The organism is Streptomyces sp. NPDC059166, assembly GCF_042755185.1.
Taxonomy (GTDB): Bacteria; Actinomycetota; Actinomycetes; order Streptomycetales; family Streptomycetaceae; genus Streptomyces.
Genome location: NZ_JBHZCI010000002.1, coordinates 1 through 54,340 on the forward strand (window position 1 = coordinate 1; position 54,340 = coordinate 54,340).

At 70.6% G+C, this 54,340-nt stretch carries 62 protein-coding genes, 1 tRNA gene and 1 pseudogene (1 of these 64 cut by a window edge); 38 read left to right on the top strand and 26 right to left on the bottom strand.

The genetic code is table 11. From position 1 onward, the window contains the following. The 5 genes from ACFXOA_RS01425 to ACFXOA_RS01445 form a co-directional block, all read right to left on the bottom strand. Positions 1 to 485: IS3 family transposase (locus ACFXOA_RS01425; protein ID WP_385020726.1), on the bottom strand; the 485-nt coding region annotated here is incomplete at its 3' end. Next, positions 482 to 799: a transposase gene (locus ACFXOA_RS01430; RefSeq protein WP_385020729.1), complete on the bottom strand. Its 318-nt coding sequence runs from the start codon at positions 797 to 799 to the stop codon at positions 482 to 484. The genes ACFXOA_RS01425 and ACFXOA_RS01430, both read right to left, overlap by 4 nt. Positions 800 to 954: 155 nt before the next feature. Beyond that, the gene (locus tag ACFXOA_RS01435; RefSeq protein WP_385020732.1) at positions 955 to 1,161 is read right to left on the bottom strand and encodes a hypothetical protein; all 207 of its coding nucleotides are present in this window, start codon (positions 1,159 to 1,161) and stop codon (positions 955 to 957) included. Positions 1,162 to 1,644: 483 nt separating this feature from the next. Further along, positions 1,645 to 2,310 carry a YdcF family protein gene (locus ACFXOA_RS01440; RefSeq protein ID WP_385020735.1) on the bottom strand — a complete coding sequence of 222 codons (666 nt, stop codon included), beginning with the start codon at positions 2,308 to 2,310 and terminating at the stop codon, positions 1,645 to 1,647. Between the two features lie 2 nt (positions 2,311 to 2,312). Next, entirely contained in the window at positions 2,313 to 3,101 is a 789-nt protein-coding gene (locus tag ACFXOA_RS01445) for a GntR family transcriptional regulator (RefSeq protein WP_385020738.1), read from the bottom strand. 160 nt (positions 3,102 to 3,261) lie between these two features. Between ACFXOA_RS01445 and ACFXOA_RS01450 the strand changes: the two genes are divergently transcribed. The 12 genes from ACFXOA_RS01450 (at position 3,262) to ACFXOA_RS01505 (ending at position 10,231) form a co-directional block, all read left to right on the top strand. Further along, positions 3,262 to 3,591: a hypothetical protein gene (locus ACFXOA_RS01450; protein ID WP_385020741.1), complete on the top strand. Its 330-nt coding sequence runs from the start codon at positions 3,262 to 3,264 to the stop codon at positions 3,589 to 3,591. Positions 3,592 to 3,593: 2 nt separating this feature from the next. Further along, positions 3,594 to 4,946, top strand: a complete 1,353-nt coding sequence (locus tag ACFXOA_RS01455; protein ID WP_385020743.1) for an FtsK/SpoIIIE domain-containing protein — start codon at positions 3,594 to 3,596, stop codon at positions 4,944 to 4,946. A gap of 84 nt (positions 4,947 to 5,030) precedes the next feature. Further along, complete coding sequence (locus ACFXOA_RS01460; RefSeq protein ID WP_385020746.1) at positions 5,031 to 5,219, top strand: hypothetical protein; 189 nt, start codon at positions 5,031 to 5,033, stop codon at positions 5,217 to 5,219. 78 nt (positions 5,220 to 5,297) lie between these two features. Further along, positions 5,298 to 5,918, top strand: a complete 621-nt coding sequence (locus ACFXOA_RS01465) for a DUF2637 domain-containing protein (protein ID WP_385020749.1) — start codon at positions 5,298 to 5,300, stop codon at positions 5,916 to 5,918. Between the two features lie 18 nt (positions 5,919 to 5,936). Next, positions 5,937 to 6,125 (top strand): mobile element transfer protein, encoded by a 189-nt coding sequence (locus ACFXOA_RS01470; RefSeq protein WP_385020752.1) that lies wholly within the window; start codon positions 5,937 to 5,939, stop codon positions 6,123 to 6,125. A 14-nt stretch (positions 6,126 to 6,139) separates the two neighbouring features. Next, entirely contained in the window at positions 6,140 to 6,472 is a 333-nt protein-coding gene (locus tag ACFXOA_RS01475; RefSeq protein ID WP_385020755.1) for a SpdD protein, read from the top strand. 5 nt (positions 6,473 to 6,477) lie between these two features. Next, the gene (locus ACFXOA_RS01480; protein WP_385020758.1) at positions 6,478 to 7,032 is read left to right on the top strand and encodes a GGDEF domain-containing protein; all 555 of its coding nucleotides are present in this window, start codon (positions 6,478 to 6,480) and stop codon (positions 7,030 to 7,032) included. Positions 7,033 to 7,124: 92 nt separating this feature from the next. After that, positions 7,125 to 7,307, top strand: coding sequence for a hypothetical protein (locus ACFXOA_RS01485; protein WP_385020761.1), 183 nt, complete (start codon positions 7,125 to 7,127; stop codon positions 7,305 to 7,307). 5 nt (positions 7,308 to 7,312) lie between these two features. After that, a complete protein-coding gene (locus ACFXOA_RS01490) occupies positions 7,313 to 7,483 on the top strand; it encodes a hypothetical protein (RefSeq protein ID WP_385020763.1) in 171 nt (56 codons plus the stop codon). Beyond that, entirely contained in the window at positions 7,480 to 8,889 is a 1,410-nt protein-coding gene (gene repSA, locus ACFXOA_RS01495; RefSeq protein ID WP_385020766.1) for a replication initiator protein RepSA, read from the top strand. The genes ACFXOA_RS01490 and repSA overlap by 4 nt, the downstream gene beginning before the upstream one ends. Beyond that, the gene (locus ACFXOA_RS01500; RefSeq protein WP_030075792.1) at positions 8,886 to 9,074 is read left to right on the top strand and encodes a helix-turn-helix domain-containing protein; all 189 of its coding nucleotides are present in this window, start codon (positions 8,886 to 8,888) and stop codon (positions 9,072 to 9,074) included. The genes repSA and ACFXOA_RS01500 overlap by 4 nt, the downstream gene beginning before the upstream one ends. Continuing rightward, on the top strand, positions 9,074 to 10,231 hold the full coding sequence (locus ACFXOA_RS01505; protein WP_385020769.1) for a tyrosine-type recombinase/integrase: 1,158 nt from the start codon (positions 9,074 to 9,076) through the stop codon (positions 10,229 to 10,231). Before ACFXOA_RS01500 ends, ACFXOA_RS01505 begins: the two co-directional genes overlap by 1 nt. A gap of 68 nt (positions 10,232 to 10,299) precedes the next feature. On the opposite strand, the gene ACFXOA_RS01510 is transcribed toward ACFXOA_RS01505, so the two are convergent. After that, positions 10,300 to 10,374: transfer RNA gene (locus ACFXOA_RS01510), tRNA-Val, on the bottom strand. A 234-nt stretch (positions 10,375 to 10,608) separates the two neighbouring features. Here ACFXOA_RS01510 and ACFXOA_RS01515 point away from each other — a divergent pair. The 4 genes from ACFXOA_RS01515 (at position 10,609) to ACFXOA_RS01530 (ending at position 14,042) form a co-directional block, all read left to right on the top strand. Beyond that, entirely contained in the window at positions 10,609 to 11,391 is a 783-nt protein-coding gene (locus tag ACFXOA_RS01515; RefSeq protein ID WP_385020772.1) for a DUF4097 family beta strand repeat-containing protein, read from the top strand. 69 nt (positions 11,392 to 11,460) lie between these two features. Then, positions 11,461 to 12,828, top strand: a complete 1,368-nt coding sequence (locus ACFXOA_RS01520) for a hypothetical protein (protein WP_385020775.1) — start codon at positions 11,461 to 11,463, stop codon at positions 12,826 to 12,828. A 359-nt stretch (positions 12,829 to 13,187) separates the two neighbouring features. After that, complete coding sequence (locus ACFXOA_RS01525; protein WP_385020778.1) at positions 13,188 to 13,805, top strand: DUF4383 domain-containing protein; 618 nt, start codon at positions 13,188 to 13,190, stop codon at positions 13,803 to 13,805. Positions 13,806 to 13,814: 9 nt separating this feature from the next. Continuing rightward, positions 13,815 to 14,042: a zinc ribbon domain-containing protein gene (locus tag ACFXOA_RS01530; RefSeq protein ID WP_385020781.1), complete on the top strand. Its 228-nt coding sequence runs from the start codon at positions 13,815 to 13,817 to the stop codon at positions 14,040 to 14,042. Positions 14,043 to 14,110: 68 nt separating this feature from the next. On the opposite strand, the gene ACFXOA_RS01535 is transcribed toward ACFXOA_RS01530, so the two are convergent. The 4 genes from ACFXOA_RS01535 to ACFXOA_RS01550 form a co-directional block, all read right to left on the bottom strand. Continuing rightward, positions 14,111 to 14,773: an O-methyltransferase gene (locus tag ACFXOA_RS01535; protein WP_385020784.1), complete on the bottom strand. Its 663-nt coding sequence runs from the start codon at positions 14,771 to 14,773 to the stop codon at positions 14,111 to 14,113. 58 nt (positions 14,774 to 14,831) lie between these two features. Beyond that, on the bottom strand, positions 14,832 to 15,698 hold the full coding sequence (locus ACFXOA_RS01540; RefSeq protein WP_385020787.1) for an HAD family hydrolase: 867 nt from the start codon (positions 15,696 to 15,698) through the stop codon (positions 14,832 to 14,834). After that, the gene (locus ACFXOA_RS01545) at positions 15,695 to 18,274 is read right to left on the bottom strand and encodes a phosphoribosyltransferase (protein WP_385020790.1); all 2,580 of its coding nucleotides are present in this window, start codon (positions 18,272 to 18,274) and stop codon (positions 15,695 to 15,697) included. The genes ACFXOA_RS01540 and ACFXOA_RS01545 overlap by 4 nt, the downstream gene beginning before the upstream one ends. A 110-nt stretch (positions 18,275 to 18,384) precedes the next feature. Beyond that, a complete protein-coding gene (locus ACFXOA_RS01550) occupies positions 18,385 to 19,545 on the bottom strand; it encodes an HpcH/HpaI aldolase/citrate lyase family protein (protein ID WP_385020793.1) in 1,161 nt (386 codons plus the stop codon). 212 nt (positions 19,546 to 19,757) lie between these two features. Here ACFXOA_RS01550 and ACFXOA_RS01555 point away from each other — a divergent pair, with 212 nt between their 5' ends. Further along, positions 19,758 to 20,681 carry a TerD family protein gene (locus tag ACFXOA_RS01555; protein ID WP_385020796.1) on the top strand — a complete coding sequence of 308 codons (924 nt, stop codon included), beginning with the start codon at positions 19,758 to 19,760 and terminating at the stop codon, positions 20,679 to 20,681. A 33-nt stretch (positions 20,682 to 20,714) separates the two neighbouring features. Here the strand turns inward: ACFXOA_RS01555 and ACFXOA_RS01560 are convergent, their stop codons facing one another. From ACFXOA_RS01560 to ACFXOA_RS01585, 6 genes are all read right to left on the bottom strand, one after another. Beyond that, a complete protein-coding gene (locus ACFXOA_RS01560; protein ID WP_385020799.1) occupies positions 20,715 to 21,449 on the bottom strand; it encodes a Tellurium resistance in 735 nt (244 codons plus the stop codon). A 160-nt stretch (positions 21,450 to 21,609) separates the two neighbouring features. Further along, the gene (locus ACFXOA_RS01565; RefSeq protein WP_385020802.1) at positions 21,610 to 22,758 is read right to left on the bottom strand and encodes a DUF475 domain-containing protein; all 1,149 of its coding nucleotides are present in this window, start codon (positions 22,756 to 22,758) and stop codon (positions 21,610 to 21,612) included. Positions 22,759 to 22,808: 50 nt separating this feature from the next. Beyond that, positions 22,809 to 23,384, bottom strand: a complete 576-nt coding sequence (locus ACFXOA_RS01570) for a TerD family protein (protein ID WP_145763295.1) — start codon at positions 23,382 to 23,384, stop codon at positions 22,809 to 22,811. 162 nt (positions 23,385 to 23,546) lie between these two features. Then, positions 23,547 to 24,122, bottom strand: coding sequence for a TerD family protein (locus ACFXOA_RS01575; RefSeq protein WP_385020805.1), 576 nt, complete (start codon positions 24,120 to 24,122; stop codon positions 23,547 to 23,549). Between the two features lie 162 nt (positions 24,123 to 24,284). Beyond that, positions 24,285 to 24,743 (bottom strand): peroxiredoxin, encoded by a 459-nt coding sequence (locus ACFXOA_RS01580; RefSeq protein ID WP_385020808.1) that lies wholly within the window; start codon positions 24,741 to 24,743, stop codon positions 24,285 to 24,287. A gap of 167 nt (positions 24,744 to 24,910) precedes the next feature. After that, on the bottom strand, positions 24,911 to 25,348 hold the full coding sequence (locus tag ACFXOA_RS01585; protein ID WP_362544157.1) for a DUF3052 domain-containing protein: 438 nt from the start codon (positions 25,346 to 25,348) through the stop codon (positions 24,911 to 24,913). 481 nt (positions 25,349 to 25,829) lie between these two features. Here ACFXOA_RS01585 and aceE point away from each other — a divergent pair, with 481 nt between their 5' ends. After that, entirely contained in the window at positions 25,830 to 28,562 is a 2,733-nt protein-coding gene (gene aceE, locus ACFXOA_RS01590) for a pyruvate dehydrogenase (acetyl-transferring), homodimeric type (protein ID WP_385020812.1), read from the top strand. Between the two features lie 117 nt (positions 28,563 to 28,679). On the opposite strand, the gene ACFXOA_RS01595 is transcribed toward aceE, so the two are convergent. Together ACFXOA_RS01595 and ACFXOA_RS01600 are read right to left on the bottom strand one after the other, a co-directional pair. Beyond that, positions 28,680 to 29,108, bottom strand: coding sequence for a peptidase inhibitor family I36 protein (locus ACFXOA_RS01595; RefSeq protein ID WP_385020815.1), 429 nt, complete (start codon positions 29,106 to 29,108; stop codon positions 28,680 to 28,682). A 207-nt stretch (positions 29,109 to 29,315) separates the two neighbouring features. Then, on the bottom strand, positions 29,316 to 30,803 hold the full coding sequence (locus ACFXOA_RS01600; RefSeq protein WP_385021401.1) for an MFS transporter: 1,488 nt from the start codon (positions 30,801 to 30,803) through the stop codon (positions 29,316 to 29,318). Positions 30,804 to 31,631: 828 nt separating this feature from the next. Between ACFXOA_RS01600 and ACFXOA_RS01605 the strand changes: the two genes are divergently transcribed. The 6 genes from ACFXOA_RS01605 to ACFXOA_RS01630 all read left to right on the top strand — a co-directional run bounded on the left by ACFXOA_RS01605 (position 31,632) and on the right by ACFXOA_RS01630 (position 38,450). Continuing rightward, on the top strand, positions 31,632 to 32,843 hold the full coding sequence (locus ACFXOA_RS01605) for an alpha/beta hydrolase (protein ID WP_385020818.1): 1,212 nt from the start codon (positions 31,632 to 31,634) through the stop codon (positions 32,841 to 32,843). Positions 32,844 to 32,958: 115 nt separating this feature from the next. Then, entirely contained in the window at positions 32,959 to 33,855 is an 897-nt protein-coding gene (locus ACFXOA_RS01610) for a DUF4429 domain-containing protein (protein ID WP_385020821.1), read from the top strand. A gap of 93 nt (positions 33,856 to 33,948) precedes the next feature. Next, a complete protein-coding gene (locus ACFXOA_RS01615) occupies positions 33,949 to 35,298 on the top strand; it encodes a histidine kinase (protein ID WP_385020824.1) in 1,350 nt (449 codons plus the stop codon). After that, entirely contained in the window at positions 35,295 to 35,975 is a 681-nt protein-coding gene (locus ACFXOA_RS01620; RefSeq protein ID WP_385020826.1) for a response regulator, read from the top strand. Before ACFXOA_RS01615 ends, ACFXOA_RS01620 begins: the two co-directional genes overlap by 4 nt. A gap of 226 nt (positions 35,976 to 36,201) precedes the next feature. After that, positions 36,202 to 37,245 carry an alpha/beta hydrolase gene (locus tag ACFXOA_RS01625; RefSeq protein WP_385020829.1) on the top strand — a complete coding sequence of 348 codons (1,044 nt, stop codon included), beginning with the start codon at positions 36,202 to 36,204 and terminating at the stop codon, positions 37,243 to 37,245. Beyond that, entirely contained in the window at positions 37,242 to 38,450 is a 1,209-nt protein-coding gene (locus ACFXOA_RS01630) for an acyltransferase (protein ID WP_385020832.1), read from the top strand. Before ACFXOA_RS01625 ends, ACFXOA_RS01630 begins: the two co-directional genes overlap by 4 nt. 10 nt (positions 38,451 to 38,460) lie before the next feature. Here the strand turns inward: ACFXOA_RS01630 and ACFXOA_RS01635 are convergent, their stop codons facing one another. Together ACFXOA_RS01635 and ACFXOA_RS01640 are read right to left on the bottom strand one after the other, a co-directional pair. Then, a complete protein-coding gene (locus ACFXOA_RS01635) occupies positions 38,461 to 39,477 on the bottom strand; it encodes an aldo/keto reductase (protein WP_385020835.1) in 1,017 nt (338 codons plus the stop codon). Between the two features lie 5 nt (positions 39,478 to 39,482). Then, complete coding sequence (locus tag ACFXOA_RS01640) at positions 39,483 to 39,947, bottom strand: MerR family transcriptional regulator (RefSeq protein WP_385020838.1); 465 nt, start codon at positions 39,945 to 39,947, stop codon at positions 39,483 to 39,485. Between the two features lie 132 nt (positions 39,948 to 40,079). Here ACFXOA_RS01640 and ACFXOA_RS01645 point away from each other — a divergent pair, with 132 nt between their 5' ends. Then, on the top strand, positions 40,080 to 40,898 hold the full coding sequence (locus ACFXOA_RS01645) for a serine hydrolase domain-containing protein (protein WP_385020841.1): 819 nt from the start codon (positions 40,080 to 40,082) through the stop codon (positions 40,896 to 40,898). Positions 40,899 to 40,900: 2 nt separating this feature from the next. Here ACFXOA_RS01645 and ACFXOA_RS01650 read toward each other — a convergent pair. Continuing rightward, positions 40,901 to 41,308 (bottom strand): annotated as a pseudogene (locus ACFXOA_RS01650) (ATP-binding protein); the annotation flags it as partial. Between the two features lie 82 nt (positions 41,309 to 41,390). On the opposite strand from ACFXOA_RS01650, the gene ACFXOA_RS01655 reads away from it, so the two are divergent. From ACFXOA_RS01655 to ACFXOA_RS01665, 3 genes are all read left to right on the top strand, one after another. Next, a complete protein-coding gene (locus ACFXOA_RS01655) occupies positions 41,391 to 42,239 on the top strand; it encodes a helix-turn-helix transcriptional regulator (protein WP_385020844.1) in 849 nt (282 codons plus the stop codon). After that, a complete protein-coding gene (locus ACFXOA_RS01660) occupies positions 42,199 to 42,465 on the top strand; it encodes a DUF397 domain-containing protein (RefSeq protein WP_385020846.1) in 267 nt (88 codons plus the stop codon). The genes ACFXOA_RS01655 and ACFXOA_RS01660 overlap by 41 nt, the downstream gene beginning before the upstream one ends. 91 nt (positions 42,466 to 42,556) lie before the next feature. Continuing rightward, entirely contained in the window at positions 42,557 to 43,081 is a 525-nt protein-coding gene (locus tag ACFXOA_RS01665; protein ID WP_385020848.1) for a hypothetical protein, read from the top strand. A 32-nt stretch (positions 43,082 to 43,113) separates the two neighbouring features. On the opposite strand, the gene ACFXOA_RS01670 is transcribed toward ACFXOA_RS01665, so the two are convergent. Continuing rightward, positions 43,114 to 43,632, bottom strand: coding sequence for a GNAT family N-acetyltransferase (locus tag ACFXOA_RS01670; protein ID WP_385020851.1), 519 nt, complete (start codon positions 43,630 to 43,632; stop codon positions 43,114 to 43,116). Between the two features lie 76 nt (positions 43,633 to 43,708). Here ACFXOA_RS01670 and ACFXOA_RS01675 point away from each other — a divergent pair, with 76 nt between their 5' ends. Next, positions 43,709 to 44,179 (top strand): hypothetical protein, encoded by a 471-nt coding sequence (locus ACFXOA_RS01675; RefSeq protein ID WP_385020854.1) that lies wholly within the window; start codon positions 43,709 to 43,711, stop codon positions 44,177 to 44,179. Positions 44,180 to 44,297: 118 nt separating this feature from the next. Here ACFXOA_RS01675 and ACFXOA_RS01680 read toward each other — a convergent pair whose 3' ends face one another. After that, positions 44,298 to 44,735, bottom strand: coding sequence for a hypothetical protein (locus tag ACFXOA_RS01680; RefSeq protein ID WP_385020857.1), 438 nt, complete (start codon positions 44,733 to 44,735; stop codon positions 44,298 to 44,300). A gap of 60 nt (positions 44,736 to 44,795) precedes the next feature. On the opposite strand from ACFXOA_RS01680, the gene ACFXOA_RS01685 reads away from it, so the two are divergent. After that, a complete protein-coding gene (locus ACFXOA_RS01685; protein ID WP_385020860.1) occupies positions 44,796 to 45,215 on the top strand; it encodes a hypothetical protein in 420 nt (139 codons plus the stop codon). Between the two features lie 9 nt (positions 45,216 to 45,224). Beyond that, on the top strand, positions 45,225 to 45,635 hold the full coding sequence (locus tag ACFXOA_RS01690) for a hypothetical protein (protein ID WP_385020863.1): 411 nt from the start codon (positions 45,225 to 45,227) through the stop codon (positions 45,633 to 45,635). Positions 45,636 to 45,692: 57 nt separating this feature from the next. On the opposite strand, the gene ACFXOA_RS01695 is transcribed toward ACFXOA_RS01690, so the two are convergent. Both ACFXOA_RS01695 and ACFXOA_RS01700 read right to left on the bottom strand, forming a co-directional pair. Continuing rightward, the gene (locus tag ACFXOA_RS01695; protein ID WP_385020866.1) at positions 45,693 to 46,526 is read right to left on the bottom strand and encodes an endonuclease/exonuclease/phosphatase family protein; all 834 of its coding nucleotides are present in this window, start codon (positions 46,524 to 46,526) and stop codon (positions 45,693 to 45,695) included. 134 nt (positions 46,527 to 46,660) lie between these two features. Continuing rightward, positions 46,661 to 47,335: a pirin family protein gene (locus tag ACFXOA_RS01700; RefSeq protein WP_385020869.1), complete on the bottom strand. Its 675-nt coding sequence runs from the start codon at positions 47,333 to 47,335 to the stop codon at positions 46,661 to 46,663. Positions 47,336 to 47,413: 78 nt separating this feature from the next. Between ACFXOA_RS01700 and ACFXOA_RS01705 the strand changes: the two genes are divergently transcribed. The 5 genes from ACFXOA_RS01705 (at position 47,414) to ACFXOA_RS01725 (ending at position 52,315) form a co-directional block, all read left to right on the top strand. Next, a complete protein-coding gene (locus ACFXOA_RS01705; RefSeq protein ID WP_385020872.1) occupies positions 47,414 to 48,613 on the top strand; it encodes a PucR family transcriptional regulator in 1,200 nt (399 codons plus the stop codon). Positions 48,614 to 48,702: 89 nt separating this feature from the next. Continuing rightward, positions 48,703 to 49,617: an ACP S-malonyltransferase gene (locus ACFXOA_RS01710; RefSeq protein WP_385021404.1), complete on the top strand. Its 915-nt coding sequence runs from the start codon at positions 48,703 to 48,705 to the stop codon at positions 49,615 to 49,617. An 11-nt stretch (positions 49,618 to 49,628) separates the two neighbouring features. Beyond that, positions 49,629 to 50,660 (top strand): ketoacyl-ACP synthase III, encoded by a 1,032-nt coding sequence (locus ACFXOA_RS01715; protein ID WP_385020875.1) that lies wholly within the window; start codon positions 49,629 to 49,631, stop codon positions 50,658 to 50,660. Between the two features lie 64 nt (positions 50,661 to 50,724). Next, entirely contained in the window at positions 50,725 to 50,973 is a 249-nt protein-coding gene (locus ACFXOA_RS01720) for an acyl carrier protein (protein WP_385020878.1), read from the top strand. A gap of 79 nt (positions 50,974 to 51,052) precedes the next feature. After that, on the top strand, positions 51,053 to 52,315 hold the full coding sequence (locus ACFXOA_RS01725) for a beta-ketoacyl-[acyl-carrier-protein] synthase family protein (RefSeq protein ID WP_385020881.1): 1,263 nt from the start codon (positions 51,053 to 51,055) through the stop codon (positions 52,313 to 52,315). A gap of 128 nt (positions 52,316 to 52,443) precedes the next feature. On the opposite strand, the gene ACFXOA_RS01730 is transcribed toward ACFXOA_RS01725, so the two are convergent. After that, positions 52,444 to 52,938 carry a DUF3145 domain-containing protein gene (locus ACFXOA_RS01730; RefSeq protein WP_385020884.1) on the bottom strand — a complete coding sequence of 165 codons (495 nt, stop codon included), beginning with the start codon at positions 52,936 to 52,938 and terminating at the stop codon, positions 52,444 to 52,446. Between the two features lie 361 nt (positions 52,939 to 53,299). Between ACFXOA_RS01730 and ACFXOA_RS01735 the strand changes: the two genes are divergently transcribed. Continuing rightward, a complete protein-coding gene (locus ACFXOA_RS01735; protein WP_385020887.1) occupies positions 53,300 to 54,214 on the top strand; it encodes an SGNH/GDSL hydrolase family protein in 915 nt (304 codons plus the stop codon). Between the two features lie 11 nt (positions 54,215 to 54,225). Next, a protein-coding gene (locus ACFXOA_RS01740; RefSeq protein ID WP_385020890.1) for an aldose epimerase family protein crosses the window boundary here: on the top strand, positions 54,226 to 54,340 show its beginning. The gene runs 878 nt beyond the window's last position; 115 of the gene's 993 nt are visible here — the first part of the coding sequence; the start codon lies at positions 54,226 to 54,228; the stop codon falls past the right edge of the window.

A 54,340-nucleotide genomic window follows, 5' to 3' on the forward strand; every position in this document is an offset into this window, starting at 1 on the left:
ACCATGCGGGAGAAGACGTCGATGACGAAGGCCGCGTAGACCCAGCCGGAGAACGTTCTGATGTAGGTGATGTCAGCAACCCACAGCTGGTTGGGAGTAGTTGCGGTGAACTGGCGCTCGACCAGGTCGGCCGGACGGTCGGTCTCAGGGGCGGGACGGGTGGTGCGCGGGCTCTTGGCCCGGATCACGCCGCGAAGTCCGGCCGCTCTCATCAGGCGTTCGACGGTGCAGCGGGCCACCTCGACGCCTTCGCGGACCAGTGCGGCATGGACCTTGCGAGCCCCGTAGACGCCGTAGTTGTCGGCGTGGATGCGTCGTATCTCCTCGGTGAGCTGCTCGTCGCGCAGACTGCGGGCCGACGGCGGGCGGGAGTGGGCGGCGTAGTAGGTGCTCGACGCGATCGGCGCGTCCGTCTCGGCGAGGACGTCGCAGATCGGCTGGACGCCGAACGTCTCCTTGTACTGGTCGATGTAGGCGACCTTCATCGCAGTGGACGGTCCAGCTCCGCGGCGAAGAAAGCCGAGGCGGACTTCAATATCGCGTTCGCCCGCCGCAGTTCCTTCACCTCCCGCTCCAGCTCCGCGATCCGCGCGGCCTCCGGGTTGGTCGTGCTGGGCACGACACCCGAGTCAATCTCGGCCCGCTTGACCCAGCCGCGCAGGGCCTCGGGGTGCACGTTGAGCTGGTCGGCGATCCGCTTGATCGCTCCGGCCCTGCCGGCGGGGTCCTTACGAGCCTCGATCGCCAGCCGCGTCGCACGCTCACGCAACTCGTCGGGGTACTTACGGGGAGCAGCCATAATCGGCATCCTTCCGGGTCTTCGATGTCTCCATCAAACCCGGTGCGATTCACGCTCTCGTCTGGCTCCGCCGTGGATATCCGGTCCTGCCCGTGGTTCCCCGCTCGATCGGGCACGGGAGGGGCACGCAACATGACGCTGGGCCGGAGTGAGGCCTACAGCTTGTCGTCGCGTTCCAGGATCAGGCTGATCGAGCCGTCTTCGAGATTGATGCCGCTCTCAAGGTGCTCGTGGTAGCCGTCCCTGAGTTCGGGATCAGCGAGAGCCATGAGCCGCTCAGCCAGGTCCCGCAACCCTGCGGCATTGGCCGCAACGGTGATTTCGGTCGCTGAGCCGTACACCTTGATCCGGGGTTCATCCATGCGGCCACGCTATAGCGGGTCTTCACCACCACCCCCAACCCACCACTCACCCCAGCTCCCATCCCGTCCGCCTTCGACCCACACACCGTGGAGCGGGCGTGGTTCAGGGCGTCAAGGTGGAGCGCGCCACTGTACGAACGACCTTGACGCCCTGGGCCGCGACTGCTCGGCTTTGCCTGGGTCGAAGGTGGTCGGGATGGGAGCCCACGACGCCCGCCACGAATCTGCCGGCACTCGCGAACGGCGCCCCATCCATCCCGGAGTCTGAGCGCCCCCGCCGGAGGCATGTCTTGAAGCCGCGGGCTTGGTTCCCGACTCATGCCCTCGGGCCTACACAGCGGGCGCGCGGCGGCGGCGGCAGCGCCGAGCGGGCCGAAGGCAGGAGCGCGGGCGCAGCCAGAGCCGGAAAGCGCGCCCGGCGGAGCGGAGCGCAGCCGGGTGCCTTGATGAGGTAGAGAAACCTGTAACAGCTCTCGGCGGCGATCAAACAGAGGGCGAATCGGTGGCCAGGAGGCGGCTGGTGAAACCGGCTTGGCGGAGTCGCTGATACGCCTCGGCTACGTCGGCAGGTACGGGCTGACGGATCATGAATCCCTGATCCGGATAGATCATCAGACGCTGTAGTGCGCCCGTAAGCATGTCGATCACCAGGCGTGCGTCACCGATGGAGTCGACGTACTCGTCCAGAGTCATCGGTGTCGAAGCGCTGACGATCTCGACCTCGGGCCACAGCTTGCGGGCAGTGGCGTATGCCCGCCGTTCCTCGTAAGGCTTGCTGATCAGCAGGACAGAAGCCACTTCGACGCCCCCCTCCTCCAGCAGTTCTCGCGAGAAGCGGATGTTCTCACCCGTGTTGCGCGCCCTCGGCTCCACGAGGATGGCTGAGCTGGGCACGCCCAGTTCGAGTGCCCGCTCTCGGTAATGGACTGCTTCGCCGCGGGGCATCCGCTCTTGGGTCGTGGGGCTCGTGGCTCCGGTGAAGAGCAGTAGCGGCACCAATCCCCGCTGATACAGGTCGGCCGACGTCTCCGCTACTCCCAGGTCATGGCTGCCGAGCCCGATGGCAGCGGAGCAGGGTTGCAGAGCGTGGCCCATTTGGTGGTAGTCCCAGATGCGCCGAGCGTCGGCCCAGTCCTGTGCAGAGATCACTGTCAGCCTTCCTTGTCACTCGCGGAATCAGGTACCTGGAAGTCGTATTCCCAGGCGAAACGTGATGCCGCGTGCACCCCGATGGCGAACTCCACCACCGTGCCGTCAGCTGTGAACGTCGTCCGGTGTAGTTCAACAACTGGCTCTCCGGGAGGCAGCTGGAGAAGCCTCGACTCGTCCGGGGTGGCGGCCCGAGCGAAGATCCGCTCTCTCATGTGGTCGATCTCGTAACCGGCGTCGTACAGCACGCGGAATCCTCCGCCCCGGCCGGCAGGCCCGGGAGTTGGGTCAACGATGCGGGTTCCCTCGACGTGTTCGGGCCGGTAGTAGCTCGTCAAAGTGTGGGTGGGCTGCTCGCCTTCCTTCACAAGCCGCGCTCGCGCGTACACCTCAGCTCCCTCGGGGAGGCCGTGAGCTGCCGATACGGCGGGGGGAGCCTCCACACGGCTGACAGTCTGAGTCTGTTCGTTCCGGCGGTAGGCGCGTCCACTTGCCACCCGATCCGCGATGAACGCCACTTCGTCGCCATCGCGCCACTTGGCCTTGTCGTATCGAGCGATGCCGAGTCGCTTGAGGGGAACTTGCTGGCGCACGACTGTGCCGTGACCGCGGGATGAAGTGACCAGACCCTCTGCCTCGAGAGCCTTGTAAGCGGCATGGACGGTGGATTTTGAACCCTCGCCCGCCTCCACAAGCTCCCGGATGTGCGGAAGCTGCGCGCCCGGAGCGTAGTCACCGCCCCTGATCTGCTCGGCCAGCTTGTCTGCCAGCTCTCGCCACTTGGGCGCCATCCCGAACCCCTCTCGTCAGAACCAAGTCAAGCACAGTCCCAGGACTGTTGACAGTCTCGAGACTACGGTCCATCATCTTACTCAGCGGCCCGCAGTCCTAGGACAGCGGGCTTCCGGGGCCCTTCTTTGGGTTGCTCCACATCCATCCAGGGAGTATCAGATGCCGTCGTTCAAGATCGATGTTTCGTCCGCTGTCGTGTTCGTTGCGACGCCTCCGACTCCGAAGCTCGTGAGCAAGCAGACTGGTGAGATCGCGGTGGACCGTGAGACTGGCGCCCCGCTCGCGACGGTGGGTCTGCTGATCTCGGATGAGGGGGAGGGCAACCTCTACCAGGTGACGGTGCCGAGCACGGGGGTGCCGGAAAACCTGGTCCCGGGGACGCCGGTGACGGTGGTCGGGCTCAAGGCGCGGGACTGGGAGAACACGTTCAACGGTCAGACCCGGCACGGGATCAGCTTCCGCGCGGTGGCCATCACGGCGGGTGCCTGATCATGTCGGACCTGTCCACGGTGATCGAGGTGGCGGGGGCCTTATCGGCTGTCGGCGGTCTCGGCTATGCGAAGGTTCGCGCTCCTCGCGTGTTCTGGTCGCTGGTCGGTCTGCCGGTCGCCCGGGTCCGCTTCGCCGCCACGTACCGCTCGACGATGGATGTGTGTGGGCTGACGGTTCAGCCGTCCCGCCTGCGGGCGTTCATGGTCCGCAACGTGGCCCGCCGCCCCGATGTTCAGCCGGTCCCGCCGCGCGTTCGCCGGGTCCGCGGCTCGGCCACCGGCATGCGGGTCACCCTGCGTCTGCCTGCCGGCCTGGAACCCGCCGACGTCGCCGCGGCCTCCGAGCGTCTGCGGCACGCGTGGGGCGTCCACTCCGTGCACGTCGTCGAGATCAAGCCCGGCTTCGTCGAGCTCCGCATGACCGGCTATGACGTCCTGCGCCGGGTGAACATGCCGCGCCGCCTGCCCCGAAAGCTCACCGCCGGCCCGTTGGTCGTCCCGGTCGCGTTGCGGGAGGACGGAACCGCGTTCGTCCGCGACTACCAGAAGATCCCGCACAGCCTGACTCTGGGCGCGAACCAGTCGGGCAAGTCGATGTATCAGCGCAACCTGATCACCGGGCTCGCAAAGCTCCCGGTGGGCTTGGTCGGGATCGACTGCAAGCGCGGCGTCGAGCAACGCGGGTTCGCACCGCGCCTCTCCGCTCTCGCGGTCACCCCTGATGAGGCATCGGACCTCCTCGCGGTTCTGGTTCAGGAGATGGAAGACCGCTTCAACACCCTGAGCGCACACGGCGTCTCGGACCTGTGGGACCTGCCGGCCAAGGTACGGCCGGTTCCGCTCGTGGTGCTGGTGGACGAGGTGGCGGAACTCTTCCTCGTCGCCGCGAAGAAGGACGAGGAACGCCGCGACCGCATGGTCATGCACCTGGTGCGCCTCGCGCAGATGGCCCGTGCGGTCGGGATCTACCTGGAAATCTGCGGACAACGCTTCGGCTCCGAACTCGGCAAGGGCGCCACCATGCTCCGCGCTCAACTCACCGGCCGTGTCGTCCACCGCGTCAACGACAAGCAGACCGCCGACATGGGCCTCGGTGACATCGCCCCCGAAGCGGTCTTCGCCGCAACCACCATCCCGCCGGATCGTCCCGGTGTGGCCGTGGCCGGCGACTCCTCCGGCGGCTGGACCCGCATCCGCACCCCCGAACTGAGTGCGTCTGCCGCCGTGGCCCTGTGCCACGAATACGCACACCTCACCCCCGACGTCCCGGCCCTGGCCCCGTTCCGCCCGGTCGTCCGCACCAAGCCAGCCCCGGCCCCGCCACTGGCCACCCCGGTACCGGCCACCGAGTAACACCCGCACTTCCCCCGGTTGGCGTGACCATCTCGCGCCAGGTCCCTACCCCGCCCATGCCTGGAACCGAAGGGAACCCCTCCCATGGCCACACGGACCAGCAAGCCCAAGAAGCCCCCCGCGCCCTCGGCCGAGCCGGCCGCCTGCAAGCCGTGTGGTGGGACCGGCAATGTCCCCACCACGGTGCGGGTCGGTCGTAAGCGCCGCACGGTCGGCCAGCAGGACGGTCTCTGCCTCAACTGCTTCGGTTCCGGCACCGACCCGGGCGCCTGACCCCCTGCCCCGGGTGCTGGGCGGTGACCACCACATCCCGCCCCGCCTCCGGCCCAACCCCCGAAAGGAGGTGACCCCGTGTCCCGCAAACTCCGCCTCGACGCCGTGCTGATCCAAGCCGTCATTGCTGGTGCGCTGTCCTTCTCGCACCTGCACGACCTTGCCGAAGCGGCCGGACAGGACGGCTGGAAGGCCTGGGCCTACCCGATCAGCGTGGACCTGCTCCTGGTCGCCGCCTGGCGCCGCATGCGCACCCACGCCGACAACCGCGCCGCCTGGGTCTGGTTCGTCATCGCTCTGGCCGCCTCGCTCGGCGCGAACATCGCGACCGCCGGACTCCTCGACCTCGACGACGTCCCGGCCTGGCTCCGCATCCTCGTCGCCGGCTGGCCCGCCCTCGCCTTCCTCGGCGGCACCCTCCTCGCCCACGCACCCGAATCGACCCCGGACATCGCGGTCGAGCGGGCTCCCGAACCCGCCCCTGAACTCCCGCCATCACCCGACCCCGACCCTGCTCCGGTCGCTGTACCAGCGCCTGCGCCGCCCGTGGCTGTTCCGCCGGCCCTGCTCGATCACGCCCGGAAGGTCGCGGACACGCATCACGCCACGACCGGCGCCCGGATCGATTCGGCCACCCTTCGCGCCCGCCTCGGCGTCCCCGCCCCGCTCGCGGACGCCATCAACGCCCAACTCGCCTGATCAGAAGGAGGTTTCGTCATGCCGCGTCCGAACTGCTTCACCGACGTCATCCGGATCGGCCCCGTTCAGGTCGGCACGCACTACGACGGCCGGGGCCGCACCAAGCACACCGCCGCCTGCACCGCCCCCGGCTGCAACTTCTCCGCCGACTACCACGGCCGGCCCGCCGCCGAACTCGCCGCCCGCACCCACCGCTGCAACCCCTGACAGGAGGTCCGCCCGTGTTCACCCCCAAGTACCCGACCCCGGACACCGCACCCACCCCGGACGCGTCCCTCGTTCAGCCGCTCACCGGCCTCGTCCACCCGCCGGCCTGCACCTGCCACCACACCACGGCGCCGGCCCCCGTGCCCGCCCCGGCCTCGACCGGCCGGCCCTCGATCCAGCTCACCCCTGGAGCCTTGATCGTCGCTGCCGCGGGCGGGACCGGCATGGTCCTCGTCGTCGGCACGGTCCTGGTCTCCATGCTCCTCGCGACGGCCATCACCGCCGCGTCCGTCGCGATCTGCGCGGTGGTCCTGCGCTCGCTCCTTAACCACCACCAGGGGCGGTGAGCGTCGTGGAACTGCCTGTCATCGCCGCCGCGTTACCCGCCTTCGGCTGGGCCCTGCACGGCAGCCTGCTCGTCCGCCGCCTGGCCACCGCCCGACGCGATCCGCTCACCGGGCTCCACACCCGCGCCGGCTGGACGACCCGCGCCGAACGCATCGCCACCCGCTCACCGCGGGCCGTGGCCCTCCTCGTGGACCTCGACGACTTCAAGGCCATCAACGACACCCACGGCCACGCAGCCGGCGACGCAGTCATCACCGCCACCGCCGCCCGCCTCGCCACCTGGACTACCCGGCACGGCATCACCGCCCGCCTCGGGGGCGACGAATTCGCCGCCATCGTCACCGACCCGGCCCACACCCCCGGAATCGCGGCTCTGCACAAAGCACTGCACCGCCCGGTCATCTACCGCGGGCTGACCATCCCGGTCTCCGCTTCGGTCGGCTTCTGCCACCTGGCAGACCTGCCCGTACGCACCCTCACCGACGCACTGTCCGCCGCTGACGCCGCGATGTACGCGGTCAAAGGCCGCGGGCGACGCAACAACACCCCGCGCCCTTAACAGCCCCCGGGGCGGCCTCGGTCGCCAAACTTCCGCCGCCCCGGGCGCATCAACCCATTCCAGATCCAACGGACCCGAAAGGGAGCTCCATCATGCCCGAGAACACCCGCCCCCGGCCGATCTGCGCCCACTGCGACGGCTTCCCCCAGGTGACCATCACCACCGGCCAGACCACCCCCACCGGCCAACGCCAGACCATCACCGCCGCCTGCCCCGCCTGCCGCGGCACCGGCCGCACCCTGCCCACCTGCTCCCACACCCGAGTCGGGGTGTGATCCCCATGGCCCTCCTGGACTGGAGCGACAAGAAGCACTTCGACCCCTCGGGCGACAAGCCCTGCGTCCTGTGCGACAAGCCCACCCCTCTGCGCTCCGACCGCGGAAAGCCGGTCCACAAGGTGTGCGCCGAGAACTGGATCGACAACCACCCGCCCAAGGAGAACAACCGGTGACCACCGCTGCCGCGGCGGGCCTGGACCCGGCCACCCTCGCCGACGTGCTGAGGGTGGCCGGGTCCCCCGGCTTCGACCGCTGGAACGAACAGATCCGCCGCACCGGAGGATGCGCCCAACCCATCCACCTCACCGGCGCCACCAAAACCACCGACCGGACGACCGGCACCCTCCTGCACCACTACACAACCGACAACGAGCCCGGCGGACGGTTACGCATCGCCTGCGGCAACCGCCGCGCCTCCCGCTGCCCTGCCTGCGCCTGGACCTACGCCGGCGACACCTACCACCTCATCCGAGCCGGCCTCACCGGCGACCCCGACAAAGGCACCCCGACGACGATCCGCGACCATCCGCGGGTCTTCGCGACCCTGACGGCTCCCTCATTCGGCGCGGTCCACAACCGTCCCGGAAACCGGCCCTGCCGATGCGGCACCCACCACCCCGACAACGCCTCAGAACTCGGGACTCCGCTCGACCCCGACCGGTACGACTACGCCGGCGCGGTGCTGTGGAACAACCACGCCTCCGACCTCTGGCGCTACTTCACGATCTATCTCCGCCGCGAAATCGCCCGCCGGGCTGGCCTCACTCAGAAAGCCGCCCGGGAACAGTCCAAGGTGTCCTTCGGGAAGGTCGCCGAGTACCAAAAGCGCGGTGCCGTGCACTTCCACGCCGTGATCCGCTTCGACGGACCCGACGGCCCCGACTCACCCCCGCCGGCCTGGGCCACCCTCGACCTGCTCGAAGACGCCATCCGCGCGGCTGCGGCCCGGGTTGAGGTCGTCGTGCCCGCGAACGAGGAAGCCGGCTTCCCCACGCCCTGGGTGCTCCGCTGGGGCACGCAGCTCGACGTCCAGCCCATCGGCGCCTTCGGCAACGGTGAAGACCTCACCGAACAGGCCGTGGCCTCCTACGTCGCGAAGTACGCCACCAAAGCGGCCGAGACCACCGGCACCGTCGATCACCGCATCGGCAACAAGGAAGCCCTGAACCTCCTCAACGTGTCCGATCACCCGCGGCGGTTGATCGAAGCGTGCCTGGACCTTCACCACGCCTATCCGGACCGCAAGCTTCGCGACTGGGCTCACATGCTCGGCTTCCGCGGCCACTTCTCCACGAAGTCGCGCAGGTACTCCACCACCCTCGGAGCCCTCCGGCAGGTGCGCGCCGACTACCGCGCCGCGCAGCAATGCGAAGCCCTCGGCCTGCCCGACCCGAATGACCACCCCGAAGCGACCACGCTCACCCTCGCGCACTGGGCATACGCCGGCCACGGCCACACACCCGGCGAATCCTGGCTCGCCGCCAACATCCACCGCGACATCCAACACAACCGCGACACCGCCCGCGAACACCGCGCCGAACTGCAAGACCAACTCGCTCTGGAAGGGGCCGACGCATGACCACCGCCACCGCCGAACTCCTCACCGTGCCTGAGGTCATGGCTCGGCTCAAGCTCGGACGCTCCACGGTCTACGACCTGATCCGCTCGCGCCGACTGACCTCCATCACCATCGGCCGGTCCCGGCGTATCCCGGCCGACGCCGTACGGGACTTCATCGTCAACGAGATCGAGGAGGCCGCCTGATGCCTGCTCAGCGCAAGCGCAACCCCAACGGCGCCGGCACCATCACCAAGCGAAAGGACGGTCGCTACCAAGCCGCGGTCTACGTCCTCCAGCCGGACGGCACCCGCGCCCGCAAGTTCGCCTACGGCAAGACCTGGGCCGAATGCGATACCAAGCGCCGCGAACTGCTCGCCAAGGTGGACCAGGGGGTCCCCGTTCCCACGCGGTCGGCCAAGCTCGCCGAGTGGCTGCCGTACTGGCTGGAGAACATCATCAAGCCGCGCCGTAAGCGCACGACATATGCGAAGTACGAGACGCACATCCGCCTCTACCTCGTCCCCATGCTCGGCTCGAAGCGCCTCGAATCGCTGAGCGTCGCTGACGTCCGGCGCTTCCTCGTCCGCCTGGAGCAGCGGACCACCGCGGCGACCGCCAAGGAGTCCCACCGTGTCCTGCGCACAGCGCTCACGGCGGCCTGCCGGGAGGAACTCGTCATGCGGAACGTGGCGACCCTTGTGGAACCGCCCTCGGCGGAAGCGCGGGACCTCGCCCCCTGGTCACTCGACGAGACCTTGACCTTCCTCACCGCGGCCCGTAAGGACCCGCTCTACGCGGCCTTCGTGCTCGCTATCGCGCTCGGCTTCCGCCGCGGCGAAATCGTCGGCCTCCGGTGGGAAAACGTGGACCTCGACAAGCGAGAGATCCGGGTCCGCACTCAGCGACAGCGTGTCCGCGGCGAGGCGTACGAGGACGACCCCAAGGGGCGGCGCCGGAAACAGACACTCCCCCTGCCTGCCCTGTGCGTGGCCCCGCTCCGCTGGGAACGGCTGCGGCAAGCCGCTCTGCGTAAAGCTGCCGGTGATCAGTGGGAGGAGACCGGCTACGTCTTCACTACCCGCACCGGCCGGCCGATCGAGCCCCGCAACCTGTATCGCTCCTTCACCCGCGTCGCGGCAACGGCCGGGCTCCGAGTGATCCGGCTGCACGATGCCCGTCACGGCTGCGCGACCCTGCTGACCGCCGCCGGCGTCCCGCCCCGCGTCGTGATGGAGATCCTCGGACACAGTCAGATCGCGGTCACGATGAACATCTACGCCCACGTCGTCCAGGACACGCAGCGCGAGGCCGTGAGTCACCTGGACCGCATGCTGAAGCGGCCGCGTCCCGACCGTGGGTGACCGCGCCCGTTGATGTCAGAAGTAGATGTCGAAGGCCCCCAACCATGATCGGTTGGGGGCCTTTGCACTGGTGGGCGCGGACGGTTTCGAACCGCCGACATCTGCTTTGTAAGAGCAGCGCTCTACCCCTGAGCTACGCACCCGTGGATGAGGGAACAGGTTACATGGCCCACAGCCCTGGTCGGCAATCCGGTTCTCGGGCCGGCCGACGGTTCCGTCCGCGGTTCCGAGGCGGCCGGCTGCCCTCGGCCGTCGGCCGAGACGGTGCTGCGGGGGATATCCCCACCCCGGAAACGGTAGCCGTCCGGATCCTCCCGGGGGGCGCGGGTGAATACGGTGGTGCCACACCGGCAGCGCACTCAGGGGGACCCGACGCCATGACGACGACCACGATCCGTACACGACGCACCACCGCCCTGGCGGCGACGGCCGGGGCGGTCCTGCTGGGCGCCGCGCTCACCGGGTGCGGGAGCGCGAACGCCGAGGGCGCCCCCGCCGAGCACAAGTCGTTCGCCTTCGGCGGGAAGTCGCTGACGATCGACGCGGCGAACTCGGCCCTGGATCTGGTGTCCGCCGACGTGGAGCGGATCGAGGTGACGCGCCGCGTCGACGGGTGGGCGGTGCTCGGCAGTGGGCCCGACCCCGTGTGGAGGCTGGAGGGGAACACCCTGCTGCTCGAGGTGGAGTGCCGCGCGATGATCAGCAACTGCGAGGCCCGCCACGAGGTGAAGGTCCCCCGTGGGATCGCCCTCACCGTGAAGGGGGACAACGGGACCGTCTCCGCGGAAGGTTTCGCCACGCCGCTGAAGATCGGCGCCGACAACGGGGGCGTCCACGTACGGGACGTCTCCGGAGCCCTGGACCTGCACGCCGACAACGGCACGATCGACGCCGAGCGGATCTCGGCCACGTCCGTGGTCGCCCGTGCCGACAACGGGTCGATCGATCTCGGCTTCTCCGTGGTGCCCGATCTCGTGGACACCGTCAGTGACAACGGGAGAGTCCTCGTGGACCTGCCGGCCGGGAAGAACGTGTACGCGGTCTCCGCGCAGGCCGACAACGGTGACGTCTCGGTGGACGTGCCCCGTAGCGAGAGCAGCGGGCACGTGGTGAAGGCGCGTAGCGACAACGGGGAAGTCAGGGTCCGAGAAGCGAACTAACGGGCCCGTGCGTTCGTCCTTACTGGTGGGAGAATGACCGGGCAGGACGAATCGGCACGGGAGAGGGATGTGACGGCGACACACACGCGGCCGCAGGCGAAAGCGAGTGTTGGTTCCGCTGTCAGGGACGTCCTGGCGCTGATGCTGCTGCCTGTCCCCCTGGCGGTGTCGGCCCTGCCCGGCGCCTTCGCCGGTGGGGGGACGCGCCGGTGGTTCGGGGGCCGTGGTGAGGGTCAGCGGGCCGATGCCCAGGCCGCCAAGGATGCCGCGGCCGCCGCGTTCTACGAGCTGGACACCGCGCAGCGCGATCTGCGGATCTCGATCGAGACGATCACCGCCGTGGACAGTTCGCCGCGCGCCCGTAAGGCTGTCGAGGACTTCGAGGCTCTCGGGCGGCGGATCGACGAGGTCAGTCATCTCTACATCACCGCGGTGGACGCCCATGATCTGGACCGGGACGATCTGCAGCCCTCGGCGGCGGCCGAGGCGAGGACCCAGCTGACCCGTGCCAAGGACGACCTCGTACGGGTCAAGGGCGAGCTCGACCGGTTCGCCCGGGGCCTGGGGACGCTGCTCAGCAGCGCCGAGACGCAGCTCGCCCGGCTCGCTCCCGCCGTCGAGCGGGCGCGTCAGGCGTTGCTCGGCGCGAGCAACGCCCTGGACGCGGTGCGCGCCTCCGGGTTGCGGGCGGATGATCTGGCGGCACGGCTGGCCGCTCTCGCCCCTGAGCTGACGAAGCTCAATCAGGGTGCGGGACAGCATGGTGTGCCGGAGACGCTCCAGCGTGCCGATCAGGTGCTGCGTGACGCGGAGGCGGTGCGTTCGGAGGCCGAGCGGCTTCCGGAGCGGGCCGCGGAGATCGACCGCAGGCTGGTGTCGCTGCGCACCAGGGCGCAGGCGCTGACGACGCGCGCCGGACAGGTCGAGCCGGTGCTCAGCGAGCTGCGGCGGCGCTTCTCGGCTGCCTGCTGGCAGGATCTCCAGGTGGTGCCCGAGCAGGCCGCCGTCAACGTCCGGCAGGCGGAGGAGAAGCTGGCGGAGGCCGCTGAGGCGCGCTCCGAGCAGCGCTGGCCCGATGCGACGTCCCGGCTGAGCACGGTCCGGGCCCTGCTCAACGCGACCGATGAGGCGGTGTCCGCGGCCGGTGACCGGCTGCGGCAGCTCGACGCGGTGGCGAAGAACCCGCAGGCGGAGATCGACCGCACACGGTTCGCGGTCCGTGACGCGCAGCGTCTCGCCATGGCGGGGCGCAACACCCCGGATCCGCGCCACGCACGCCCCTTGGACGACGCGGTGACGCGGCTGGAACGCGCGATCGCCGGACTGGAAGGGCGCCACCCCGACTACTGGCACTTCCTCACGGAGACGGATGCCGTGCGGCAGACGGCCACGCGGGTGGTCTCCACCATCCGTGAGGAGCGGGGAGCCGGCACCTGAGCCCCCGCCCGGCTGTCATCCCGGGCCCCGCCCAGGTGTCATCCGGGTCCCGTCCCAGGTGTGATCCGAGACCTCGCCTGGTCGGCACCTGAGCCCGTCCGCCCGCGCGTCGCGCGGGGCGCCCCGTTCCGGCCTCACCCGCGAGCCCCCACACCCCACACGCCCCCACACCCCACTCGCCCCCCACCCACGGCCCCGAGCGCCCCAGACTCCGCACCCCGGAGCCCGGGGGTGCGGAGCCCCCGCCCCGGGGTCCGCCCCGGGTTGAGTTGTCCCCGGCCGCGACCGGGCCGATGCTGGTAGTACCCAGCGGCTGCCGCTGAGGCGTCCCTGGCCGTACGCGGCCGAAGGAGGCCGTCATGGCCACACATGTCCTGCATTCCCCGGGCCGGCACCGGAGGCCGGCCCCGGACGAGACCCCCCGACGCGGGCCCGGGCGTCGTGGGACCACCAAACTGGACGAGCACCTTCCCGTCGACCACCGGCTCAGCAAGGTCTACCGGGTAGGGGCGGGCCTGATGGGCCTGCTGCTCGTCGCCTTCGGGATCCTGGGGCTCATCGACCGTATCGGGATCTTCGACACCGGCGGTGACACGGTGGCGGGGCTGAACACCAACGGCGCCCTGAGCATCCTGTCCATCTGTGTCGGAGGGCTGCTCTTCGTGGGCATGGTCATCGGCGGCAACTTCGCCTCGACGCTGAACATGGTCCTCGGTATCGCCTTCATCCTCAGCGGGTTCGTGAACCTGGCCCTGCTGGACACCGGTCTGAACTTCCTCGCCTTCCACATGCAGAACGTGCTGTTCAGCTTCATCACCGGCCTGTTGCTGATGATGTTCGGGATGTACGGGCGGGTCAGCGGCGGACTCCCCCACGACAATCCGTACTGGCGTGCCCGTCATCCCGACGAGGTCGCGCTGGAGGAGCGCCGCGAACGTCCGCCGATGCCCGGGGTCACGCGGGGCGGGAGGCTCTAATCTGGGGCCATGCCCCGTTACGAGTACCGCTGCCGCCCCTGCGGCGAGACGTTCGAGCTCAGTCGCCCCATGGCCGAGTCCTCCGATCCCGCCTCCTGCCCCGCCGGGCACGAGGACACCGTGAAGCTGCTCTCCACCGTGGCGGTGGGCGGCTCGGCCTCGGCCGGGTCCTCCCCCGCCCCGGCACCCGCCGGCGGCGGGGGCGGCGGATGCTGTGGTGGCGGCTGCTGCGGCTGACCGGAGGGCCGGGGCCGCGTACGGCGACTCCGGGCCGGCCGGGGTGACGCGGCGGGCGGTGCGCGGAGTCAGCTCCTGCGGCGGGACAGTGTCAGCCCGTCCGCCACGGTGAGCAGCACACTCTCCATCCGGGGGTCGGCGGCCACATGGTCGTTGAACCCCCTGATGGCCGCCGTGGCGCCGGTGCCCAGTGGGTCGGTGACCGTCCCGTGGAAGAGGACGTTGTCGGTGACGACGAGTCCGCCCGGGCGCATCCGGGGGACCAGTTCCTCCCAGTACGGGATGTAGTTCTCCTTGTCCGCGTCCAGGTAGGCCAGGTCGATGTGGGGTTCGGCCGGCATCGCGCGCAGGGTGTCCAGCGCCGGTGCGATCCGCAGGTCGACGCGGTCGGCCACGCCGGCCTTCTCCCAAGCCGCGCGGCCGTACGCGGTCCACTCCTCGGAGATGTCGCAGGCGATCAGCACTCCGTCCGCCGGCAGTGCCTGGGCCATCGACAGCGCGGAGAAGCCGGTGAAGGTACCGACCTCGACGATGTGGCGCGCGCCGGTCAGCCGGACGAGGAAGGCGAGCAGCGGGCCCTGCTCCTCCGCGGACTGCATGCCCGCGTGACCGGGGAGTTCGGCGTAGGTGGTCTCCACGAGCCCTCGCTGCACCTCGTCCAGCGGCGGGTTGTGGGCCAGCGTGTAGGCGTACAGCTCATCGGTGATCCTGGTGGTGTTGCCCTTGGTCATGCGGGTCCTCCCGGGTGGCGACGGGGCGTCCAGCTTGCCGAAGATCGCGGGCGAGCGCTCAGCGACCCGCCCGACGGGGCTCGGCGGCGCGCAGGAAGCGGCGCAGGATCTCCTCCCCGGCGGCGGCGCCCCGTTCCCTGAGGGGCTCCGTCCCGGGTGCGCCCCATCCGCAGTCGGCCAGCTCCCCGTGGCCGGGCCGCCAGCCCTTGTCGGCGGCGAGCAGGAGGTCGGCGTCGAGCAGGGAGTCCCCGGCGGCGAGCGTCAGTGTGGCTCCCGAGCGGCGGGCCACCTCGCGCATCGCGGCGCTCTTGGTGAGCGGCTTGGGTACGGCGTAGATCTTCCGGCCCTGGAGGGAGACGGTCCAGCCGCGGGGGTCGGCCCACGCGGCCAGTTCCTTCACCCAGCCCTCCGGGAGGGCGCCCCGGTCGACGACGAGGTAGGCGAAGAGGTCCTCGGCGACCCGCTCCTTGAGCAGCCAGGCGGGGTGGCTCACGGCTGCGAGGTGCGCGCGCACCTCGGCGAGCGAGGCGCACTGGTCGGCGATCCTGCCGGTCACTTCCGCGTGCCATCCCGGGTCGGAGACGCCGTCGACGAGGAGGTGCCCGCCGTTCGCGCAGATGGCGTACCTGGGCGCCGGTCCCGGCAGGTGGATGCGGCCGTACTGCTCCCGGGTCCGTGTCGTGGTCGGGACGAAGACCGTGGTGCGGGCGAGTTCGTCGAGCAGCGCGGCTGCGGTCTCCGTCATGTAGCTCAGCGGTGCGCCGCCGTAGACCTCCACGCAGAGCAGGCGTGGAGCCTGTTCGTCCGGCATCGCCAACTGGAGTGACGCGGCCGAGTAGATGAGGGTCCGGTCGAGGTCGCTGGCCACCAGTGTGACGGGCTCTTCCGCGGCAGGGCCGGCATGGGTGTCCGGGGTGTCGCTCACTTCGCCGTCACCGCCGTGCCGTCCGCGCCGGTGGCACCGCGCGTGTACTTGGGGTGGATCAACCCGACGCAGGTGTAAGGGAGTTCGTCGACCTCCTCGACGGGTACGCCGCGCTGCTCGGCGAGCAGCCGTACGTGGTCGAGGTCGGTGCCGGCGCCTCGCTTGGCGAGGATCTTCCAGGGGACGCGGCGCAGCAGCACCCGGGTCGTCTCGCCGACACCGGGCTTGACCAGGTTCACGTCGTGGATGCCGTACTCCTCGCTGATGCGCTCCACGGCCGCCCAGCCCTCCCAGGTGGGCGCGCGGTCCGCGGCGAGCAGCTCCTTCACCTCGGCGTCCACGGCGCCCGCGACCTCGTCGAAGCGGGCGGCGACGGTGTCGAGGAAGAGACCTGAGACGTCGGCGCCGGCCAGCTCGCGGTAGAACTTCGCGCCGTGGAAGTCGTGCGGGCCGACCAGGTCGGCCCGCAGCACGGTACGGGAGATCAGGCCGGACACCGTGGAGTTGAGGCAGGCGGAGGGAATGAGGAAGTCCTCCCGTGTGCCGTAGGTGCGTACGCAGCCGCCGGGATCGGCCAGTACGGCGATCTCGGGGTTGAAGCCGTCGAACTCGCTCAGGGCGGCGGCGAGTTCGCGGGTGATGGCGCCCTTCCCGGTCCAGCCGTCGACGAACACGACGTCCGCCGGGTCGTGGTGGGCGGCGAGCCAGCGCAGGGCGTGGGCGTCGATGCCGCGGCCGCGGACGATGGAGACGGCGTAGTGGGGCAGGTCGATGCCGTGCTGGTGCTGCGCCCATCGGCGCATGAGTACGCCGACGGGGGTGCCGGCCCTGGCGAGGGAGACCAGGACCGGGCGGTGGAGGGTGTTCTCCCCGTCGGGGCCGGGGCGTGACCGCTCGGCGAGGACGGTCTCGGTGACGGTGCCCACGGCGCGGGCGATGCGGGCCGCGGAGTCCTCCAGGGCCGCCCTGAACAGTTCCTGGTACTGCGGGGTGGGCTGGTATTCGACGGGCAGCGACTCGGCGTAGTGCGCGCCGCCGCTCTGGATGGCTTCCTCACGCTCCTCGGTGGGCGCCTCCAGAGGCGTGTCCGAGAGGTCCTGGAGCAGCCAGCCGACGTCGTCGGCGGCGTAGGAGGAGAAGGCGGGGCCGCGGAGGGGTTCGGGCAGCATGGCTTCCTCTTCCTTGCTGTCGGAGCACGGCGCAGGGGCCGTGAGACCGGCCGGCTCGGGCACCGGCGCGGGGGCCGGCCGGCCTGTCCTCGGGGCGGCAGGCGGCGGGACGTAGGACGGGACGACCACGAGCAGGACCTGGCCGGTGTGCCGGGCGAGCTGGGCGAGCAACCCGTCGGGGGCGTGGAGTGCGGGGGTGTCGCCGGTGGAGTCGACGACGGCTACGACCGCGTCGAATCCGGCGCCGGCGACGTTGTAGGCGAAGCGGTCGCCCGGCCCGTCCGCGGGTGCGTCGTGCGCGGGGAAGACCAGGCGGCTGCGTATCGCGTAGCCGGGGTCGTCGACGGCGAGCACGGGCGAGCGGGTGGTGGTCGAGTAGCGGACCTCGGCGGTGGTGGCGTCCTCCAGCGCGGTGGCCAGCCGCAGCGGCGCGTACATCAGCTCCTCGAAGCCGAGTACGAGGACCTGGCGGACGTCGTCGGCCAGCACGCCGGCGACACGGGCGGCCATGGCCGGGAGGGCCGCTTCCAGCGCGGCGCGGTGGGCGGGGGTGAAGCCGTGGCGCCCGCCGTCGGGCACACCGGCGGGCCAGTCGAGAGGGACGCGGACAGGGGCAGGTGGGGTGCCGTCATCCGCGCCGCCGGGCGCGCCGTACCCGCCACCGCCCGCGACACCGGTGCCGGCGGCGTCGCGCGCGTCGTACTCGGCCACCAGGCTCAGGCCCTTCTCCAGCACGCCGTCCGGCAGCCGGACGGTGCCTCGGGCCCTCGCCACCAGGTCGACGCGGGCGCCGATCTCCCGCGCGAGGTCGGCCAGCCGCCCCTGGTCGGCCTCGGAGCGCATGTCGACGAGGGCGACGACCACGTAGTGGTTGCGGGGGTGTCGCGCGTGGAGCGCCCGGATGGTGTTGAGGACGGTGTTGCCGGTGGAGAACTCGTCGTCGACCAGGACCAGCGGTGCGTCGCCGTCACCGGCGTCCAGCAGGCCGGGGTCCTCGGGCAGCAGAAGGTGGGTGGTGGCGTGCGAGTGCGCCTCCTCGAAGCCGCCCGCCTGGGCGACCCCGGGGACGGGGCGGCGCGTCGAGTGGAGGTACGGGGCCACCCCGAGCCCGTCGGCGACGGCGTGACCGAGGCCCGTGGCCGTCTCCGCGTAGCCGAGGACCACCGCGCGGCGGGCGTCCGCCTCGCCCAGCAGGTTCCGTACCCGCTCGCCCAGCTCGAAGCCCACTCCGTGGACGACCGAGGGCCGCTGCGGCACGTGTTTGCCCAGGACGTTCGACACGAGCAGGTGGGCCCGCCTGGGATTCCGGCGCAGGGCGAGGCCCAGCAGCTCCCGGAGCTCGCCGTCCCCGGCCAGCTCGACCCCGAGCCGCTCGGCGACCCAGTTACCCGACCACTCCACGTCCACTGCCTCTTCTTCCCGTACGCGCCCGCGCTCCCGCGGGTGCTCGCGAGCCCGTATTCGCTCGTGTTCCGTTGTGCGCCCTGGTTCTCGTCCGTGCTCACCCATGCGCCGGCTCAGTCCGTCACGCCGGCGGCCAGGAGCTCCACGAAGCCGATGTCCTCGCGGGCGACCCCGAAGACCTCGGCCCGCCGCAGGGTGCGTTCGGCCCAGGCCCTGTGCGGTTTCACTTCGTTCATCTTGTTCGTGTAGGCGGAGCGCAGCACCCCGCCACCGCCCCGCTCCGGCCGCAGGATGTCCTGGGCGTCGCTGTACTCCTCATGGCTGACGACCGACAGGGCGTGCACCGGCAGGACGTGGGACGGGTGGATGCAGGTCTTGCCGAGCAGCCCGTTGGCCCGGTCGAGTTCGATCTCGCGCAGCAGGCCGTCGAGGTCGTGCTCGATGAGCGTGGTGCGCAGGTCCTCGGCCTGGCCGGCGAAGGGGCTGCGGCGCAGCTGGGGCTTGAACATCCTCTCCTGGAGGCGGAAGTACTCCCACACCGGTCCGGTGATGGTGAACCCGGTGCCGTCGGACCGTCCGAGCATGTTCACCACGTCGCCGATGACCGCGCCGACGATCTGGACGTCGTACGCGGTCATGTCCGGCGCCCGCCGCAGGCCGTAGGCGGAGCAGAAGTCGGTGACGCCGAGCCGCAGGGCGAGGATCCGGTCGCGGTACTTGTCGACGGTGCGGGCGATCCCCCGGAGGGTGTCGCTCCTGGTCTCCAGGTGCAGGAGCTCGGGGGATTCGAGGACGGGCATGGCGAACAGCCGGCGGCCCGCGACCGCCTCGGCGGCGGTCAGCGCCTCCAGGAAGAGCTCACCGCGCTCCTCCGTGAATTTCGGAAGTACGAAACCGGACAACAACCGGACGGAGCTTCCCAGCCGTCGCGTGAGGTCGGAGATCTGTTCCGGTTCACGGACCCTGACGAAGAGCAGCGGGATGTCGTCGGCCCGCTCCGCGAGGTCGGCGAACTGCCTGACCAGATTGGCCTCGGCTCCGACGACTTCGGCGTCGTCGATGGAATCCTCCAGGCAGAGCACCATGGAGACGACTCCCAGACCGGCCTGCTTGACGACGTCGTCCGCGAGCCTCGGCCGTGTCGCGGGGCTGTAGAGCGTGGCCCCCAGCGCCGCCGACAGCACGTCCGCCGGGGAGTCCGCGTCGAATTCGCAGGGCTCCCTGAAGAAGAGGCTCTCCCGGACAGCGGGCGGGATGTGCCCGAAATGACGCATGTGATTCCCCCGTACTGCCATAGAGACCGGACAAACGTATGGCCGGTAATAGTACGTTCGGACAGGTGTCGCCAGTTCCCTCGCCGTATGAACTTCGGGTGTCCCCGGTGTATCCGCCACCGCGCGCGGCGCGCCTGCGTGCTCCGCACTCGTGACACCTGGCCTACTGGTCCGCACCCCCGCGTTGTCCGGGCACCCCACCAGCAGGCAGGATGACCGCCATGACGCACGCGATGCTGAAGGGCTCGAACGTCCCTCTCGACGCCACGGCGGTACGGGCCGTGCTGCGCTGGACACCGGGCGCCGGTGTCCCGGACGTGGACGCCTCCGCCCTGCTGATCGGGCCCGACGGACGAGTGCGTTCCGACGAGGACTTCGTCTTCTACAACCAGCCCCGGCACCCGTCGGGCCTGGTGCGGCGGCTGCCGAAGCGGAGCGGGCCCGAGGGCCTCACGGACACCATCGAGGCGGACCTCTCCGCGCTCGACCGCTCCGTGGACCAGGTCGTGATCGCTGCGTCCTGCGACGAGTCCCCCTTCGAGCGGGTGACCGACCTGCGGATATCGCTGTACGACGCGGCTTCCGCGGAAGGCGAGCCGATCGCCGTGTTCGACGTCCGGGCGGAGACCGGCGAGGAGACCGCCATCATCTGCGGTGAGCTCTACCGTCGCGGCGACGGCTGGAAGTTCAGGGCGGTGGCGCAGGGGTACCCGACGGGGCTCGTCGGGCTGGCCACCGCGTTCGGGATCTCGGTGGACGAGGCCGAGGCGGCCTCCGAGCCGGGCCCCGCAGCGGTGACCGGACAGACCGGCGCGTCCGCGTCGGTTCCGGCCGCCGCGGCCGCTCCGGCGCCCGACTCCCAGGCCACGGTCCAGCACCAGCAGCCCTCCTACGGCTACCCGCAGCCCTCCGTGGCGCCCCAGCCCTCCTACGGCTACCCACAGCCCTCCTTGGCACCGCAGCCGGGGTACGGCTACCCGCAGCCCTCCTCGGCACCGCAGCAGCCCGCCTACGGCTACCCGCAGCCCGCCGCGCAGCCGGCGTACGGGTACCCGCAGCCCGCGGCGGCGGCCGCACACGCGGCGGACCCGAACTTCGTGCTGCCCCCTCAGGGACCTCAGTTCATCCGGTCGTGAGCCGGTGGCGCGGCCGCCTTTCGCGGTGCTCACTCAGGCCCGCGTCTTGTAGCCGCGTCCCCACTGCATCCCGAAGCCGTACATCCGGTCCAGTTCGGACTGGAAGCCGTAGACGAACTTCACCTCGCGGCGCACGATGAGCTCGCCCTTGACGTTCTCCACCGTGAAGACCGCGCAGGAGCGGGCCTGGGGCGCCCGTTCGTCCAGCTCGATCTCGATGCGCGGGCCGTTCCCCGGGTAGAGCGTCACCTTGGCGTGCGTACGGTCGAAGGCCGGGGTCTGGTCGTAGATGTAGACGAAGAAGAGCAGTCGCTTGAGCTCGTCGCGCTTGTCCAGGTTCACGTAGACGGTCTCGCCCGACGGCGCTCCGAAGCGGTCGTCCCCGCTGAGCCTGATGTAGGGCGGTGCGTTCAGGTCACCGATCAGGTTGCCGAGGGGCTGGACGACCCCCTTGGTCCCGTCCTGCAGTTCGTACATGCACCCCAGGTCCAGGTCGACGTTGACCATGCCCTGGGTGTGGGCCTGGACCACCTCGGGCTGGAAGAGCTTCAGAGGGCGCCGCAGCCGGCCGCTCTGCCGCGACCTGCCGCCGATGTCGGACGTACGCATCCGCCACGACAGGTTGACCCGCAGGTTGCCCGACAGGGCGCCCTGCTTGTTCAACGAGACCGTGGCGTTGCGCCTGGAGAGCACGATCGAGTTCGTGGCGGAGCTGCCCGACTCGAACTGCGACGCCCGCCGCGGGAAGAGCCCGTCCCAGAACGCCATCCCAACCCCCCACATCTCGATGGCCGCCCACCCGTGGTGCACGGCACTGACACCCCCGCACGTGACTGCGGGGCGGCCTCAGGACCGGGTCCGGGTGTTCCCCGGAGCACCGCCGCCTTGGGCCGCCCCGCAGAGAGAGCGTTCCTCATTCCTTACCGGGTCACACCCCGGAGGACACTTCCGCCTTGGAATCGGGGCCGCCGCCCTCGCCGCCGCTCGCCTCGATCGCCTTGTTCCGCCGGACCGAGGACCAGAACGACCAGCCGATCAGCACGACGCCGACGAGACCCGTGATGATCTCGTTGATCTCGTACCGGATGGTGACGAGCAGGATGACCGAGAGGGCGCCGATCGCGTAGTGCGCGCCGTGCTCCAGGTAGACGTAGTCGTCGAGCGTGCCCTGACGGACCAGGTAGACCGTGAGCGAACGGACGTACATCGCGCCGATGCCGAGGCCGAGCGCCATCAGGACGATCTCGTTGGTGATGGCGAAGGCGCCGATGACACCGTCGAACGAGAAGGACGCGTCGAGGACCTCGAGGTAGAGGAACATGAAGAACGCGGCCTTGCCCGCGAGGAGGACGCCCGAGACCGGCTTGCCGGCCTTCCTGGCCTCTTCCTCGGCCTCCTGCTCACGCTCCTCCTCCTCTTCGAGCTTGTTCTCGAAGAACCCGGAGAGGCCGCCGACGACGAGATACGTGATCAGGCCGGCGATCCCGGAGAGCATGACGGTCGAGGCCTTGTCGGCGTGCCCGCCACCGTGCTGGTGGGCGTGGGTCGCGACGGTCATCGCCGCGATCAGCAGGACGATCAGCGCGACGCAGACCGACAGCATGTCGACCTTGCCGAGCTTGGCGAGCGGGCGCTCGATCCAGCGCAGCCACTGGATGTCACGGTCCTCGAAGATGAAGTCGAGGAAGATCATGAGAAGGAACATGCCACCGAAGGCGGCGATCGACGGATGGGCGTCCGTCACGAGTTCCTTGTAGCGGTCAGGGTCGTTGAACGAGAGGTCGATCGCCTCGATCGGACCCAGTTGCGCGCTGATGGCCACGATCACGACGGGGAAGACCAGCCGCATACCGAAGACCGCGATGAGCACACCGACGGTGAGGAAGATCTTCTGCCAGAAGGCATTCATCTTCTTCAGAATCCCGGCGTTGATCACCGCATTGTCGAAGGACAGCGAGATCTCCAGGATCGACAGGATCGCGACGATGCCGAATGCCTGCCACCCCCCGTAGAACACCGCTGCGACCAGGCCGATCGCGGTGACCGCGAACGACCAGCCGAAGGTTTTCAGAAGCACTGGCTACCCCATCGTTTAAGTAACGGGTCTCCCCCGCGCCGTGCGCGGCTTTACGAAACGTTGACCCCGAAGTCTAGAGCGATGCCCCGGAGCCCTGACGCGTACCCCTGTCCCACTGCACGGAATTTCCACTCGCCGCCGTACCGGTAGAGCTCGCCGAAGATCATCGCCGTCTCGGTGGACGCGTCCTCGCTGAGGTCGTACCGAGCGAGTTCCTGCCCGTCCGCCTGGTTCACCACACGGATGAAGGCGTTGCTGACCTGCCCGAAAGTCTGTCCACGGTTGTCGGCCTCATGGATCGAGACCGGAAAGACGATCTTGTCGCAGTGCGCCGGCACCTGCGTGAGGTTCACGATGACGGACTCGTCGTCGCCCTCACCCTCGCCGGTGAGATTGTCCCCGGTGTGCTCCACGGAGCCGTCGGGGCTGGTGAGGTTGTTGTAGAAGACGAACCACTCGTCGCCGAGGACGCGGCCCGACTGGCACAGCAGCGCGCTGGCGTCGAGGTCGAAGTCGGCTCCCGTCGTGGATCGTGCGTCCCAGCCGAGCCCGACCAGCACCTGCGTCAGATTGGGTGCGGCCTTGGAGAGGGAGACGTTGCCTCCCTTGGCGAGCGTGACGCCCATGGTGTGTCCTCCCCGAGTCGATGGACGGTCTTGCCGGCCGGGCGCGGCCCGGAGGGACACCGGGCGTCCGGCCGACGCGTCCGGCGCCGCACAGGGGTGCGACGCCGGACGAGGTGGTGCATGAGGTGTCCGGAGCGTGCTGGAAGCGCCCTCCGGACGGGCTCAGACGTTGACGCCGAAATCCTGCGCGATACCGCGCAGGCCCGAGGCGTACCCCTGGCCGATGGCGCGGAACTTCCACTCCGCGCCGTTGCGGTACAGCTCGCCGAAGACCATGGCGGTCTCCGTCGAGGCGTCCTCGCTCAGGTCGTAGCGCGCGAGCTCGCTGTTGTCCGCCTGGTTCACCACGCGGATGTAGGCGTTGCGCACCTGGCCGAAGCTCTGCTGACGGGTCTCGGCCTCGTAGATCGAGACCGGGAAGACGATCTTGTCCACGTCGGCCGGTACGGCGGCGAGGTTGACCTTGATGACCTCGTCGTCGCCCTCGCCCTCACCGGTGAGGTTGTCGCCGGTGTGCTCCACGGAGCCGTCGGGGCTCTTGAGGTTGTTGAAGAAGACGAAATTCCCGTCGCTGCCGACCTTGCCCCCGGCGTTCGTCAGCAGTGCGCTGGCGTCGAGGTCGAAGTCACCGCCGGTCGTCGTACGGGCGTCCCAGCCCAGACCGACGATGACCGCGGTCAGGTTCGGTGCGGCCTTGGAGAGCGAGACGTTGCCGCCCTTGCTGAGGCTGACTCCCACGAGTCCTCCAAAAGTGTTGAGAGGGCCGGCAGACACCAGCGCCCCCGTCGTGCGTGGCATCGGATCAACGATTGGATCCTAGTGACCGGTTCCCTGCCGAAACAGGCTTTCGGCGCGGAACCGCGACAGATCCCCGCCGTGACGCGGCGGGGAGCCCACAGGTCAGATCGCGTCGAGCGCCTTGACGTAGTCGTTCAGGTCGCGCGCGTCCGGCAGTCCGTTGACGACGGTCCAGCGGACCACGCCCTCCTTGTCGATGATGAACGTGCCGCGGACCGCGCAGCCCTTGTCCTCGTCGAAGACCCCGTACGCCCGAGAGGTCTCGCCGTGCGGCCAGAAGTCCGAGAGCAGGGGGTACTCCAGGCCCTCCTGCTCGGCGAAGACGCGCAGGGTGTGGATGGAGTCGTTGGAGACGGCGAGCAGCTGGGTCTCGTCGTTCTCGAACTTCGGGAGCTCGTCGCGGAGCGCGCAGAGCTCTCCCGTGCAGACACCGGTGAAGGCGAAGGGGTAGAAGAGCAGGACGACGTTCTTCTCACCACGGAAGTCGGAGAGCTTCACGGTCCGCCCGTGGTTGTCCTTCAGCTCGAAATCCGGAGCCTTCGTGCCGGCCTCGATCGCCATGTAAACGCATCCCTTCGCGAACGTCGCACTTCCCCGGGCTGGGCCGTCCGGGTGACTCCCACCCTACGCAGCGGAGGTACGCCGGGCGGGGGAGGCCCGCCCGGCACGTACGAGGGCCCCTGACGGCGTGGTCGCCGTCAGGGGCCCTCGGTCGTGTCCGGAAGAGCTCAGCGCTTGGTCTTGGCACCCTTGGGGGTGACCAGACGGCTGCCCGTCCAGTCCTTGCCCGCGTTGATGCTCTTGGTCTGGGCAAGACCAGCTGTCTGGGCAGCCTCGTTGATGTCGCTCGGCTCGACGTAGCCGTCGCGGCCGGTCTTGGGCGTCATCAGCCAGACCGCCCCGCCGTCCTCGATCAGACCAATGGCATCCACCAGCGCGTCCGTAAGGTCGCCGTCCTCGTCACGGAACCAGAGCAGGACGACGTCAGCGACGTCGTCGTAGTCCTCGTCGACGAGATCCTGGCCGATTGTGGCCTCAATGCCCTCACGGAGCTCCTGCTCGACGTCGTCGTCGTAGCCGATCTCCTGGACCACCTGTCCGGGTTCGAACCCAAGCCTCGCGGCCGTGTTGGTCCGTTCCTCCGCGTGGTCCGCGGTCGCGCTCACGGGTTGCCTCCTGATCATGTTTCGGAAAATGCTTCAGCCACGCGCGTGCGCGGGGCGTTGGCCGTAGTCCACACGGGCTCGGCGAATCGCGCAAGTACCCGGCGTCCGAGACCGCCTGAACGGTGACGTTCCCTGCCACGTCGCCGCAGGCTCGGGCGGTCTCCTGCGGGGCCCGGAACTGCGTCCCGGCCCTTTACGTCCTTCCTCAGCTTATGCCGTTTCCCTCCGGCATTCGGATTCGAACGGGCTTTGGGAACGTTTGACCGGGTTGGGCGTAGGGTTGCGATTTCGGCGGGAGCCGGTCCGGCGCCCGCGGTACACGTGCCCGGACACGGCGTCCGCGAACCTTGTGTTACCCCACAGTAGAGGTGACGTTTAGGTCCCCGAGGTACACGATGGAGGCGGCGTGGAGCAGCCACCCCGGGGGTAGGTTCCCCGCAGCCAGGCCCCGAAGAGCACCACCGAACAGCGAAGGAACAGTGTGGCTTCCGGATCCGATCGCAACCCGATCATCATTGGCGGCCTTCCGAGCCAGGTCCCGGACTTCGATCCTGAAGAGACCCAGGAATGGCTCGACTCCCTCGACGCCGCCGTCGACGAGCGAGGCCGTGAGCGCGCCCGCTACCTGATGCTCCGGCTCATCGAGCGTGCGCGCGAGAAGCGCGTGGCCGTGCCCGAGATGCGCAGCACCGACTACATCAACACGATCGCCACGAAGGACGAGCCGTTCTTCCCCGGCGACGAGGAGATCGAGCGCAAGGTCCTCAACGCGACCCGCTGGAACGCCGCGGTGATGGTCTCCCGCGCGCAGCGTCCCGGGATCGGCGTCGGTGGGCACATCGCCACGTTCGCGTCCTCCGCCTCGCTGTACGACGTGGGGTTCAACCACTTCTTCCGCGGAAAGGACGACGGCCGCGGCGGCGACCAGATCTTCTTCCAGGGACACGCGTCGCCGGGCATCTACGCCCGGGCCTTCCTGCTGGACCGGCTGAGCGAGGCGCAGCTCGACGGCTTCCGCCAGGAGCAGTCGAAGGCCGGGCACGCCCTGTCCAGCTACCCCCACCCGCGGTCCATGCCGGACTTCTGGGAGTTCCCGACGGTCTCGATGGGCCTCGGCCCGCTGGGCGCCATCTACCAGGCGCGGATGAACCGCTACATGGAGGCGCGCGGCATCGCGGACACCTCCGACTCGCACGTCTGGGCCTATCTCGGCGACGGCGAGATGGACGAGCCGGAGTCCCTGGGGCAGCTGTCCATCGCCGCACGTGAGGGCCTGGACAACCTCACCTTCGTGGTCAACTGCAACCTGCAGCGCCTCGACGGCCCGGTGCGCGGCAACGGAAAGATCATCCAGGAGCTGGAGTCGCAGTTCCGCGGGGCCGGCTGGAACGTCATCAAGCTGGTCTGGGACCGCACCTGGGACCCGCTGCTGGCCCAGGACCGCACGGGCATCCTGGTCAACAAGCTGAACACCACGCCGGACGGCCAGTTCCAGACGTACGCGACCGAGACCGGGGCGTACATCCGCGAGCACTTCTTCGGTGACGACCCGCGGCTGCGCGACATGGTCAAGGACATGTCCGACGACCAGATCCTGCACCTGGGCCGTGGTGGCCACGACCACCGGAAGGTGTACGCGGCGTACGCGGCGGCCAAGGCCCACAAGGGCCAGCCGACGGTCATCCTGGCGCAGACGGTCAAGGGCTGGACGCTCGGCCCGAACTTCGAGGGCCGCAACGCGACCCACCAGATGAAGAAGCTCACGGCCGACGACCTCAAGCGCTTCCGCGACCGCCTGCACATCCCGATCGCGGACAAGCAGCTGGAGGACGGCAACCCGCCGTACTACCACCCAGGCCGTGACTCGGAAGAAATCCAGTACATGCACGACCGCCGCAAGGGTCTGGGCGGTTACGTCCCGACGCGTGTGGTGCGCGCGAAGCCGCTGCCCCTTCCCGACGAGAAAGCGTACGCGACCGCGAAGAAGGGCTCGGGTCAGCAGTCGATCGCGACGACCATGGCCTTCGTGCGCGTCCTGAAGGACCTCATGCGGGACAAGGAGATCGGCAAGCGTTTCGTGCTGATCGCGCCCGACGAGTACCGCACCTTCGGCATGGACGCCTTCTTCCCGAGCGCGAAGATCTACAACCCGCTCGGTCAGCAGTACGAGTCCGTCGACCGTGAGCTGCTCCTCGCGTACAAGGAGTCGCCGACGGGTCAGATGCTGCACGACGGCATCTCGGAGGCGGGCTGCACCGCCTCGCTGATCGCCGCGGGTTCCGCCTACGCCACGCACGGCGAGCCGCTGATCCCGGTGTACGTCTTCTACTCGATGTTCGGGTTCCAGCGCACCGGCGACCAGTTCTGGCAGATGGCCGACCAGCTGTCCCGCGGCTTCGTGCTGGGTGCCACGGCCGGGCGTACGACCCTGACCGGTGAGGGCCTGCAGCACGCGGACGGCCACTCGCAGCTGCTCGCGTCGACGAACCCCGCCTGCGTCTCCTACGACCCGGCGTTCGGGTACGAGATCGCGCACATCGTCCAGGACGGTCTGCGGCGCATGTACGGAGAGGAGAGCGAGGACGTCTTCTACTACCTCACCGTCTACAACGAGCCGATCCAGCACCCGGCCGAGCCCGCCGACGTCGACGTCGAGGGCATCCTCAAGGGCGTGCACCGCTACCGGGCCGGCGAGAAGGGCCGGATCCCGGCCCAGATCCTGGCCTCCGGTGTGGCGGTCCCGTGGGCGGTCGAGGCGCAGCGGATCCTCGCCGACGAGTGGAACGTGAAGGCGGACGTCTGGTCGGCGACCTCCTGGAACGAGCTTCGCCGGGAGGCCGTCGAGGTGGAGCGCCACAACCTGCTCCACCCGGAGGAGGAGCAGCGCGTCCCGTACGTGACGCGGAAGCTCTCCGGCTCCGAGGGCCCGTTCGTGGCGGTCTCGGACTGGATGCGGTCGGTGCCCGACCAGATCGCCCGCTGGGTGCCCGGCGCGTACCAGTCGCTGGGTGCGGACGGCTTCGGCTTCGCGGACACCCGGGGCGCGGCTCGCCGGTACTTCCACATCGACGCTCAGTCGATCGTGCTGGCGGTGCTGACGGAGCTGGCGAAGGAGGGCAGGATCGACCGTTCGGCGCTGAAGACGGCGCTGGACAGGTACGAGCTGCTGGACGTGGCCGCGGCGGGCCCCGGCCCGGCCGGCGGTGACGCGTAGGGACACCGGTTCCCGGTGGAAGGGCGGCGGGCCGTGGGTCCGCCGCCCTTCCGCGTCCCGCCGCCGGGGCCGGAGGCCGTACGCGTGCCGGCGGGCCCGGGCGCCTGGGTGCCCGGCTCAGTTCTCCCAGATCTTGAAGGCCCTGACCGTGTACGGCGACCGGGGCACCCAGGTGCCGCCGCCCGGGTAGGTCTCGAACTCTCCGGTCTCGGCGCACTCGGCCGACTGGTAGGTGGTGACGGGCCGCCCGGTGCGGTTCACGAGAGCCTGAGCGGAGCCGCCGCCCGGCAGCGGGACGCAGCTCTCGATGCCGACGGTGGACAGTTCGTGGCTCTGGGCCTTTCCCTTGAAGTCGGGCTTGGCCCAGAGGCAGAGCTGTCCGGCCCCGCAGGGCGCGAGCCCGGCGGGTGCCGCCTTCGGAGCGGCGTCCGGGCGCTCCTTCGCCGCGGGCCGGTGGTCGGCCGAGGGCGCGGCACCGGACTGGAGCGCGGTGGCGGGGACGAGAGCGGTGGCCGCCAGGGTGGCGGCGAGAACGGTCGTACGCATGGTGGTCAACCCCCGTGGTCGAGCGGGCCGGGTGGCCCGCATGAGCGCACTCTGACCTGCGCGGAGGCGGCTCGGGAAGGGGGCAGCCGCTGGATCACCCTGATAGGCGACAGCCCCGCCGGAGTCGTCCGGCGGGGCTGTCGGATGCGCTGTGTTGACGTCCCCCGATGGCCCGGGAAGCCGTCCCGGCCGGGGGCGGGGCAGGGGTCAGATGTGGCCCGCGCCCATGCCTGCCTCGGCGTTCGCGCCGCGCTTGGTGAGTGTGGCGACGAGCGCGGCGACCACGGCGACGATGCCGGCGACCATGAACGCGGAGCTCATGCCCGACACGAACGTGTCATGTGCGACGTCCGTGATCTTCGCGGCGATCTCCGGCGGGGTGCCTGGGGCGACGGGCGGCATGCCGACCTCGATGGCGGACGACGCCTGGTCCAGCTGCGCCTGGCCGACCGGCGGGAGTTCGGCGGCCTTCCAGTTGTCCCCGAGCTGCGCGTCGACCTGCGAGGCCATGACGGCCCCCAGGACCGCCGTACCGAGGCTGCCGCCGACCTGCATGGCGGCCTGCTGGAGCCCGCCCGCGACCCCGGAGAGCTCCAGCGGGGCGTTGCCGACGATGACCTCGGTCGCGCCGACCATGACCGGTGCGAGGCCGAAGCCGAGCAGCGCGAACCAGAGCGACATGGTCAGCGTCCCGGTGCCGATCGTCAGCTGCGACATGCCGAACATGGCGATCGCCACCGACACCATGCCGCCGACCAGCGGCACACGCGGACCGAACCGGGTGATCGCCGCTCCGGCCAGCGGGGAGCCGACGATCATCATCCCGGTCAGCGGGAGCAGGTGGAGCCCGCTGTCGACCGGGCTCATGCCGTGGACGTTCTGGAGGTAGAAGGTGACGAAGAACAGACCGCCCATGAAGGCGAACGCCATCAGGACCATGAGGACCACACCGGCCGAGAGCGGCACGGAGCGGAACATGGCCAGCGGGATGAGCGGCTCGCGGACGTTCTTCTGGGAGAGCGCGAACACGACGAACAGGACGATCGCCGCTCCGAGGAAGCCGAGCGTCTTCGCGTCGCCCCAGCCCCACTCGGAACCCTTGATCAGCGACCAGATCAGGCAGAACATCGCCTGGGACAGCAGCACGATGCCGCCGATGTCGAAGGACCTCGGCGCGTTCTCGGCCCGGTGGTCCCTGAGGATCACGAGGCCGAACAGGAGCGCGATCACGCCGACCGGCACGTTGATGAAGAAGACGGACTGCCAGCTGACGTGCTCCACGAGGACGCCGCCGAGGATCGGACCGCCCGCAGTGGAGGCGCCGATGACCATGCCCCAGATGCCGATCGCCATGTTCAGCTTCTCGGCGGGGAAGGTGGCGCGCAGCAGGCCGAGCGCCGCCGGCATGAGCAGCGCGCCGAAGAGGCCCTGGAGCACCCGGAAGAGGATCACCAGGGTGACGCTGTCGGAGAGCCCGATGGCCGCCGAGGCGGCGGCGAATCCGGCGATGCCTATCAGGAAGGTCTGACGGTGGCCGAAGCGGTCACCGAGCTTGCCCGCGGTGATCAGGGAGACCGCGAGAGCGAGCATGTAGCCGTTGGTGATCCACTGGACGTCGGCGAGCGAGGCGCCGAGGTCCTGCTGGATGGCCGGGTTGGCGATCGCGACGATCGTGCCGTCGAGCGCCACCATCATCACGCCGATGGCGACGGCGAAGAGTGTCAGCCAGGGGTGGCCGCGCAGTCCCTTCGCCGGTGCGGGAACAAGGGTGTCTTCAGGCTCCCGCGGCGCCTTCTCGACAGTGGTCTGACTAGTCATGCGCCGGACATTATGGCAGTCACTGACAGTTGACAAACCAATTCACTAGACAGTAACTGTCGCGTATCCCACAGGCAGACCGGTCAGGTGGAAAAGGCGGAACGGGGTCCGGTTCGTGACCCGCGGGCAGACGTACGGGGTCTCCCGGTCCGGTGCTCCGGCCGGGGTGCGCGGACGCGGGACGCGGCGCACCCGCGAGGCCCCGGAGCGGCCGCCCCCACCACGTCGTAACGCGGTACGAGCGGGCCGCCCGGCGGCCCGGGATGGTGGCGGAGCGTGACGGGCGCGCCCCGGACACGGACCCGCGCGCCCCGGGCCGGCCGTCACCTCGCCCCCAGGGGTGACGCGTCCGATCAGCAGGCTCCGGGGACCGCGCGAGGAGGCCGGGCGGACGAGCTCCGCGATCCGGCCGAACGGCGGCCGGCCCAGCTCCCACCTGCGCTCTCCGCGGACAGGCGCTCACTCCGGGAACGCCCTTACGCGTTTCGCACAGGTGTGCCGCATCCCTCTTCGCGGGCGCATGGCCGATCTCACAACACCTCCGGCGCGGGGGCCGGTTCGCGGGTTCCCGCACCCCTCGCGCACACCGGAGCGTGGAGCCGGCGCACACGGAGCGTGAGAGACGGGCCGTCAATTCCCCGCGACCGGGTGATGCGTGTCACCCCTGCGCCGAGGCCCCGCGCGCGTCTCCTAGGGTGGGGCGCAGTGACTTCCTTCGACTCATCCCCCACGCTCACCGTATGGCGCGCCCTGCTCGCCGTAGCGGTCGTGTTCGTGATGCTGGCGACCACCGGGTGGACCGCCGTGCGTCAGCAGCACTCCTCCTCCCCGCGCGAGGCCGCTCTCGCCTCCTGGGCCAAGGACCGGATAGGCGGTCACTCCCTCCCGGACGTGGGCGCGCCGGCCTATCGGCTGGCGCACTTCTTCGCGACGCTCACAGCGGGTCAGCAGGTGGCCCTGGCCGACAAGTACCCGCTGGTCGTGGGAAATCTGAACGGTGCGCCGGTCACCCTGCGCTACCGGGCCAACCGGGACGCGCTGGCCCAGGCCCGGGCTGCGGAGGAGCAGCGGACCCTGGACCCACGCCTGTCCCCGGACGGGCGCCGCGACGCGGCGTCCCGGCTCCATCGCTTCAGCTCCCTGCTGAAGGGCGACCGGCAGATCCTCTCCTTCGACCCGTCGGGCCGCGGCCGGGCCGCGGAGGTCTTCGGCGACCTCGACCGGGCCGACCGGGTCTCGGTCGTCGTGCCGGGTGTCGACACGAACCTGCTGACCCTGGAGCGCAGCGGGGCCAAGGAGAACGCGGCGCCCGTCGGAATGGCGCGGTCCCTCTACGGCGCCGAGCGCTCGGCCCGACCCGGTTCGCGTACGGCAGTCATCGCCTGGGCCGACTACACGGCGCCCGCCGGCATCGGCATGGACGCGGTGCTGGGCGGGCTCGCCGAGCAGGGAGCCGTCCGGCTGAACGGCCTGCTGGACGCGCTGCCGGGCACGTCGGACGTCTCGCTGTTCTGCCACAGCTACGGCTCCGTGCTGTGCGGTGTGGCCGCCCGGGGCCTGCCGGACAGGGTGTCGGACATCGCGGTCGCCGGGAGCCCGGGGATGCGCGCGGACAACGCCGGCGCCCTGCACACACGTGCCCGGGTGTGGGCGATGCGGGACAGCGACGACTGGATCGCGGACGTGCCGAACATGGCGGTCGGCGGTCTCGGACACGGGGCCGACCCGGTCGACCCGGCCTTCGGCGCGCGGATCGTCTCCGCGAGCGGGGCGGTGGGACACAGCGGCTACTTCGAGCCGGGCACGGAGAGCCTCAGCAACTTCGCGGCGATCGGTGTGGGTGCGTACGACTCGGTCAGCTGTGCGCATGCCGACGGTTCGTGCCACCGGGAGATTTCCGGCGGAGAAGCGGCCTGACGCGCGTAGAAGATCGTCCGACGCGCGTAGAGAACGGCGAACGGCCTGTCCGCCCGGCCGAATCCGCCTGTACCGGAGGGGGACGTGCGGGCCTGTGCCACATACGATGAGGCACATGGGTGATGTGCTGGCCGGAATTCATGCCACCTGGGAGTTCGACACCGACTCCGTGCTCATCCGCTTCGAACGGGGCATTCGCACACCGAGGCTCTACCAGAGTCTGCGCGAGCGCCGCATTCCGTACGCGGCGCTGTCGTCGGTGACTCTGACCCCGGGCAAGCGGGGCACCGTGGTGCTGCACGCCGTGCCGAGACCCGGCGCCGATCCACTGCTGGAGGCGGCGGCCGGGCAGCTCAAGGAGGGGTGCGACCCCTATCGCCTGGTGCTGCCGGCCGAGCTGGAGACCCTCGCCGAGTACTACGCCGACGAACTGCGCGCCACGCTCACGGACGAGGCGGCCCAGCCCGCCGAGCGCTTCCTCGTGACCGCCCCGGAAGCGCCGATGAACTTCAAGGCCTACGACGGGCGGGCGGGCTTCGACGGCGCCCTGGTCTCCTTCCGCTGGTTCTGGACCGGGGCGTCGAGCGCCAAGTGGAAGGCGGGCGACCAGACCTTCCCCGTCGCGGAACTGGGCGGGGTCGAGTGGCGGTCGCCCGAGGCCTTCGAGGGGTACCTCCGGCTGGTGCCGCGCGGTGTCGCCCCCGACGCGGACACGGGCCCCGCCCCGGTCGCCGCGGGCCGCGTCCAGCCCGACCAGGATCCCGCGTCGGTCGTCTTCGGCCTGGGCTACGGCCCGGTGCACGAGTCGCTGCCCTTCGCGGCGGCGGTCCTGGAGTCGGTGCGGCGTACCCAGACGGTGCCCGTCGCGACCGCGCCGGTCCCCGTGGGCGCGCGACGCGACCCGGCGGACATCGCGGAGCGGATACGCCACCTCGGCGATCTGCACCAGGCGGGCCTGGTGACCGACGCCGAGTACAGCGCGAAGAAGGCGGAACTGCTCGCCGAACTGTAGGGCGGCCCCCTACCCGGGTAGGGGGTGGCGAGGTGCGGGTCCGTTCCCCGGTATGACGCCGCACCGGGCACGGCGCGCCTACGCTGCCGGATCATGTCCATCTCTCCCACCGGGGCCCCGCCCGGCGACGGCTCGCCGGGCGCCGGGCGGCGCGGCACGCGCGAGCTCGTCCGCCGGCTGTTCCACGCGCCCCATCCGCCGGCCCCGCTCTTCGCCGGGTCCCCCGGACGCTGGCTGCGGCTGCTGCCCTATCCCGCGGTGCTCGCCCTCACCTCGGTGTTCGTACCCGTGACCATCCAGGTGCTGGTCAACGACTACGGGGTCCCCGGGGGGATCGCCGGAGCGCTGGCCGTAGGGCAGGCCGCGCCGATGCTGATGCTGGTGCACCGGCCGCTGCGGGCCTGGTGGATCGTGTTCGGTACGGACGTCGCGGGAGCCCTGGTGCTGCTGGGGCTGCCCGAGCGTGAGGGCACCATCTGGCCGTGGACCCCGCCCGCCATGATCGGCTGTCTCTTCGTGCTGCTGGCCGTGGCCCTGCGGGAACCGCGCCGGGTGCTGACCGGTGTGTGGCTGGCGACGGGTGCGGCCGGGCTGGTGCTGCACCTGGTCGCCCCCGGACGCAGCGACGGCGGCGCGCTCCTGCTGTGGGTCCTCGGCGCCGTGGTCCTGGTGATCGGTGCCGCGGTCCGGGAGCGCAGCGAGGCCCAGCGGCGCCTGGTGGAGCAGGAGACGATCAGCGAGGCCGAACGGGCGCGGCGGACGCTGCTGGAGGAGCGCACCCGGATCGCCCGGGAGCTCCACGACGTGGTCGCGCACCACATGTCGGTGATCACGGTGCAGGCCGATTCGGCCCCGTACCGGATCGGCGGACTGTCCGAGGAGGCCCGTGCGGAGTTCGCGTCCATCGCGGGCAGCGCACGGGAGTCGCTCTCCGAGATGCGCCGTCTGCTGTCGGTGCTGCGCAGCGACGGGGCCGGGGGCGAGCTCGCCCCGCAGCCGGGGCTCGGCCGGCTCCAGCAGCTGGTGGAAGCCACGGTGCGTGCCGGGTTCCCGGCCGAGCTGTCGCTGGCGACGGAGGTACGGGACGCGGTGGAGCGGGGCGACGTGCCGCAGACGGTGGATCTGTCCGCCTACCGCATCGTGCAGGAGGCCCTCGCCAACGCGGTCCGGCACGCGCCCGGGGCGCGGACCCGGGTGTCGGTCACCGCCTCGGACGGTCATCTCACGATCCTGGTCGTCAACGACCCTCCCCCGCAGGCGGGTTCACCGCTGGAGGTGTCGGGGACGGGACACGGGCTGGTCGGCATGCGGGAGCGCGTACGGTTGACCGGCGGCACCCTCGACACCGGTCCGCTGCCGGACGGGGGCTTCCGGGTGGCCGCCCGGCTTCCGCTGCCGCCGTCCCGGCCACCCTCGGCATCCCCGGCTCCGGAGGACCTGTGACCATCCGCGTGATCATCGTCGACGACCAGGCCATGGTGCGGGCGGGCTTCGCCGCCCTGCTGTCCGCGCAGAGCGACATCGACGTGGTGGGCGAGGCCCCCGACGGGCGCCAGGGGATCGCGGTCAGCCGTACGGCGCTTCCCGATGTGGTCCTGATGGACGTCCGGATGCCCGAGATGGACGGTCTGGCGGCGGCCCGCGAACTGCTGAGCCCTCCCGTGGGGGTGTCCCACCGCCCGAAGGTCCTGATGCTGACCACCTTCGACGTCGACGACTACGTGTACGAGGCGCTGCGCGCCGGGGCGTCCGGCTTCCTGCTGAAGGACGCACCGCCGGCGGACCTGATCTCGGCGGTGCGGGTCGTGGCCGCCGGGGACGCGCTGCTCGCCCCGTCGGTGACGCGACGGCTGATCGCCGACTTCGCGCGTCAGCGGCCGGTGGCACCGGCCGGCGGGGCGGCGCTGCGGCTGAAGGGGCTGACACCACGTGAGACCGAGGTCCTGGAGCTCATCGCGCGGGGGCTGTCGAACCAGGAGATCGCGGCGGAGCTGGTGGTGGCGGAGCAGACGGTGAAGACGCACATCGGCAAGGTGCTCGCCAAGCTCGGCCTGCGGGACCGGGCCCAGGCGGTGATCTTCGCCTACGAGTCGGGGCTGGTGGCTCCGGGCGGCGTCTGACGGCCGCCCCCGGTGCGGGGTGGGGCGGGGTCCGAGGGCCGCCCCAGGTGGGGGCGGGGCCCGGCGGCCACCCCCCGGTGCGGGGTGGGGCTGTCCCCCCGTACCACCGCTACCCCGGTACGACCGGCGACTTGGCTCCCCGGTGTGACGCCCTGTCACCCACCGCGCTCCTACTTTCCTCCCCGGCACACCGACCGGTGTGCGCACGCCTTAAGGGGAGGACACCATGGGCCGGTTCACGAGGACTCTGACCGCCGTCGCGCTGGCGGCGACGGTGGTGGCGGGTACGGCGGGGTGGGCCTCGGGGAACACCCAGCGGGCGGTGACGGGCCCCCCGCCGGGCACCGCCGCGTGGCGCTCCGACACATCACTGGGCAGGGCGCTCCCCGAACCGGGCCGCGCCACTCCGTCCCAGGTCCGGCGTTTCTTCGACGAGTTGACCGACGCCGAGCGCCAGGAGCTTGCAGAGCGGCACCCGTTGGTGACCGGCAATCTCGACGGCGTACCGCTGGAGCTGCGCTACCGGGCCAACTCCCTTGCCCTGCAGGCCTCCCACGACCCCCGCTATGCCTCCCTCGCCGCTCCCGGACGGCAGATCCTCGCGTTCGACCCGAGGGGACGCGGGCAGGTCGCCGAGGTATTCGGGGACCTGCGCACCGCGCGCCACGTGTCCGTCGTCGTACCGGGGTCGGACATCGACGCCGGGACCTTCGACCGGCGCCGGGACGTGTACGGCACTCCGGCGGGCATGGCGAGGTCGCTGTACGCCGAGACGGGTGCGGGCAGCGCGGTGATCGCCTGGGCCGGCTACACCACGCCGGTCGGCCTCGGGCTGGACGCGGCGACGGGAGGTCTGGCCGAGGCGGGGGCGGCGCGGCTGACGCGCCTCACCGCCGGGCTGGCCGCCGACGGGCTGCCCGCGCCGGTCGTGTTCTGTCACAGCTACGGCTCGGTGGTCTGCGGGATCGCGGCCCGGGAGCTCGGCGCCACGGACCTGGTGGTGCTCGGCTCCCCCGGGATGCGTGCCGACGACGTGGCCGGCCTGCACACAGGGGCGCGGGTCTGGGCGGCCAAGGACGACACCGACTGGATCGACGACGTCCCGCACGTCCGGGTGGCGGGGCTCGGCCACGGCGCCGACCCGGCGGACGCGGGATTCGGTGCTCGCCGGGTGCCGGCCGAGGACGCCGAGGGCCACACCGGTTACTTCGCCCCGGGCACGGACTCGCTCCGCGCGTTCGCCGCCATCGCCGAGGGGGTCTCCCGATGAGCGTGCGCGGGCTGGTCTCCCGGATCGAGGCGGAGACCCCCGCCCACCGTGACCGCGCGGTCGACGGGCTGCGGGCCCTCGCCCTGCTGGCCGTGCCCACCGGCCACTGGCTGCTCGGCGGGTTCACCCTGGACGGTGAGGGAGCCCTGCACAACGCGAGCCCGCTCTCCACGTTCGCGGTGTTCTCACCGGTGAGCTGGGTCCTCCAGATGCTGGGGGTGTTCTTCCTGGTCGGGGGCTACGCGTCCGTCCTCTCCTACCGCCGCAGGCCGTCCACCACGGGGGCCTGGCTGCGGGGGCGGATGGTGCGCCTGGGCAGGCCCGTGCTCGGGGTGACCGCCGTGTGGGCGCTGATGATCCCGGTGCTGTACGCCGCCGGGGTCCCCGAGGCCACCTTGCGGACGGGGGCGAAGCTGGTGATCCAGCCGCTGTGGTTCGTCGGCGTCTACGCCGTGGTCACCGCTCTCACGCCCTGGTGCGTGCGCGTCGCGGGGCGGCTCGGCGGCTGGGCGGCCGCCCCGCTGCTCGGCTCGGTCGCCCTGGTCGACCTCCTGCGCTACGGCCCGTACGCGGACGCCGTGCCGTCCTGGCTGAGCGTGCTGAACATCCTGCCCGGCTGGCTCTTCGCCTATCAGCTCGGCGTCTCCTGGGGGACGGGCCGGCTCTCCAGGCGCGGGGCGGGGCTCCTGCTCGTGGGCGGCACCGCCCTGTTCGCCGCACTGCTGCTGGTGTTCCACTACCCGGCGTCCATGGTCGGCGTACCGGGTGCGGCGCGGACCAATTCGCACCCGCCGTCGCTGCTGGTCCTCGCACTGGCCTCGGCGCAGAGCGGGGCGGCGGTCCTGCTGCACGGCCGGATCGGCCGGGCGCTGCGCCGCCCCGCGCTCTGGGCGCCGGTCGTGGTGATCAACCTGTCGGCGATGACCATCCTCTGCTGGCACCAGACGGCGATGCTGACCGCGGCCGTCCCGGCGTCGTTCGCGGGCCTGGTACCGGGGCTGACGACGAGTCCGGACACGGTGGGCTGGATCGCGGCCCGGCTGGCGTGGATGCCGCTGTTCGCCGCGCTGCTGGTGCTGATCTCACGGTACGCCCGCCGCTTCGAGGCCCCCTGGGAGGCGGGCGGCCGTACCGGGAACGCCCGCCGGGCAGCGGCGGGGCTGCTCGCGGCGGGCTTCGCGGTGTTCGCGCTGCGGCTGGCGTGAGGCGTCGGCGCTACTCGCGGGCGGTCGCCGTGTTGCTCATGTCCGGGTAGCGGTCGCCCGCCACCTGCGCCGCGATCGGCTCCAGCTGCTCCAGCTCCTGCTCGGAGAGCGTGAGCCGGGTCGCGCCGACGTTCTCCAGCAGCCGGCTCCGCTTACGGGTGCCGGGGATCGGCACCACGGTCAGGCCGTGCACCTCGGCGCGCTGCTGCACCCAGGCGAGGGCGACCTGCGCGGCCGTCGCCCCGTGGGCCGCCGCGATCTTGTGCACGGGCTCCAGCAGCGCCGCGTTGGTCTTCGCGTTCTCCCCGGTGAAGCGGGGCTGGTGCTTGCGGAAGTCGTCCGCGCCCAGGTCCTTGCCCGCGTCGGTGAACGAGCCGGTGAGGAATCCGCGTCCCAGCGGGGAGTAAGGCACCAGGGTCACTCCGAGCTCCACGGCGGCGGGCACGGCGCTGCGCTCCACGTCCCGGCTGAAGAGCGACCACTCGGACTGGAGGGCCGCGATCGGGTGGACGGCGTGCGCCTCACGGAGCTCGTCCCCCGTCACCTCGCTCAGACCGAGCTGCTTCACCTTGCCCTGCTGTACGAGCTCCGCCATCGCGCCGACCGACTCGGCGAAGGGCACGAGCGGGTCGCGGCGGTGCATGTAGTACAGGTCGATGACGTCGGTGTCCAGTCGGCGCAGGCTCGCCTCGACCGCCTCGCGGATGTACGCCGGGTCGTTGCGCACCCCCCGGTAGTGCGGGTCGTCGGTCCGCTCTATCGCGAACTTCGTGGCCAGTGTGATCTCGTCCCGGTGCGCTCCGACGAACGGCGCGAGGAAGGTCTCGTTGGCGCCCCGGCCGTAGATGTCGGCGGTGTCGAAGAGGGTGACGCCTGCTTCCAGCGCCGCCTCCAGGGTGTCCCGGGCCGCCGCCTCGTCGGTGTCCCCGTAGAACTCGCTGATCCCCATGCAGCCGAGTCCCTGCACACCGACGTGCGGGCCTTCGGCGCCCAGGCGCGCGGTTGCGATCTTGGTGGTGTCGCTCATGTCCTTCAGACCCTTTCCGACGCCTCGCGGGCGCCGCTGTAGAACTCGATCTTGAAGTCGAGTACGGCGAGAGTGCCCTGGAGCTCCGCGATCCGTTCCTTCACGTCATGCCGGGTCGCCTCCAGCAGTGCCTGCCGCTCACCGAGGGTGTGGTCGCCCTCCCGCACCAGTTCCGCGTACCTGACCATGTCGGCGACCGGCATCCCGGTCAGCCGCAGCTTGCCGACGAAGGACAGCCAGTCCAGGTCGCGGTTGGTGAACCGGCGCTGCCCGGTGTGGGAGCGGTCGACGTGGGACAGCAACCCGATCCGCTCGTACCAGCGCAGGGTGTGCGCGCTGAGACCGCTGTAGGCGGCGACCTCGCTGATGGTGTAGCGGTCCGCCCCCTCGGGGCGCGGATGCGCCTTGGGGGCCGAGGCGCAGGTGTCCGTCCTGGAGGAAACGCTCTCCGTGCTCTCCATCACCGTCATGTCTCCAACGCTAGAACCTTGGAGTGCGCTCCAAGCAAGCGAATACGGGTGGCGGTCTCGGTTTTCGGCCTCCGGGCGGGCACCCGCCGCCCTCGGGCCTGCTCGTGCGGGTGCCCCGTTAGGCTCGTACGCATGCAGAGCCTGGCGTTGATCGAGAACTGGCCCGTCCCCACCGCGGCAGCAGCCGTCGTCACCTCGGACGGCACGCTCCTGGGCACCCATGGTCCCACCGCGCACCGCTTCCCGCTGGCCTCGGTGACCAAGCCGCTCGCCGCCTACGCGGCGCTGGTGGCGTACGAGGAGGGGGCGGTCGAGCTCGACGAACCGGCAGGTCCCGAGGGTTCCACCGTCCGCCACCTGCTGGCGCACACCAGCGGCCTCGCCTTCGACGAGCACCGGGTCACAGCGCCTCCCGGCAACCGCCGGCTCTACTCCAACGCGGGCTTCGAGGTCCTCGGTGACCACATCGCGAAGGCCACCGACATCCCGTTCGCCGAGTACGCGCGCCAGGCCGTCCTGGAGCCCCTGGGGATGACGTCGACGACCCTGGAGGGCTCACCGGCCAAGGACGGCGTCTCGACCGTCGACGACCTGGTCCGCTTCGCGGCGGAGGTCCAGGCCCCGCGTCTGCTCGACCCGCGTACGGTCCTGGCGGCGCAGACCGTGGTCCACCCCGGACTCAAGGGCGTGCTTCCCGGCTACGGGCATCAGAACCCCAACGACTGGGGGCTCGGCTTCGAGATCCGTGACTCCAAGTCCCCGCACTGGACCGGGGATTCGTCCTCGCCCGCGACCTTCGGCCACTTCGGCCAGTCCGGCACCTTCCTGTGGATCGACCCGGCGGCGGGCGCGGCCTGCGTCGCCCTCACCGACCGCGACTTCGGCCCCTGGGCGTCCGAGGCGTGGACCCCGTTCACCGACGCGGTGCTGGCGGAGCTCCGCTCCCGCTGAGCGCACTCGAACCACACCGTCTTCCCGCGCCCGTCACCACGCGTCTCGACACCCCAGCCGTCGGTGACGGCGTCCACCAGCAGCAGCCCCCGCCCGCCCTCGTCGAGCGCGCCCGCCGCGCCCGGTTCGGGCAGGCGGGGCGAGGCGTCGGTGACCTCCACCCGCACCCGGTCACCGGGGAGCAGGTACATGAGCGTCTGGCAGCGGCGCCCCGGCACGTGCCGTACGACGTTGGCGACCAGCTCCCCGAGGGCGAGCTCCGCCGCGTCGGCCAGCTCCTGCATCCCCCAGCCCTTCAGGTACAGCCGCAGGATGCGGCGCAGATGGCGGGCGGAGTGCTCCCCCACCGTCATGTCGGCGCGGTAGACGGCCTCCGCGTCACCGGGCCGGGTGTCGGATACGTGATTCATGACACCAGAGTGCGGCACCATGACTACTCTCGGCTACGAACTGAAACGAACGCCGCGAGGCGTTGAAGCCGGAGGTCCCGCCGTGGCCAACGTGCAGTCCCTCGATCCCCACGCGTCCCCGCTGGACTACTACGGCTGGGAGCTGCGCCGCCAGCGCGAGGCCCACGGCCTGAAACAGGGCCAGTTGGGCGAGATCATCTTCTGTACGGGCTCGCTGATCGGCCAGATCGAGACCACGAAGAAGGTCCCCACCCGCGACTTCTCCGAACGCCTGGACGCCGCCCTCGGCACGGACGGCGTCTTCTCCCGCCTCGTCGGTCTCGTCCTGCGCAGCCAACTGCCCACCTGGTTCCAGCCGTACGCGGAGATGGAGGCGCGGGCCACGTACATCTCCACGTACCAGGCGCAGTTGGTGTACGGGCTGCTGCAGACGGAGGAGTACGCGCGGGCGGTGCTCGCCACGGGTATGCCGGACGATCTGGAGGGACTCGTCGCCGCACGGATGGAGCGCCAGCGCATCCTGGAACGCGAACAGCCGCCGCTCGCCTGGGCGATCCTGGACGAGGCGGTACTGCACCGGCCGATCGGCGGCCCTGAGGTCATGCGAAACCAACTCGGCCGGTTGTTGGAGTTCTCCGCACACCGGTGGATGCGGATCCAGGTGCTTCCCTTCGTAACGGGTGAACACTCAAGTCTGGACGGGTCTTTCACGGTCATGCGATTCGACGACGACCCTGATGTCATCTACACCGAGGACCTCATCTCCGGACATATGACGGCCAGCCCCGAAACTGTCCGGGAGGCCGCGAGCCGTTACGCTCACTTGCAGGCCGCAGCCCTCTCCGTCGGAGAATCGGCGGCGCTGATCGCCCGCGTGATGGAGGAGCGTTATGGCAACCGAGACGACCGTGACCAGTGCGCCGTGGCGTAAGTCCAGCTACAGCGGGAGCACCGGCGGCGAATGCGTCGAGTGCACCGTCACCGGCGGCGCCGCCTGGCGTAAGTCCTCCTACAGCGGAAGCACCGGCGGCGACTGCGTCGAGGTGGCCGACGGCTGCACCGCCTCCGTCCCGGTCCGCGACAGCAAGAACCCGTCCGGGCCCGTGGTCGTCGTGAGCGCGGGCGCCTGGCAGGCCTTCGTCGACGGACTGCGCTGAGACGGCTGCGCTGAGCCGCGCCCCCACAGGAGAACCGTGGCCCGGCCCCGCCCTGCGCGCGGGCCGGGCGCGGGGCCGATAGCGTGCAGAGGTGACCGTGACAGCGCCGTCCCTCCTGTTCCTCGATGTCGACGGACCGCTCCTCCCCTTCGGTGCGAGCCCGCAACAGCGCCCGGACGGCTATCCGGTCTACGAGGCGGCACACGGGTCGGGCGGCACGGAGTCGAATCCGCTGGTCACCCGCATCGACCCGTCCTACGGCCCCCGGCTGCTGACGCTCCCGTGCGAGCTCGTGTGGGCGACCACCTGGATGTCCGATGCCAACGACTGCATCTGCCCCTGGCTCGGCCTGCCCGAACTACCGTTGGTCGACTGGCCCGACCCCGCGCCCGAGGAGCCGCCGGGGCTGCACTGGAAGACGCCGGGGCTGGTCGGATGGGCGGCCGGACGTCCCTTCGCCTGGGTCGACGACGAGATCACGGATACCGACCGCGCCTGGGTGGCAGAACACCACCCTCCGGGCCTCGCCCTCCTGCACCACGTCGAGGCCTGGCGGGGCCTGACGGACGCCGATTTCACCGCTCTGGACGCCTGGCTGCGGCAGACGACAGGCTGATCCGGACCTTCGCCGCCGCCCTGCTCACCCGCTCACGGAAGTGACCGTGTGAGCCAGACCAGTTCCCCCTTCTCCTTCGCGTCGTCCTCCGCCGCGACGTGGTCCCGCTCGAAGCCCAGCTTCTCCAGCACACGGAACGACGGCGCGTTCCAGTCCCTCACCGTCGACCAGAGCCTCGTCCGGCCCGTGGCGGCCGCCGCGCCGAGCACCGCACGGGCGGCCTCGGTGGCGTAACCCCGCCCGTGCGCTCGCCGGAACAGCTCGCACGCGATCTCGGGCTCGTCCAGGGTGGACCGGCCGATGATCAGCCCGCAGTACCCGATCAAGTCGCCCTCCTCACGGCGCCGGATCGGCAGCAGGGCGATACCCGTGGACTCCATGTCCGCGATCATCTCGACGATCGACGCACGGGTGTGCTCGACCGTCCTGGTCTTCCCGTCCTCGCGTTCGGCCATCAGCGCGTTCACCTCGACGGCGTCCGACTCGGCCCACGGGCGCAAGGTGAGCCGCTCGGTCTCCAGGTGGAACGGCATCGTCCTGTAACCCGTCATGAACTCTCCTCATCACAGAGCGTGAAGTCACTCCAACGGACGAAGACTGCCCCATGCCGAAGATCGTTTCCAGGGCATGACGACGAACACCTCGGCCGGTCCCCGGCCGACGGGCCGCATGGCCCGTGCGTGCGCCACCGCTCTCGCCGCGGTGAGCGCCGCGCTCCTGCCCGTCTCCTCGGCAGACGCGGCAACCCTCGACGCCCACGTCAACTACCAGAAGACGGACGGGTGGGGGGTCACCCAGTACGACGTCCGCTTCAACGGGACGGTCAGCAGTGACGGCCCGCGCAACTACACGGTCAAGGGCGTCCTCGACGCCTACTGCCACCACGGCACCATCACCGGCCAGTCCGTGACGCTGGGCTACCGCAACTGGAACGGCACCTGGAAGTACAAGAGTTACTGGTGCACGGACACGCCGGTGAACATCGACGTCCGCTCCGAGCGCCACGAGAACGGTTCGGTCGAGCTGGTGGTGGGCGCCACCAGCGGAATCGCCAACACCTACCAGTACGGGAACGTGGAGTTCTACCAGATCGGCTGAGCCCGGAGCACTCCCACGAGTGGCACCGTGCCGCGGCATGCGGGGCAGTGCCACTCGTCCGCGCCGCCCGCGTCCTGACGTCCCCGTCGGCATCGGACCTGACACGGATCGATGGTTCCTACGCCTCCGCCGAGGGCTTCTCCCGTGCGGGCACCCAGGGTTCCGGCAGAGCCTCCGGCCCGTCCAGAGCGTGGCGGAGCTTCTGCTTGAAGCTCCTCGGCGGGGCCTGCACCTCCTCCTGCTTGTGGACGAGACGTGCCACGGTCACGCGGATGTGGCAGTCGCGGTGCTGCTGCTTGAGCCGGACCAGCCAGGAGCCGTCGGGAGCGAGGAAGACGCTGCGGGCGGGGACGTCACCGGGGCGGGAATGGCGGGCGAGGAGCGCCGGCACGTAACGCAGCGCCGCGTCCTCGGCCACCGCGAGCGCGTCCGCCTCCACGCCGCTGATGTGATGGCTCGCCACCAGGGTCCAGCGGTGCAGTTTCAGATCGTTGCCGTCGGCGTTCCGGGACTCACGAGTGTCCTCCTCGATGAGGACGTACCACTGCGCCGTCATGGCCGGAGCGTAACCATTTTCGAGCGCCGTCCGCACCGGACTCCGATAGATTCATTCGCCATGCGATCACGTGAGTTCGACCTCGACTTCCGTCACCGCGCCGGGAAGACACGCAACTGGGGCCTGGCCCTGCTCGCCCTGGCCACCCTGCTGTGGACCTGGTGCGCCGTACTGATCCTGCTGCCGTACGAGGTGGACCGCAAACCCGACGACCAGTACCCGGCCGAGTGCGAGTCGCGGCTGCTCACCGATCGCGGCACCGCCAACGAGGGCCGTGGCCCCGGAGGTTACTGCGCGGACGAGCGTGACTGGCCGGAGGCGCTGGCCGTGCTCGGCCTCTCGCTCCCCGTGTCCCTGGCCGGGGTCGCCTTGTTCACCGTCGGCACCGTCTCGCGCCGGATGAGCGGCCACGGCCAGGCCATGCGCGAGCTGGACGGACTCGCCGACGCGGCGGAAAGCCGCGCTTCGAAGGGCAACTGACGTTCCGACATGAGCAGTACGGGAGAACACCTGATCCGACTGCCCGAGGGCTCCTGGTGGGACTGGGACGTGGTCACCTGGAACGCCGGGGAGCTGCGCCTCGCCGCCTCCCATGACCTGACCTACGCCCACGGGCTGGAGCTGGTCTTCGACGATCCTCTCTTCGTCAGCTGCCCGTCGAGCTTCCAGGATCCGGTGTTCCGCGCCCCATCGCCCGCCGAGACCGCCGAGGTCGCGCGTCACCTCGGCGAGGAGCCACCCGTCCTGGTCGCCTTCGAGGCGGACGCCGGCGGACGAGAGCCGGTCCCGTGCCTCATCGCCGCCGAGCGGGTCGGGATCGTCCGGGAGACGGTCCTGAGGTACTGGCGCGCTGACGCTGCCCCGGGGCAGCGCTTCACGCCCTGGGTGCGTTCGCCCTGAGGCGCGGACACCGGACCGTGGCCGACCGGTGCCCGGCGGATCGGGCCACCGGTGCGCTCAGCGCGTGACGAGGACCTTGCTGAGCACCGGCAGGTGGTCGGAGGCGGTCGGCTCGCCGCTCACGACGCGGGTGATCAGCGGCTTGACGTCCTTGGTGGTGTAGATGACGTCGATCCGCTTCGTCGGCGCCTCGACCGGGTAGGTGCCGCCGTCGCCCTTGGGGTGCAGGGACCTCGCCCAGGCATCGGTGTACGCCTGCTGAAGCGGCTGCGACTCCGGGGCGTCCGGCAGGGCGTTGAAGTCACCGACCAGGATTCCGGGCTTGTTCGCACCGATCAGGTCCACGACCTGGGCGGACTGCCGGAGCCGGTCGGTCTGTGAACTGGCGGCCAGGTGGGTGTTGTAGAACTCCACCTTCCTGCCGTGGACGTCGATCGTGGCGTGCAGCAGGCCTCGCTGCTCCTGGTCGGGCGACCTGGACAGCCAGGTGTTCTCCGACGCGGTGATCGGGTAGCGGGAGAGGATCGCCGTGCCGTACTGCACCCGGTGGTCGCTTCCGGCCGGCGGGGCGTTGTCGATGTTGGCGCCGAACACGACGTGCCAGCCCAGCCGTTCGGCGAGCTCGGCGGCCTGATCGGCCCACTCGCTGCGCGCCGAGTAGTGGTTGTCGACCTCCTGGAGGCCCACCACGTCGGCGCCGCTGCCCCGGACCACACGGGCGATCCGGTCGAGGTCCAGCACGTCGTCGGTGCCCTGGGCGTGGTGGATGTTGAAGGACATCACGTCCAGGACGCGGGGCCCGGGGCGGGAGGCCGCCGAGGCCTGCGCCACGGAGCCGGCGGTGGCGAGGGCGACGACGGTGGCGAGTACGGGCAGGGTGCGTCGGAGCACGAGGGCCTCCTGGGGTGCGGTTTCGCGGGCGGCACCGATCGTTGCCCCGTCCACCGACGTGCCGGTGACCGCGAGGTGAAGACCGGCCCGCCTCCGGATGGCCGCCTGCCGCACCCGCGCGAGGGCTGCGGCCCTCACACCGAGGCGAGCTCCCAGAGCAGCACCTCGGCCGGCACCGCCGCCGAGAGCTCCAGCCCCTTGGCTCCCGTGATCCGCGCCGAGTCGCCCGCCCCCAGTTCCTCTCCCCCGAGGGCCACCCGCCCCCTCACGACGTGGACGTAGACGCCGACCGCGTCCGGGACCGCGGTCCGCTCGCCCTCGGCGATCCGCCGGACGTGCAGCATCGCGCCGGCGCCGGGCAGGGCGTAGGGGGTGGAGTCGGCTATCCCGGCGACATGGGTGTAGGAAGGCTCCCCGCCCGCCTCGGACGGGGCCAGCCACATCTGGACGAAGGTCAGCGGGACGTCCCCGTCGTTGCGTTCGACGTGCCGCACCCCGCCGGCCGAGCTCAGGTGCTGGACGTCTCCCGCGCGCACCACGCTCGCGTGCCCGGCCGTGTCCCGGTGGGTGAGTTCCCCCTCGACGACCCAGGTGACGATCTCGGTGTGACTGTGCGGGTGCTCGCCGAACCCCGCCCCGGGGGCCAGTCGCTCCTCGTTGCAGGCCAGGATCGGCCCGAAGCGCAGGTTGTCCGGATCGTAGAACCGTCCGAAGGAGAAGGCGTGCAGCGTCTCGATGCCCGCGGAGTCACCCGTTCCTCCCGGGTCTCCGCCGCGGAAGCGGTCGCGGGAGCGGCGTACGTCGATCACTCCCCCACGGTATCCCCGCCGGCCCGCGTTCCGCCCCGGCCATCCGGGCACCTGTCCCGATAAGGCAGTCTTGTGTGCGTGCCCCGACCCGATCCTGAGCAGCCCGCCACGCATGACGCCCATCTGCACGCCGCGACCCTGAAACGGCTGGAGCAGTCCTCCGGCCGGCTGGCCGCCAACGCCATCGCCCGCATGGACGAGGCGCTGCCGTGGTACCGGGCGATGCCACCGGAGAACCGGTCCTGGATCGGCCTGGTGGCCCAGGCCGGTATCGCCGCGTTCACGGAGTGGTTCCGGCACCCTGAGACGCCGCAGGCCATCTCGACCGATGTCTTCGGCACGGCCCCCCGCGAGCTGACCCGGGCGATCACCCTGCGTCAGACCGTCGAGATGGTGCGGACGACGATCGAGGTCATGGAGGCCGCGATCGAGGAGGTCGCGGCGCCCGGCGACGAGTCGGTGCTGCGCGAGGCACTGCTCGTCTACGCGCGCGAGATCGCCTTCGCGACCGCCCAGGTGTACGCGCAGGCGGCCGAGGCCCGGGGCGCCTGGGACGCGCGGCTGGAGTCGCTGGTGGTGAACGCGGTGCTGTCCGGGGAGGCCGACGAGGGCGCGGTCTCCCGGGCCGCCGCCCTCGGCTGGAACTCCCCCGAACACGTGTGCGTCGTCCTCGGTACGGCGCCCGAGGGTGACAGCGAGCTGACGGTGGAGGCGATCCGGCGGGCCGCCCGGCACGCCAAGCTCCAGGTGCTGACCGGGGTGCTCGGACACCGGCTGGTCGTGATCGCGGGCGGCAGCGACAACCCCCTGAACGTCGCGAAGTCCCTGATCGGACCGTATGCGGCCGGCCCGGTCGTAGCCGGTCCCGTGGTGCCCGACCTGCTCGCCGCGACCCGGTCCGCGCAAGCCGCCGCGGCCGGTCTCAGGGCTTGTTCGGCGTGGCAGGACGCCCCGAGGCCCGTCCTGTCGGACGATCTCCTTCCGGAGCGTGCGATGGCGGGCGACCCCGCCGCGCGCGATCAGCTGGTGGAGGAGATCTACAGACCGCTCGAAGAAGCGGGTTCGGCACTTCTGGAGACGCTGAGTGTGTACCTGGAGCAGGCCAGCAGCCTTGAGGGCGCGGCAAGGATGCTGTTCGTGCACCCCAATACCGTGCGCTACCGGCTCCGACGTGTGACCGACGTCACCGGATGGTCACCCTCCGACGTGCGTTCCGCCTTCACGCTGCGGATCGCCCTCATCCTGGGGCGCTTGGCCGACGCCGACCCCCAGTCCTAGACTTTTGTCGAAGTTCAACAATTCCCCCGACGGTTCTTCGTCCCTGTCCCCACGGGTGTCCGGGGCCGTCCACAAGAGAGAGTGTGAGTGTGCTCGTACTCGTCGCTCCCGGCCAAGGCGCTCAGACGCCAGGCTTCCTGACTCCCTGGCTCGAACTCCCCGGTGCCGCCGACCGCATCGCGGAATGGTCGGACGCCATCGAGCTCGACCTTGCCCACTACGGCACGAAGGCCGACGCGGACGCGATCCGCGACACGGCCGTGGCGCAGCCGCTGCTGGTCGCCGCGGGCCTTCTGTCCGCGGCCGCACTGGACGCCTCGCCCGGCGTCGTCGCCGGACACAGCGTCGGTGAGATCACCGCCGCCGCGTTCGCGGGCGTCATCGAGGAGAAGGCGGCACTCGGTTTCGTGCGCACCCGGGGGCTCGGCATGGCCGAGGCCGCCGCGGTCACCGAGACCGGAATGGCCGCCCTTCTCGGTGGAGACCCCGAGGTCACCGTCCCGCACCTGGAGAAGCTGGGGCTCACCCCGGCGAACGTCAACGGCGGTGGCCAGATCGTCGCCGCGGGCACCGCGGCCCAGATCGCCGCGCTGACCGGGGACATGCCCGAGGGCGTCCGCCGCGTGGTGCCGCTCAAGGTGGCCGGTGCGTTCCACACGCACCACATGGCTCCGGCCGTGGAGAGGCTGCGTGAGGCTGCCGCCACCCTGAAGGTCGCCGACCCGAAGGTCACGTACGTCTCCAACGCCGACGGGAAGACGGTCGCCGACGGCGCCGAGGTCATCTCGCGGCTCGTCGGCCAGGTCGCCAACCCGGTCCGCTGGGACCTGTGCATGGAGACGTTCGCCGAGCTCGGGGTCACGGCTCTGATCGAGGCCGCGCCGGGCGGGACCCTCGTCGGGCTCGCCAAGCGCGCTCTGCCCGGCGTGAAGACGCTCGCGCTCAAGACCCCCGACGACCTCGACGCGGCCCGCGCGCTCATCTCCGAGCACGCGGGCGCCTAAGGAGCCCGAGCATGTCGAAGATCAAGCCCAGCAAGGGCGCCCCGTACGCACGGATCATCGGTGTCGGCGGCTACCGCCCCACCCGTGTCGTGCCGAACGAGGTGATCCTCGAGACGATCGACTCGTCCGACGAGTGGATCCGCTCCCGCTCCGGTATCGCCACCCGCCACTGGGCCTCCGACGAGGAGACCGTGTCGATGATGTCCGTGGAGGCCTCGGGGAAGGCCATCGCGGACGCCGGGATCACGCCCGAGCAGATCGGCGGGGTCATCGTCTCCACCGTCTCGCACTTCAAGCAGACCCCCGCGGTCGCGACCGAGATCGCGCACCGGATCGGCGCGGGCAAGCCCGCCGCCTTCGACATCTCCGCCGGCTGCGCGGGCTTCGGCTACGGCCTGACGCTCGCCAAGGGCATGATCGTCGAGGGTTCGGCAGAGTACGTACTTGTCATCGGTGTCGAGCGGCTGAGCGACCTCACCGACCTGGAGGACCGTGCGACGGCCTTCCTCTTCGGTGACGGCGCCGGCGCCGTCGTGGTCGGCCCGTCGCAGGAAGCCGCCATAGGTCCCACGGTGTGGGGCTCCGAAGGCGACAAGTCCGAGACGATCAAGCAGACCGTGGCCTGGAACGAGTTCCAGATCGGCGACGTCTCGAACCTGCCGCTCGACTCGAAGGGCGAGGTCAAGTTCCCCGCCATCACGCAGGAGGGTCAGGCGGTCTTCCGCTGGGCCGTCTTCGAGATGGCGAAGGTCGCCCAGCAGGCGCTGGAAGCGGCCGGGATCTCCCCGGACGACCTGGATGTCTTCATTCCGCACCAGGCCAACATGCGGATCATCGACTCGATGGTGAAGACGCTCAAGCTGCCGGAGCACGTCACGGTCGCCCGTGACGTGGAAACCACCGGCAACACGTCGGCCGCCTCGATTCCGCTCGCTATGGAGCGGCTTCTGGCGACCGGTCAGGCCAAGAGCGGCGACACGGCGCTCATCATCGGCTTCGGGGCGGGTCTCGTCTACGCCGCGACGGTCGTTACCCTCCCCTAGGCACCTCGGACTTTTCCGGTCCGCATGCCCAGACCCTGCAGAAACATATAGAAGGAGCGCCAACATGGCCGCCACCCAGGAAGAGATCGTCAGCGGTCTCGCCGAGATCGTCAACGAGATCGCCGGTATCCCGGTCGAGGACGTCCAGCTGGACAAGTCCTTCACCGACGACCTGGACGTCGACTCGCTGTCCATGGTCGAGGTCGTCGTCGCCGCCGAGGAGCGCTTCGACGTCAAGATCCCCGACGAGGACGTCAAGAACCTCAAGACGGTCGGCGATGCTGCCGAGTACATCCTGAAGCACCAGAACTGATCCCAGTTCGTCCCGTGTGTCGCCACCCGGCGGTGGCGCCGCTGATTCACGACCCTCTACACGTGGAGAAGATTTTCCAGTGAGCCCGACCAATCGCACCGTGGTCGTCACCGGTATCGGCGCAACCACTCCGCTGGGTGGCGACTCCGCATCGACCTGGGAAGGTCTGATGGCCGGCCGTTCCGGCGTCAAGCCTCTCGAGGGCGAACGTTTCGCCGAACTGCCCGTCCGCATCGCCGCCCTCGCCGCCGTCGACCCCGGCGAAGTGCTGCCCCGTCCCCTCGCCCGCAAGCTGGACCGCTCGGCGCAGTTCGCGCTGATCGCCGCCCGCGAGGCGTGGGCGGACGCCGGCTTCACCGGCAAGGCCGGTGAGGACGAGAAGATCCAGCCCGAGCGTCTGGGTTCGGTCATCGCCTCCGGCATCGGCGGCGTGATCACCCTGCTCGACCAGTACGACGTGCTGAAGGAGAAGGGCGTACGCCGCGTCTCCCCGCACACCGTTCCCATGCTCATGCCCAACGGCCCGGCCGCCAACGTCGGTCTCGAGGTCAACGCCCAGGCCGGAGTCCACACCCCGGTCTCCGCCTGCGCGTCGGGTGCCGAGGCCATCGGGTACGCCGTCGAGATGATCCGCACCGGCCGTGCCGACGTGGTCGTCGCCGGTGGCACCGAGGCGGCCATCCACCCGCTGCCGATCGCCGCGTTCGCCAACATGATGGCGATGTCCAAGAGCAACGAGGAGCCCGAGAAGGCTTCTCGCCCCTACGACACCGCCCGTGACGGCTTCGTCCTCGGCGAGGGCGCCGGTGTCGTGATCCTGGAGTCCGCGGAGCACGCCGCCGCGCGTGGCGCCAAGGTCTACTGCGAGGTGCTGGGCCAGGGCCTTTCGGCCGACGCCCACCACATCGCGCAGCCCGAGCCCACCGGGCGCGGCATCGCCGCGGCGATGCAGAACCTGCTGGACTCCACCGACCTGAAGCCGTCGGAGGTCGTGCACCTGAACGCGCACGCCACCTCCACGCCGCAGGGTGACATCGCCGAGATCAAGGCGCTGCGCGCCGTGCTGGGCGATGACCTGGACCACGTCGCCATCTCGGCCACGAAGTCGATGACCGGCCACCTGCTGGGTGGCGCGGGCGGCATCGAGACGGTGGCGACCGTGCTGGCCCTGCACCACCGCACGGCTCCGCCGACCATCAACGTCGACGACCTCGACGAGGCCGTCGAGGCGGACATCGTGCGCGGCGGGCCGCGTGCGCTGCCCGAGGGTTCGATCGCCGCGATCAACAACTCGTTCGGCTTCGGCGGCCACAACGTGGTCCTGGCGTTCCGTTCGGTCTGATCCACCGCCCGTCAGGGCGTCCGACCGGCAGAGGCCGCTCCCGTACCGGGAGCGGCCTCTTGCGCTCCCCGGCGCGGGAACGTTTCAGCAGGGGCGGGGAGACAGGGTGGGACTGCGCCGGTGGCGCGTCAGACCACCTGGTGGAGCCAGCGGACCGGGGCGCCTTCGCCCGCGTGCCGGAAGGACTCCAGTTCGTCGTCCCAGGGCTTGCCGAGGAGACCGGCGACCTCGGTCTCCAGGTCCGACTCACCCCGCAGGGACCTGGCCAGGGCCGCCCTCAGCCGGTCCTCCGGGACGAGGATGTCACCGTTCATCCCGGTGACGGCGTGGAAGATGCCGAGCCCGGGTGTGGAGCTGTATCGCTCCCCCTCGGCCGTGGGGCAGGGTTCCGCCGTCACCTCGAAGCGCAGCAGGTCCCAGCCGCGGAGCGACGACGCCAGCTCCGAGGCCGTGCCGGCTCTGCCCTTCCAGGAGAATTCGGAACGCCAGGTGCCGGGCGCGGCCGGCTGTCTGATCCAGTCCAGCTGGACCCGCACACCGAGCACACCCCCCACCGCCCATTCGACATGCGGGCACAGCGCGCGCGGTGCGGAGTGAACGTACAGGACTCCACGTGTCGTCACCGGGACCTCCAAGGTGGGACGAGGTTCGCCTTCCCCAGCGGCCTCGCGCCCGTACCGCCTCTTCCCGGCCGGCTCCCGAGGTTGTCATCAGTAAACAGCATCGGGAGTGAATCTCCTGAAAAGGGACAGTATGTGACGTGAGCTAACGTACCGGACCCGTCCATGAACACACAGGCCGGTGGTGCGCCACTGGTTCGACGGGGAAAAGCTACCGTGCGCCGGGGGCGCTTGGGTGACGTACCGTCGGTCCCGGGCCCCTGATTCCTCAGCATTCACCCGCGAGGGCGTGAGGGCCCGCCACCTGGGGCTGTCCGGTTGTGCCAGGGGCACAATCACCCGCGTGACCTGAGGGGAATCAGGGATGCCTGAGCATTCGTCATGCCGTCGTGTCCGGCGTTGCGCGGTCACCCTGACGGCGGTCGTGGCAGCCGGATCCGCAGTGCTGACCGGCTGCACGTCGGACGGCGACGGACCCGCTCGCGGCGGTTCCGCCACCCGGAGCCCCGCACCCGCCCCGGCTCCGGCGTGGGACGCGAGGCCCGCTTCGATCGCCGCGGTCGGTGACTCGATCACCCGCGGCTTCGACGCCTGCTCGGTGTTCGCCGACTGCCCCGAGGTGTCGTGGGCCACGGGGACCGACGGCGCGGTCCGGAGCCTCGCCGTGCGCCTCCTCGGGGCGTCGAAGGCGGTCACGCACAGCTGGAACCACGCCGTGTCGGGCGCCCGGATGGCCCAGCTGCCCGAGCAGATGGCCCAGGCGGCGAAGGAGAGGCCCGAGCTGGTCACGGTCATGATCGGGGCCAACGACGCCTGCCGGGACTCGGTGCGGCTGATGACCCCGGTGGCGGACTTCAGGACCTCTTTCGAGGCATCGGTACGGCGGTTGCGCGCGGCGGCGCCGAAGGCGCAGATCTACGTGTCCAGCGTGCCGGACCTCAAGCGCCTCTGGTCGACAGGGCGGGAGAACCCGCTGGGCAAGCAGATCTGGAAGCTCGGGATCTGCCGGTCGATGCTGGCGGACGCCGACGACATGGGCGCGGCGGCCGTGGCACGGCGCGAAGCGGTCCGGGCGCGGGTGGTGGCGTACAACGAGGTGCTGCGGGAGGTCTGCGCGCGGGACGAGCGGTGCCGCTACGACGGCGGGGCGGTGTTCGACTACCGGTTCACCGGGAAGCAGCTGAGCGAGTGGGACTGGTTCCACCCGGGGCGCGACGGGCAGGCCAGGCTCGCTGAGATCGCCTACCGCAATGTCACCGCGGCCGCGCCCCCGGCGTAAAGTCCTTGATCGTGACGACGGGTACAGCGGTAGCGAACGAAGACTTCTCCACACGCACGGACGGTACGCCGGTCCGGCGCTGGACCCTGGAACGCGCCGGCACCCGGGTGCGGGTACTGACGTACG

Excerpts from the sequence above, each read along its gene's own strand:
- ACFXOA_RS01550 (WP_385020793.1), bottom strand. The coding sequence starts at position 19,545 with ATGCGTCATTTCGGGCACATCCCGCCCGCTGTCCGGGAGAGCCTCTTC.
- ACFXOA_RS01640 (WP_385020838.1), bottom strand. The coding sequence starts at position 39,947 with ATGACGGTGATGGAGAGCACGGAGAGCGTTTCCTCCAGGACGGACACC.
- ACFXOA_RS01430 (WP_385020729.1), bottom strand. The coding sequence starts at position 799 with ATGGCTGCTCCCCGTAAGTACCCCGACGAGTTGCGTGAGCGTGCGACG.
- ACFXOA_RS01645 (WP_385020841.1), top strand. The coding sequence starts at position 40,080 with ATGCAGAGCCTGGCGTTGATCGAGAACTGGCCCGTCCCCACCGCGGCA.
- ACFXOA_RS01685 (WP_385020860.1), top strand. The coding sequence starts at position 44,796 with ATGCGATCACGTGAGTTCGACCTCGACTTCCGTCACCGCGCCGGGAAG.
- ACFXOA_RS01660 (WP_385020846.1), top strand. The coding sequence starts at position 42,199 with ATGGCAACCGAGACGACCGTGACCAGTGCGCCGTGGCGTAAGTCCAGC.
- ACFXOA_RS01455 (WP_385020743.1), top strand. The coding sequence starts at position 3,594 with ATGTCGGACCTGTCCACGGTGATCGAGGTGGCGGGGGCCTTATCGGCT.
- ACFXOA_RS01610 (WP_385020821.1), top strand. The coding sequence starts at position 32,959 with ATGGGTGATGTGCTGGCCGGAATTCATGCCACCTGGGAGTTCGACACC.
- ACFXOA_RS01470 (WP_385020752.1), top strand. The coding sequence starts at position 5,937 with ATGCCGCGTCCGAACTGCTTCACCGACGTCATCCGGATCGGCCCCGTT.
- ACFXOA_RS01635 (WP_385020835.1), bottom strand. The coding sequence starts at position 39,477 with ATGAGCGACACCACCAAGATCGCAACCGCGCGCCTGGGCGCCGAAGGC.
- ACFXOA_RS01560 (WP_385020799.1), bottom strand. The coding sequence starts at position 21,449 with ATGGCGTTCTGGGACGGGCTCTTCCCGCGGCGGGCGTCGCAGTTCGAG.
- ACFXOA_RS01485 (WP_385020761.1), top strand. The coding sequence starts at position 7,125 with ATGCCCGAGAACACCCGCCCCCGGCCGATCTGCGCCCACTGCGACGGC.
- ACFXOA_RS01515 (WP_385020772.1), top strand. The coding sequence starts at position 10,609 with ATGACGACGACCACGATCCGTACACGACGCACCACCGCCCTGGCGGCG.
- ACFXOA_RS01735 (WP_385020887.1), top strand. The coding sequence starts at position 53,300 with ATGCCTGAGCATTCGTCATGCCGTCGTGTCCGGCGTTGCGCGGTCACC.
- ACFXOA_RS01615 (WP_385020824.1), top strand. The coding sequence starts at position 33,949 with ATGTCCATCTCTCCCACCGGGGCCCCGCCCGGCGACGGCTCGCCGGGC.
- ACFXOA_RS01630 (WP_385020832.1), top strand. The coding sequence starts at position 37,242 with ATGAGCGTGCGCGGGCTGGTCTCCCGGATCGAGGCGGAGACCCCCGCC.
- ACFXOA_RS01460 (WP_385020746.1), top strand. The coding sequence starts at position 5,031 with ATGGCCACACGGACCAGCAAGCCCAAGAAGCCCCCCGCGCCCTCGGCC.
- ACFXOA_RS01595 (WP_385020815.1), bottom strand. The coding sequence starts at position 29,108 with ATGCGTACGACCGTTCTCGCCGCCACCCTGGCGGCCACCGCTCTCGTC.
- ACFXOA_RS01720 (WP_385020878.1), top strand. The coding sequence starts at position 50,725 with ATGGCCGCCACCCAGGAAGAGATCGTCAGCGGTCTCGCCGAGATCGTC.
- ACFXOA_RS01670 (WP_385020851.1), bottom strand. The coding sequence starts at position 43,632 with ATGACGGGTTACAGGACGATGCCGTTCCACCTGGAGACCGAGCGGCTC.
- ACFXOA_RS01505 (WP_385020769.1), top strand. The coding sequence starts at position 9,074 with ATGCCTGCTCAGCGCAAGCGCAACCCCAACGGCGCCGGCACCATCACC.
- ACFXOA_RS01715 (WP_385020875.1), top strand. The coding sequence starts at position 49,629 with ATGTCGAAGATCAAGCCCAGCAAGGGCGCCCCGTACGCACGGATCATC.
- ACFXOA_RS01535 (WP_385020784.1), bottom strand. The coding sequence starts at position 14,773 with ATGACCAAGGGCAACACCACCAGGATCACCGATGAGCTGTACGCCTAC.
- ACFXOA_RS01675 (WP_385020854.1), top strand. The coding sequence starts at position 43,709 with ATGACGACGAACACCTCGGCCGGTCCCCGGCCGACGGGCCGCATGGCC.
- ACFXOA_RS01490 (WP_385020763.1), top strand. The coding sequence starts at position 7,313 with ATGGCCCTCCTGGACTGGAGCGACAAGAAGCACTTCGACCCCTCGGGC.
- ACFXOA_RS01690 (WP_385020863.1), top strand. The coding sequence starts at position 45,225 with ATGAGCAGTACGGGAGAACACCTGATCCGACTGCCCGAGGGCTCCTGG.
- ACFXOA_RS01530 (WP_385020781.1), top strand. The coding sequence starts at position 13,815 with ATGCCCCGTTACGAGTACCGCTGCCGCCCCTGCGGCGAGACGTTCGAG.
- ACFXOA_RS01680 (WP_385020857.1), bottom strand. The coding sequence starts at position 44,735 with ATGACGGCGCAGTGGTACGTCCTCATCGAGGAGGACACTCGTGAGTCC.
- ACFXOA_RS01555 (WP_385020796.1), top strand. The coding sequence starts at position 19,758 with ATGACCGCCATGACGCACGCGATGCTGAAGGGCTCGAACGTCCCTCTC.
- ACFXOA_RS01600 (WP_385021401.1), bottom strand. The coding sequence starts at position 30,803 with ATGATGGTGGCGCTCGACGGCACGATCGTCGCGATCGCCAACCCGGCC.
- ACFXOA_RS01525 (WP_385020778.1), top strand. The coding sequence starts at position 13,188 with ATGGCCACACATGTCCTGCATTCCCCGGGCCGGCACCGGAGGCCGGCC.
- ACFXOA_RS01625 (WP_385020829.1), top strand. The coding sequence starts at position 36,202 with ATGGGCCGGTTCACGAGGACTCTGACCGCCGTCGCGCTGGCGGCGACG.
- ACFXOA_RS01570 (WP_145763295.1), bottom strand. The coding sequence starts at position 23,384 with ATGGGCGTCACGCTCGCCAAGGGAGGCAACGTCTCCCTCTCCAAGGCC.
- ACFXOA_RS01450 (WP_385020741.1), top strand. The coding sequence starts at position 3,262 with ATGCCGTCGTTCAAGATCGATGTTTCGTCCGCTGTCGTGTTCGTTGCG.
- ACFXOA_RS01500 (WP_030075792.1), top strand. The coding sequence starts at position 8,886 with ATGACCACCGCCACCGCCGAACTCCTCACCGTGCCTGAGGTCATGGCT.
- ACFXOA_RS01445 (WP_385020738.1), bottom strand. The coding sequence starts at position 3,101 with ATGGCGCCCAAGTGGCGAGAGCTGGCAGACAAGCTGGCCGAGCAGATC.
- ACFXOA_RS01580 (WP_385020808.1), bottom strand. The coding sequence starts at position 24,743 with ATGGCGATCGAGGCCGGCACGAAGGCTCCGGATTTCGAGCTGAAGGAC.
- ACFXOA_RS01435 (WP_385020732.1), bottom strand. The coding sequence starts at position 1,161 with ATGGATGAACCCCGGATCAAGGTGTACGGCTCAGCGACCGAAATCACC.